This is a genomic window from Flavobacterium sp., from assembly GCF_027533505.1.
Classification (GTDB): Bacteria; Bacteroidota; Bacteroidia; order Flavobacteriales; family Flavobacteriaceae; genus Flavobacterium.
Map to the genome: position 1 here is coordinate 57,672 of NZ_JAPZUB010000041.1, position 48,212 is coordinate 105,883.

38 protein-coding genes and 4 tRNA genes (1 of these 42 only partly in view) are annotated in these 48,212 nt (G+C 40.3%); 36 read left to right on the forward strand and 6 right to left on the reverse strand.

The window, feature by feature from the left end; translation table 11 throughout:
* The 4 genes in view from O9316_RS09490 to hemL are tightly spaced (at most 45 nt apart) and all read left to right on the forward strand, a layout consistent with a single transcriptional unit that may run on beyond the window.
* Positions 1 to 848, forward strand: partial view of a T9SS type A sorting domain-containing protein gene (locus O9316_RS09490; RefSeq protein ID WP_298203899.1) — the final stretch only. The gene continues 982 nt to the left of window position 1, outside the view; only the last 848 of its 1,830 coding nucleotides appear in the window; its start codon lies off the left edge, out of view; it ends in the stop codon at positions 846 to 848.
* A 45-nt stretch (positions 849 to 893) separates the two neighbouring features.
* Positions 894 to 1,787, forward strand: coding sequence for a 1-aminocyclopropane-1-carboxylate deaminase/D-cysteine desulfhydrase (locus O9316_RS09495; RefSeq protein ID WP_298203900.1), 894 nt, complete (start codon positions 894 to 896; stop codon positions 1,785 to 1,787).
* Positions 1,780 to 2,700 (forward strand): glucosaminidase domain-containing protein, encoded by a 921-nt coding sequence (locus O9316_RS09500; protein WP_298203901.1) that lies wholly within the window; start codon positions 1,780 to 1,782, stop codon positions 2,698 to 2,700. The genes O9316_RS09495 and O9316_RS09500 overlap by 8 nt, the downstream gene beginning before the upstream one ends.
* Before the next feature lies 1 nt (position 2,701).
* Entirely contained in the window at positions 2,702 to 3,991 is a 1,290-nt protein-coding gene (gene hemL, locus O9316_RS09505; RefSeq protein WP_298203902.1) for a glutamate-1-semialdehyde 2,1-aminomutase, read from the forward strand.
* A 28-nt stretch (positions 3,992 to 4,019) separates the two neighbouring features.
* Here hemL and O9316_RS09510 read toward each other — a convergent pair whose 3' ends face one another.
* Together O9316_RS09510 and O9316_RS09515 are read right to left on the reverse strand one after the other, a co-directional pair.
* Positions 4,020 to 4,358, reverse strand: coding sequence for a hypothetical protein (locus O9316_RS09510; protein ID WP_298203903.1), 339 nt, complete (start codon positions 4,356 to 4,358; stop codon positions 4,020 to 4,022).
* A gap of 76 nt (positions 4,359 to 4,434) precedes the next feature.
* The gene (locus tag O9316_RS09515) at positions 4,435 to 4,854 is read right to left on the reverse strand and encodes a hypothetical protein (RefSeq protein ID WP_298203904.1); all 420 of its coding nucleotides are present in this window, start codon (positions 4,852 to 4,854) and stop codon (positions 4,435 to 4,437) included.
* 228 nt (positions 4,855 to 5,082) lie between these two features.
* Between O9316_RS09515 and O9316_RS09520 the strand changes: the two genes are divergently transcribed.
* From O9316_RS09520 to O9316_RS09535, 4 genes are all read left to right on the forward strand, one after another.
* On the forward strand, positions 5,083 to 5,301 hold the full coding sequence (locus O9316_RS09520; protein WP_298203905.1) for a hypothetical protein: 219 nt from the start codon (positions 5,083 to 5,085) through the stop codon (positions 5,299 to 5,301).
* 99 nt (positions 5,302 to 5,400) lie between these two features.
* Positions 5,401 to 6,210, forward strand: coding sequence for an MbnP family protein (locus tag O9316_RS09525; RefSeq protein WP_298203906.1), 810 nt, complete (start codon positions 5,401 to 5,403; stop codon positions 6,208 to 6,210).
* A gap of 52 nt (positions 6,211 to 6,262) precedes the next feature.
* Positions 6,263 to 7,303 (forward strand): cytochrome c peroxidase, encoded by a 1,041-nt coding sequence (locus tag O9316_RS09530; protein WP_298203907.1) that lies wholly within the window; start codon positions 6,263 to 6,265, stop codon positions 7,301 to 7,303.
* A 1-nt stretch (position 7,304) separates the two neighbouring features.
* Positions 7,305 to 8,261, forward strand: a complete 957-nt coding sequence (locus tag O9316_RS09535) for a transporter (protein ID WP_298203908.1) — start codon at positions 7,305 to 7,307, stop codon at positions 8,259 to 8,261.
* Between the two features lie 26 nt (positions 8,262 to 8,287).
* On the opposite strand, the gene O9316_RS09540 is transcribed toward O9316_RS09535, so the two are convergent.
* Both O9316_RS09540 and lysS read right to left on the reverse strand, forming a co-directional pair.
* On the reverse strand, positions 8,288 to 8,629 hold the full coding sequence (locus tag O9316_RS09540; RefSeq protein WP_298203909.1) for a hypothetical protein: 342 nt from the start codon (positions 8,627 to 8,629) through the stop codon (positions 8,288 to 8,290).
* A 63-nt stretch (positions 8,630 to 8,692) separates the two neighbouring features.
* Positions 8,693 to 10,381: a lysine--tRNA ligase gene (lysS, locus tag O9316_RS09545; protein ID WP_298203910.1), complete on the reverse strand. Its 1,689-nt coding sequence runs from the start codon at positions 10,379 to 10,381 to the stop codon at positions 8,693 to 8,695.
* 142 nt (positions 10,382 to 10,523) lie between these two features.
* Between lysS and lipB the strand changes: the two genes are divergently transcribed.
* Positions 10,524 to 11,219, forward strand: coding sequence for a lipoyl(octanoyl) transferase LipB (gene lipB / locus O9316_RS09550; RefSeq protein WP_298203911.1), 696 nt, complete (start codon positions 10,524 to 10,526; stop codon positions 11,217 to 11,219).
* On the opposite strand, the gene O9316_RS09555 is transcribed toward lipB, so the two are convergent.
* A complete protein-coding gene (locus O9316_RS09555) occupies positions 11,216 to 11,821 on the reverse strand; it encodes a ribonuclease HII (RefSeq protein ID WP_298203912.1) in 606 nt (201 codons plus the stop codon). The two genes, lipB and O9316_RS09555, sit on opposite strands and share 4 nt — an antisense overlap.
* A 197-nt stretch (positions 11,822 to 12,018) precedes the next feature.
* Between O9316_RS09555 and O9316_RS09560 the strand changes: the two genes are divergently transcribed.
* The 5 genes from O9316_RS09560 to O9316_RS09580 all read left to right on the forward strand — a co-directional run bounded on the left by O9316_RS09560 (position 12,019) and on the right by O9316_RS09580 (position 22,207).
* Positions 12,019 to 15,084 (forward strand): SusC/RagA family TonB-linked outer membrane protein, encoded by a 3,066-nt coding sequence (locus O9316_RS09560; RefSeq protein ID WP_298203913.1) that lies wholly within the window; start codon positions 12,019 to 12,021, stop codon positions 15,082 to 15,084.
* 11 nt (positions 15,085 to 15,095) lie between these two features.
* A complete protein-coding gene (locus O9316_RS09565; protein WP_298347126.1) occupies positions 15,096 to 16,694 on the forward strand; it encodes a RagB/SusD family nutrient uptake outer membrane protein in 1,599 nt (532 codons plus the stop codon).
* Between the two features lie 105 nt (positions 16,695 to 16,799).
* Positions 16,800 to 18,653, forward strand: a complete 1,854-nt coding sequence (locus O9316_RS09570; RefSeq protein ID WP_298203915.1) for a S8 family serine peptidase — start codon at positions 16,800 to 16,802, stop codon at positions 18,651 to 18,653.
* Positions 18,654 to 18,768: 115 nt separating this feature from the next.
* Positions 18,769 to 20,706 carry a putative porin gene (locus O9316_RS09575; RefSeq protein ID WP_298203916.1) on the forward strand — a complete coding sequence of 646 codons (1,938 nt, stop codon included), beginning with the start codon at positions 18,769 to 18,771 and terminating at the stop codon, positions 20,704 to 20,706.
* A gap of 139 nt (positions 20,707 to 20,845) precedes the next feature.
* The gene (locus O9316_RS09580; RefSeq protein ID WP_298203917.1) at positions 20,846 to 22,207 is read left to right on the forward strand and encodes a pyridoxal-phosphate dependent enzyme; all 1,362 of its coding nucleotides are present in this window, start codon (positions 20,846 to 20,848) and stop codon (positions 22,205 to 22,207) included.
* Positions 22,208 to 22,240: 33 nt separating this feature from the next.
* On the opposite strand, the gene O9316_RS09585 is transcribed toward O9316_RS09580, so the two are convergent.
* Entirely contained in the window at positions 22,241 to 23,893 is a 1,653-nt protein-coding gene (locus O9316_RS09585) for a GLPGLI family protein (RefSeq protein WP_298203918.1), read from the reverse strand.
* Positions 23,894 to 23,985: 92 nt separating this feature from the next.
* Here O9316_RS09585 and O9316_RS09590 point away from each other — a divergent pair, with 92 nt between their 5' ends.
* The 22 genes from O9316_RS09590 to O9316_RS09695 form a co-directional block, all read left to right on the forward strand.
* Positions 23,986 to 25,257 carry a DUF2851 family protein gene (locus O9316_RS09590; RefSeq protein WP_298203919.1) on the forward strand — a complete coding sequence of 424 codons (1,272 nt, stop codon included), beginning with the start codon at positions 23,986 to 23,988 and terminating at the stop codon, positions 25,255 to 25,257.
* A gap of 25 nt (positions 25,258 to 25,282) precedes the next feature.
* The gene (locus tag O9316_RS09595) at positions 25,283 to 25,504 is read left to right on the forward strand and encodes a PspC domain-containing protein (RefSeq protein ID WP_298203920.1); all 222 of its coding nucleotides are present in this window, start codon (positions 25,283 to 25,285) and stop codon (positions 25,502 to 25,504) included.
* A 7-nt stretch (positions 25,505 to 25,511) separates the two neighbouring features.
* A complete protein-coding gene (locus O9316_RS09600; RefSeq protein ID WP_298203921.1) occupies positions 25,512 to 26,381 on the forward strand; it encodes a helix-hairpin-helix domain-containing protein in 870 nt (289 codons plus the stop codon).
* A gap of 24 nt (positions 26,382 to 26,405) precedes the next feature.
* The gene (locus O9316_RS09605) at positions 26,406 to 27,575 is read left to right on the forward strand and encodes an acyl-CoA dehydrogenase family protein (protein ID WP_298203922.1); all 1,170 of its coding nucleotides are present in this window, start codon (positions 26,406 to 26,408) and stop codon (positions 27,573 to 27,575) included.
* A gap of 213 nt (positions 27,576 to 27,788) precedes the next feature.
* Positions 27,789 to 27,983, forward strand: coding sequence for a 30S ribosomal protein S21 (gene rpsU, locus O9316_RS09610; RefSeq protein WP_073364309.1), 195 nt, complete (start codon positions 27,789 to 27,791; stop codon positions 27,981 to 27,983).
* Positions 27,984 to 28,052: 69 nt separating this feature from the next.
* On the forward strand, positions 28,053 to 28,946 hold the full coding sequence (locus O9316_RS09615; RefSeq protein ID WP_298203923.1) for a tyrosine-type recombinase/integrase: 894 nt from the start codon (positions 28,053 to 28,055) through the stop codon (positions 28,944 to 28,946).
* A gap of 28 nt (positions 28,947 to 28,974) precedes the next feature.
* A complete protein-coding gene (gene raiA / locus O9316_RS09620; RefSeq protein ID WP_073364255.1) occupies positions 28,975 to 29,277 on the forward strand; it encodes a ribosome-associated translation inhibitor RaiA in 303 nt (100 codons plus the stop codon).
* 91 nt (positions 29,278 to 29,368) lie between these two features.
* Positions 29,369 to 29,442 (forward strand) — tRNA-Thr (locus tag O9316_RS09625).
* 47 nt (positions 29,443 to 29,489) lie between these two features.
* Positions 29,490 to 29,572: transfer RNA gene (locus O9316_RS09630), tRNA-Tyr, on the forward strand.
* A gap of 77 nt (positions 29,573 to 29,649) precedes the next feature.
* Positions 29,650 to 29,721: transfer RNA gene (locus tag O9316_RS09635), tRNA-Thr, on the forward strand.
* A gap of 55 nt (positions 29,722 to 29,776) precedes the next feature.
* Positions 29,777 to 30,964 carry an elongation factor Tu gene (gene tuf, locus O9316_RS09640; protein WP_073364257.1) on the forward strand — a complete coding sequence of 396 codons (1,188 nt, stop codon included), beginning with the start codon at positions 29,777 to 29,779 and terminating at the stop codon, positions 30,962 to 30,964.
* Positions 30,965 to 31,029: 65 nt separating this feature from the next.
* Positions 31,030 to 31,100 (forward strand) — tRNA-Trp (locus O9316_RS09645).
* A gap of 18 nt (positions 31,101 to 31,118) precedes the next feature.
* Positions 31,119 to 31,313, forward strand: coding sequence for a preprotein translocase subunit SecE (secE, locus tag O9316_RS09650; protein ID WP_073364260.1), 195 nt, complete (start codon positions 31,119 to 31,121; stop codon positions 31,311 to 31,313).
* A 14-nt stretch (positions 31,314 to 31,327) separates the two neighbouring features.
* Complete coding sequence (gene nusG / locus O9316_RS09655) at positions 31,328 to 31,879, forward strand: transcription termination/antitermination protein NusG (protein WP_073364262.1); 552 nt, start codon at positions 31,328 to 31,330, stop codon at positions 31,877 to 31,879.
* 64 nt (positions 31,880 to 31,943) lie between these two features.
* Positions 31,944 to 32,387 (forward strand): 50S ribosomal protein L11, encoded by a 444-nt coding sequence (rplK, locus tag O9316_RS09660; RefSeq protein ID WP_073364265.1) that lies wholly within the window; start codon positions 31,944 to 31,946, stop codon positions 32,385 to 32,387.
* A 6-nt stretch (positions 32,388 to 32,393) separates the two neighbouring features.
* Positions 32,394 to 33,083 (forward strand): 50S ribosomal protein L1, encoded by a 690-nt coding sequence (gene rplA, locus O9316_RS09665; protein ID WP_073364267.1) that lies wholly within the window; start codon positions 32,394 to 32,396, stop codon positions 33,081 to 33,083.
* 23 nt (positions 33,084 to 33,106) lie between these two features.
* Positions 33,107 to 33,607: a 50S ribosomal protein L10 gene (gene rplJ / locus O9316_RS09670; protein ID WP_073364270.1), complete on the forward strand. Its 501-nt coding sequence runs from the start codon at positions 33,107 to 33,109 to the stop codon at positions 33,605 to 33,607.
* Between the two features lie 55 nt (positions 33,608 to 33,662).
* Positions 33,663 to 34,034, forward strand: a complete 372-nt coding sequence (rplL, locus tag O9316_RS09675) for a 50S ribosomal protein L7/L12 (RefSeq protein WP_287781354.1) — start codon at positions 33,663 to 33,665, stop codon at positions 34,032 to 34,034.
* A 268-nt stretch (positions 34,035 to 34,302) separates the two neighbouring features.
* Positions 34,303 to 38,115, forward strand: a complete 3,813-nt coding sequence (gene rpoB, locus O9316_RS09680) for a DNA-directed RNA polymerase subunit beta (RefSeq protein WP_298203924.1) — start codon at positions 34,303 to 34,305, stop codon at positions 38,113 to 38,115.
* A 71-nt stretch (positions 38,116 to 38,186) separates the two neighbouring features.
* Positions 38,187 to 42,488, forward strand: coding sequence for a DNA-directed RNA polymerase subunit beta' (gene rpoC, locus O9316_RS09685; RefSeq protein ID WP_288041361.1), 4,302 nt, complete (start codon positions 38,187 to 38,189; stop codon positions 42,486 to 42,488).
* A gap of 2 nt (positions 42,489 to 42,490) precedes the next feature.
* Positions 42,491 to 42,799: a DUF3467 domain-containing protein gene (locus tag O9316_RS09690; protein WP_288041360.1), complete on the forward strand. Its 309-nt coding sequence runs from the start codon at positions 42,491 to 42,493 to the stop codon at positions 42,797 to 42,799.
* 474 nt (positions 42,800 to 43,273) lie between these two features.
* Positions 43,274 to 48,212, forward strand: a 4,939-nt coding sequence (locus tag O9316_RS09695; protein ID WP_298203925.1) for a YDG domain-containing protein, incomplete at its 3' end; no start/stop codon positions are given.

The following is a 48,212-nucleotide window of genomic DNA, read 5'->3' on the forward strand; positions in this document are numbered from 1 at the left end:
CGATAATGCGAAATGCTCATCGGGTATTTGTGAAAGAGGGAGCTGCCAATTTCTCCCAGTTTGAACGTCTTAGTAATGAAGCAAATTCAGCTGGTATTGCAAGTTTTGGCAATATTCCAAATGTGGCGGGTATTGATTATACACAATTAAGTGCCGCTCCTACACCGCATTTTACCGTCAATACCTCCTTGGGCGGAAATGCTGTACGACAAGTCGCGTTGTGTTTTTTACCCAATGCCATTGACGGTGTCGATCGTGCCGATTCGAAATCTCCAGACACAACAGCCAACTTACCGATGGATATGTACATAGTGTTGGAGAATGAGCCTTATGTGCACGCTACTACGGCATTTGATAGCAGCAAACGAATCAATGTTGGATTCAAATGCAATGCTTCAACCACCTTCACCATGATGGTAAAAGATATCGTAAACTTTGATATGGCAGAAGATATTTTCCTCTATGATGCCGAAACAGGATTGTATCATGACATCAAAAATCAACCGTATGCATTCACTTTACAACCCGGGGTAAATAACAACCGTTATCAAATCACATTTACAGATCAAGCCCTTTCCAATGGCGAGTTTAATGGAGGACGATTGGATATTTTACAAAACAATCAAGAACAGCTTTTAGTCATCAGTAACCCAACGCAATACGAACTTTCAGAAGTGAGCCTTTATGATATGCTTGGAAAAAATGTATTTACCAAAAAAGGATTGGGTAGTCAAAATCAATATGAATTTGCTACGGGTTCACTGGCAGAAGGAATTTACATCGCCCGTATAAAAACAATAGAGGGGCATTCGCTCAGTAAAAAAGTCGTTATCGAGCGTGTTCGCTAATATGAAAGGGGCCTAAAGGCTCCTTTTTTTATGTACTTTTGTTCCATGCAAGCGATTTCGCAAAAACTCGAGTTACACGACACCATTTCCGTCACCCTGCGTCGGGAAGACCTTCTCTTTCCAGCGATTTCGGGTAATAAATGGCGAAAACTCAAATACAATATCCAACACATTCTTCAAGAGGGTTATGAAGGTGTGCTGACATTTGGTGGCGCACATTCCAATCATATCGCTGCAACAGCCTATGCTGCTAAAAAGTTCGGTTTTAAAGCAATAGGGATAATCCGTGGGGATGAACTTCAACATACCACTTCATGGAGTCCAACACTCCAATCGGCACAACATTGGGGTATGGAATTCAAGTTTTTGTCTCGAGATGCTTTTCGGGTTTTGAAATCGGACCCAACTTACTGGTGCAATACGTATCCCAATTATTTTATTTTACCAGAAGGGGGTACTGGTGCATTGGCCGTTCAGGGATGCGCCGAAATGATCCTGCCCGAAGACCAATCATTTACGCACATTGTGTGTGCTGTAGGCACGGGAGGCACGCTTTCAGGATTGAGTGAAGGGGCTTTTTCCCATCAAAAAATTTTAGGATTTCCTGCATTAATTGGGGATTTTTTAAGAGAAGATATTCGTAATTTTGCAAAAAAGGAGAATTGGGAATTGATTCAAGGCTATACCTTTGGAGGTTATGCCAAAACAAGTCCCGAATTAATTCGTTTTATCAATCAATTTTATCAAAAACATCAGGTGCCGTTGGATCCGATTTACACCGGTAAAATGATGTATGGTTTAGTAGATTTATTGGCAAACGATTTTTTCCCAAAATCAGCAAATATACTAGCCATTCACACAGGAGGGTTACAAGGAATCCCCGCCATGAATGAAAGGCTCAAACAAAAAAATCAAATTACGCTTCAAATTCATGTATAGATTCATTTGTATTTTTGTCGTGTTATTAGTCCTAACGGCTTGTGGTTCCTCGCGTCCTGTCGTACGAACGACCAAACCTACCGCACAAACCACAAAAACTGATCCGCGAAAAACCAAGCGACCCGTTGCAACCACTTCACCGACAACTCAGTCACCCTCAAGACCGGTTCAAATCGATCCTACGCCCGCTCCATCTTCGCAAGCGGATAAGCCTACAATTGAAGTTTTGGAAGCCACCACAGCCGTCAAAGTGACTACAGCGATGGTGATGGATTATATTGAAAAGTATAAGGAAATTGCCAAAAAAGAAATGGTCGATTACGGGATTCCTGCAAGTATCACTTTAGGACAAGGAATATTAGAATCGGGGGCTGGAACAGGGCCTCTAAGCGTTCAAGCCAACAATCATTTTGGAATCAAATGCCATAAGGAATGGAAAGGACCTAGTGTTAGTTATGACGATGATGCAGTAGGTGAATGTTTTCGTAAATACAGTGATCCTTTTGAATCGTTTAAAGATCATTCAATTTTTTTGGTGACCCGTGAACGCTATGCCAATTTATTTCGCTTGGATATTGCCGACTACAAAGGCTGGGCCAAAGGACTCAAAGCCGCAGGGTATGCCACTGATCCAGCGTATCCTACTAAGTTAATTGGATTGATTGAACGCTACCAATTGCAGCGTTTTGATGTCGAAGTACTCGGAGCAAGTTCAATAACAAATACGATTAATTCAAGTGCAACACTCCCAATTAAAAGTGATTACACGACTGAAAAACAGCATGTTGTAGCGAAAGGTGATACCTTATATTCCATTTCCAAAAAATACAGTATCCCTGTTGAGGTGTTAAAATCAAAAAATAATTTAAATGATACCGCATTAGCCATCGGTCAAATCTTACGCTTAGAATAAAATGATATACCAAAGAAGTAGTGCGCTGTTTGCAGCCGCTGAAAAAGTAATTCCAGGAGGCGTAAACTCCCCAGTACGCGCTTTTAAAGGAGTAGGGGGTACTCCAATTTTTGTTAAATCGGCCAAAGGAGCCTATTTGTATGATGAAGACGGCCGTCGTTTGATAGATTACATTAATTCATGGGGGCCAATGATTTTAGGGCATGCTTATGAACCCGTGATCACTGCTATCAAAGAACGCGCTGAAAAAGGAACCTCTTTTGGAATGCCGACCGAATTGGAAACACAAATTGCGGAGCTAGCCGTTGCAATGGTACCCAATATTGATAAAATTCGTTTTGTAAATTCAGGAACAGAGGCCTGTATGAGCGCCATTCGCTTAGCGCGTGGATTTACAAAACGCGATAAGATTATCAAATTTGCAGGGTGCTATCATGGCCATTCGGATTCTTTTTTAATTCAAGCCGGTAGCGGTGCGAGCACATTTGGAACACCCAACAGCCCCGGAGTCACGCAAGGGACCGCCCAAGATACTTTGCTAGCGCCTTACAATAATGTAGCAGCGGTTGCCGATTTATTTGCTGCCAATCCGCAACAAATTGCCGCTATTATCGTCGAACCCGTTGCAGGAAATATGGGGTGCGTGCCGCCTTTACCCGGATTTTTAGAAGGACTTCGCGCGTTGTGTACCCAACAGGGAGCTTTGTTGATTTTTGATGAAGTCATGACGGGTTTCCGACTTGCTGCTGGGGGTGTACAAGAGCGCTTGTCTATTGCTGCCGATATCGTTTGTTTTGGGAAAGTTATCGGTGGTGGACTTCCGGTGGGGGCTTTTGCAGCTAGAGCAGAGATTATGAATTATTTAGCCCCAGTTGGTCCTGTGTATCAAGCGGGAACGCTAAGCGGAAATCCATTAGCTATGACTGCTGGTCTAGCCATGTTGACCGCTTTACACGAGGATAGGGATGTTTTTAATCGAATTGATCAAAAAACAGCCTATCTGCACGAGGGGATGGCAACCGTGATACAAAAAACAGGACTACCACATACGATTAATCGATTAGGGTCTATGATTTCAGTTCACTTTGATGAAACTCCAGTCATCGATTTTGAAACCGCAAAAAAAGGGGATAACGAACGGTTTAAAGCATTTTTCCACGGCATGTTACAGGAGGGTATTTACATTGCTCCTTCTGCCTATGAAACCTGGTTTATCACCGATGCGCTAACCTACGATGATTTAGACAGGACCATTGAAGCTGTCGGAAAAGTAACTTCAGTATTGAAATAAAAAAAGCTCCGAAAGGAGCTTTTTATTTTTATTTTATTTTCTTACCTACAAGTCGATTTAAAAGTTCTGGATTGGCTTCCAATTGGGCCATTTGTTGTGGTGTTAGTGTGCCTCGAATTTTTGCTTCAATCACACGACTCATTTCAATCTTTCGCTCAGCAGAAAGATTTTTGTTGTCCAATACTTCGTATTTCATTTCGAAAAGTCTGAAAAAATCTTCTCGCTGGTTTTCTGGTAAATTTACCACTTGGGCTAAAGCAACCATATCGTTTTTTGCTTTTGCTTGTACAGATAATTCTTTGTCTTGAGCCGACATGCTTAATGTGGCCATCATACAAAAAGCAAAACTAAGGAGTAATTTTTTCATAACTATAAAAATCTAAATTGATAATCAAAGGTAAACTATTTTGCTATAAATCCAAAAAAATCAAAAGATTGAACAATTAGTTCTTAATCTCAAGTGAATTTTCAGATTCAGGTGTTCGTTTACGCTTTAATCCCGCCTCAAATTTTTGGTATTGTGTTTCCGTAAGTATCTTTTTCATCTCGGCTTTAAAAGCATCCTCTTCAGCTTGTCTCTTCTCACGGCGCGCTTGTAATTGTTCCTTTGTCATTAATCGGCCATCGTCTTTCTTTCCTTTCAACTCGGCAACATAGGCTTCACGGTCACGAACAATCTTTTCTACAAGGGGTTTGATTTTTTCCCCTTGTCCCGGTTCCAAAACGATATCCTTGGTTAAACGATTGAAGAGAACAGTCACTTTTTCCTCAAAAGTTAATTTTTGTGGAGTGCCTGATTTTTGCAATTGAGCGGAAACAGGGAGTAAAAAAAGGAATAGTACTAAAGTAAAAATAGCTTTCATTTGAACTCATTTTTTATAAGGACCAAAAATAATAAATAAGGTTTAATTTGCGCCAAGAATTTATATCTTTGTAATGTGAAAATCGGTGTAATTTTTATCGTTTTTGTTTTTCTTTTTCGCCCTGTAATGCCAGTGGTTGACTACATATTGAATTACGATTATATTCGTACTGTTTTGTGTGAAAATAAAGCCAAACCGAAGTTGTCTTGTAACGGTAAATGTCATTTGATGAAACAATTAGCAAAAGCCTCTGAACAAGAAGACTCCAATCAAAAAAACAATAAAAGCCAAGTCAAAGTGGAATGGGAATTCCCATTCATGCAAGCAAATGTTCACGAAAGTAGCACTGCTTTTCATTCAATGGCCCATACAATTTCAATCTTTTCGTATTCCAATTTATACCAATTTTCAGCCGAAATTGGCGTTTTTCATCCCCCAACGGTTTAATTTGCTTTCTTCGATAGTTACAGTGTTGTGCTGTACTTCTTGATGTGTTTTTTATAAAATGCATCACTCTATTACTATTGTTTAAATTTAAATTAAATCATGAAAAATATTTTAAAAAAAGCAGCTCTTTGTATGGTTGCACTTACTGCATTGTCGCTAACTTCTTGTTCAAATGACGACGATACAAACAACAACATCACCGGTGAGGGGACATTAAAATTAGAATTTGATAATATCTATAAAACAGCCAATTTGGCTATGAATACTCCTTATACCAATACGAATGGGGAGGTAGTGAAGGTGTCAAAAATGAAATACATCGTGAGTAATATTAAGCTTACTAAAGACGATGGCACCGTGTTTACGTATCCTAAAAGTCAGAGTTATTTTATTGTAGACGAATTAACAGCTGCTTCACTAGTACTTGATTTACCTAATATTCCAGCGGGGAACTATACCAAAGTAACTTTCGGAATTGGAGTTGATCAAGAGCAGTTTAATCTTGGAGCTGCAGGACAAGGCGATTTCCTAACCCAAGCCCAAAATGCCGGTATGATGTGGTCATGGAGTGCGGGTTATAAATTTGTCAATTTTGAAGGTACTTTTACTTCTCCAACAGTAACGACGGACACGAATTTCAGGGTACATACTGGACAAACAGGAACAGATTACAACTATACGACGGTGACGCTTAACTTACCATCCAATGCTTTAGTTCGCACCAACATCACGCCACAAGTGCATATTATGGCAGATGTATCGCATTTAATTGATGGTACCAACAAAATTTCGTTGACAGCAGCCAAAGGTTCTGGCGCAGCAGCCAATGTTATGGGGGGACCAAATTTAGCTCTTGTTACCGCCAACATCGCCAACATGTTTACCGTTGATCATGTTCATAATGATTAAATAAATCCAAAGGCGTTCGACTTTCGGGCGCCTTTTTTATCTTCTTTATACTATGAAAAAGGTGATCATAGGGGTGTTAGCCCTTGGACTTTTAACGGCTTGTGCTACTGATGAGGAAGCGCAATATATTGATGTCCCACTCGACACCGCAAAACCCAGTAATTTTCCAGATGCGGTATACAATTATGGAAATAACCCACCAACACAGGCGGGGTTTGAGCTAGGAAAAAAACTGTTTTATGAGGGGCGTTTGTCTTCTGACGGTCTAGTCTCTTGCGGATTTTGCCATATTCAAGCGGATGCATTTACCCATCACGGACACAGTGTGAGTCATGGGGTAGATAATTTGGAAGGCACACGAAATACGCCTCCTATACAAAATATGGCCTTTCAATCGGTTTACATGTGGGATGGCGCTACCAATCATTTGGATTTACTTTCTATCATTCCCTTTACAAGTCCCATTGAAATGAATGGTAATTTTGAAACAGCCCTAAATATGATGCGTCAAGACAATACGTATCGAACGCTATTCAAAAGAGCCTTTCCTGATGGATTAATAAACGCCGAAAATATGTTAAAAGCCCTAGGACAATTTATGGCAATGATGGTTTCCTCTAATTCGCGTTTTGATCATTACCGACGTGGCGAAAGTGGTGGCATATTGACCTCTGTTGAGTTGGAAGGGTATGCAATTTTTAATCAAAAATGTGCAAGCTGTCATGCAACGGACTTATTTACGGACAATTCTTTTCGAAATAATGGTCTTCCTATCAATCCTCAAATCAATGATGTCGGACGTTACCGTGTTACCGAATTAGAACAAGACCGCTATAAGTTTAAAGTACCTAGTTTGCGCAATATCGAATTCACAGCGCCATACATGCATGATGGGCGATTTTTTACCCTTGAAGCAGTATTGGACCACTATAGTTCGGGCGTGGCACAAACGCCAAATTTAGATCCATTGTTAGTGAATGGAACGACCCTGGGAATTCCACTAACAACCAATGAAAAATCGAAGCTTATTGCGTTCTTAAAAACGTTGACCGATCATCAGTATTTAAATGATCCCCGATTTGCAGAATTTTAATATGAAAAATATAGTTTTTTTACTGATTTCAACCTTTGTCATGGCATCACCAAAGGATACCTTGCCATCACCGAGTTGGACCCATGTGTTTAGGTTCCCTACTGCCGCACTTGACGATTGTGATTCCTGTGGTTGTTCGGCAAGCGGGGGAAGTTTGGGATTTGCCTCGTTGTTGAATTCCAATTTTATTGGGGTGCGGTATTTTTACCAACATTATAAAACCAATGATGGATTGTACTCTAATTCGCCTTGGTATGATGAGTATTATCAAACGACGCAATTGTGGACACGTATTCCCATAACGTCAAAGATTCAAGTTTCTGCCATTGTACCCTATCATTTTCATCAACGACAAACCGTAAACGGAACACAACCTATCTCGGGCCTTGGCGATGTAACGGTTATGGGACTGTATCAGGTGTACCAAAATGTAAAAAAAGATTCTACCGTTGCTTCCCATACTTGGCATTTGGGAGGGGGAGTAAAAGCACCCACAGGAACTTATGATATGCGTAACAACGGAAGTATCAATCCAGGATATCAGTTGGGTACGGGGAGTTGGGATGGCTTAATTTTAACCGAATATACACTCCAAAAAAAAGCTTTTGGCTTAAATCTAATGGCGAATTATACCTTTAAATCAGAAAATGATAAAGGCTATCGATTTGGAAACCAATTCAATTACGGGGGAACCGTTTTTTACTTGTGGGAACGTCAGCAAAATACTTTCTCACCGCAATTTGGACTCAATGGAGAAGTGTATGAATTTAATGTTCAACACGGACAAAAGGTTCAGGAAACCGCCGGTTCTATTCTTTTTTCGAAAATTGGTTTTGAATGGGGAATAGGGAAGTGGTCTTTGGGAAGTAATCTGTTACTGCCTTTGCGGCAAAATTTAATTGCAGGCAATGTAGAAGCTAAATTTCGCTTCGCCCTGAATATTAATTATGCATTATAAAAAAAGAGGTCAGCTGACCTCTTTTTTTATCCTTTATAGAAAATCAATTTTTGATACAATTCTGTGTTGGCTTTCAGCGCCTGACGTTGCTCGTCGTTTAAACCAGAAAGTAATTTAGAACCATAACGCTCATAAATTGCTTTTTTTGTCGATTCATCGGTAGCACTTTGAACTTGTTCTGCACGCATGATGAAAAGTTGGGTAAAACTCGTTTTTAAGTTGTCGTCTAATTTAACCACCTTTAATAAAGCCTCCATTTCGGTAGCGGCTATCTCTTTAGGCTGTAATGCAGCCGTGTTTTGTTTATCTTGAGCCATGCTCAACTGAACTGCCAAGAAAGCGAATAATGCAAAGACAATTTTTTTCATAATGTTAGAATTTAAAAAGCGAATATAACAATATATTTCGTACTATCCATCGGTTTCAAGCAATTAAGTCAAATGAACGCTTTTTGATTCACCATCAACGATGACTTTAACCACACCTAATTTACTTAATCCTTTCATGGCAGCATCCCATTTTTTTCCACTTAACTGGGATTGCTCTTTCAATTGGGCTAAGGGTTGACCGTCTTCAGATTTGAGGAGCTGCAGAATTACTTTTTCTTCCTCAGTGAGCTCAAGGGCTTTCTTTTCAGGTCGCATTTGCGGAAAAAATAATACTTCTTGAATTGAGGCATTGTTGGTAAGGAACATGATTAAGCGGTCCATACCAATACCCAAACCAGAAGTGGGAGGCATTCCAAATTCAAGCGCACGCAAAAAATCTTGATCAATAAACATAGCTTCATCATCTCCTTTTTCGGCCAATTTCATTTGCGCTTCAAAACGTTCCCGCTGGTCGATAGGATCATTTAATTCAGAATACGCATTGGCGATTTCTTTGCCGCACACCATCAACTCAAACCGTTCGGTCAATTCAGGATTGTCGCGATGCGATTTACACAAGGGCGACATTTCTTTGGGGTAATCGGTGATAAAAGTGGGTTGTATAAAGTGGCCTTCGCATTTTGCGCCAAAAATTTCATCGATAAGTTTCCCTTTCCCCATAGTCTCATTGACTTCGATGCCCATTGATTGCGCAGCTTCACGCAATTCCTCCTCTGTTTTGCCTGTAATATCAAAGCCTGTAAACTTTTGTATGGCTTCCGTCATGGATACACGTGCATAGGGTGCTTTAAAATCGACCGTATGTTCTCCAAAGGTGGCTTGTGTTGTTCCGTTGACTTGCAATGCGCAGTATTCTAGCAATTTTTCCGTAAATTCCATCATCCAATGGTAATCTTTGTAGGCGACATAAATTTCCATAGCTGTAAATTCAGGATTATGGGTACGATCCATCCCTTCATTTCGGAAATTTTTGGAAAATTCATAAACGCCATCAAAACCGCCTACAATCAGTCGTTTTAAATACAATTCATTGGCAATACGCATGTACAAAGGAATGTCCAGCGAATTGTGGTGCGTAATAAACGGTCGCGCGGCAGCACCTCCAGGAATGGATTGCAAAATCGGAGTCTCTACTTCCAAATAACCAGCATCGTTAAAAAAAGTTCGCATGGCTTGAAACAGCTTGGTTCGTTTCACAAAAACCTCTTTCACCTGCGGATTCACGACCAAATCCACATACCGCATACGGTAGCGAAGTTCAGGGTCAGTAAAGGCATCGTATGTTTTTCCCTGATCATCCGTCTTGGGCATAGGTAAGGGGCGAAGTGTTTTGCTTAAAAAGGTAAATTGCTGTACCAAGATTGATTTTTCTCCAACTTTCGTGTAAAATAACTCACCTTCCACCCCTACAAAATCACCCAAGTCAGTAAGTTTACGAAAAACGGTTGTGTATAATGTTTTATCTTCACCAGGACAAAGCGTGTCCCGATTGAAGTACAATTGAATTCGCCCTTCACTGTCTTGTAATTCAGCAAAAGCCGCTTTTCCTTGGTCACGAACACTCATTATTCGTCCCGCCACAACTACTTTTTTGCCTTCTACAAAGGATTCCTTGACCTGTTTCGACGTGTGGTCAACAGGATAAAGAGGGGCAGGATAAGGGTTAATACCTAAGTTGCGTAATTGATGGAGTTTTTCTCTGCGAATTTGCTCTTGTTCGGACAGTTGCATAAATGGAAAATTAAGGGGGCAAAGATAATTTATTGTTCAAAAACTACCAACTGCCCTATCGATTTAATAAACCTGTTGAAATTCATGTCCATTGATTAGCTCCTTTGTATCTTTGTGGGATTAAAAAACGACTTTTTTCGGGATGAATAAAAAAGTGCATTTTCAAAACTTGGGCATACGCGACTATAAACAGACGTGGGATTATCAGGAAAAACTATTTGCGGACATTGTAGCCGATAAAATAAAAAAACGGACAAACCCTGAACAGTCCACGGATAATTATTTTTTGACCGTGTCGCATCCTCATGTGTATACTTTGGGAAAAAGCGGTGATTTGTCCAATCTATTATTGAATGAAAAACAACTCGAATCGAAAGGCGCTACCTTTTATAAAATTAATCGAGGGGGCGATATCACATACCATGGGCCAGGGCAACTGGTTGGTTATCCGATTTTGGATTTAGAAAATTTTTTTACCGATATACATAAGTATTTACGACTTTTAGAAGAAACCATTATCCTTGTTTTGGGAGAATATGGTTTGAAAGGGGAACGAAGTCCAGGCGAAACTGGAGTTTGGCTCGATGTAGGAACGCCATTTGCGCGAAAAATTTGCGCCATGGGGGTACGTGCGAGTCGATGGGTGACCATGCATGGTTTTGCCTTGAATGTAAATACCGACTTGGGTTATTTTGATCATATTATCCCTTGCGGTATTCGTGGCAAAGGGGTGACGTCATTGCATGTTGAATTGCAACGCGCTGTTGATGAACGCGAGGTGGAGCAACGTGTGCTGCATTATTTTTCGCACTTATTTGAAGCTACAATTGTAGGTTAGAAATCAAAATCAAGTGAGAGCTGGTCTGGTAAAAGGCGAAAGCTCTTGCGATGGTAAGGGGTAATCCCAAATTGTTGGATAGCTTCACGATGTTCTTGGGTTGGGTATCCTTTGTTTTTATTCCATTGGTACATGGGATACTCTTCATGAATGCGGTCCATATAGGCATCTCTGTAGTTTTTGGCTAAAATGGAAGCAGCGGCAATACTTAAATATTTTCCATCCCCTTTTATAATGGTTTGAAAAGGAATTTTTCCAACAGGTTTAAATCGGTTGCCGTCAACAATAATAAACTCGGGTTCTGGTGTAAGTTGAAGAATGCTTTCCTGCATGGCTTGGATAGAAGCATTCAGGATATTTATATCATCTATAATTATTGGTTCTAAATGAACCACATGAAAACAGAGAGCTTCTTTTTCAATGATAGGCGCCAAAGCAGCGCGCTGTTTTTCGGAAAGTTTTTTTGAATCATTCAAAAGAGCGTTCTCAAAATCACGTGGTAAAATGACAGCGGCTGCCGTAACGGGTCCAGCCAAGCATCCTCTACCGGCTTCATCGGTTCCACATTCCAAGATGTGGTTCGAAAAACGTTTGGCCAACATCGTGTTAAATAAAAATTAATTTAAAGTTAACGCAACTTTTTGATGACGATTGCATCTGTAAAATGGGTTGCAATCACAAAGTTACACCAAAGCCGTTGAACTTTAACAAACGTAAACGCTAATATTCCGAAGTATTATTTGTTTATTTAAGAAATTATTAAGAAGTTTGCTGAATAACTAACTCAAATAAATTTAATATGAGATCGAAGTTCAAATGGATTTTTACGCTTTTACTAGCGTTTACAATGCAGTTTTCATTTGCACAGGAGAAAACTGTAACGGGTACTGTTTCGGATGGTAAGGTATCATTGCCTATGGCCAACGTTGTAATTAAAGGTACCAAAAACGGGGTGCAAACCGACATGGATGGTAAATTCTCCATCAAAGCCAAACAAGGTGATGTTCTTGTGGTGTCGTACCAGGGGTATGATACAAATGAAGTTAAAATTACAACTGCAAACACCTACAAGGTGACTCTTGTAGAAGAATCTAAAGTTTTAGATGAGGTTGTGGTTCAAGGGTATCGGTCTGTGGCCAAAAGAAATGCTGTAACTGCTGTTCAAACGGTTAATTCTAAAACAATTGAAAACAGGCCAAATGCAAATGTTTTAAATACCTTGCAGGGACAAGTTGCAGGTGTTAACATTTCAACAGGGTCAGGTCAACCTGGTGCGAAGCCTACAGTTATTATTCGTGGTTTGAGTACTGTAACTGGAAATTCTGATCCACTCTATGTAATTGATGGATTTCCCTCAAATAGTGATAACTTTAGATCACTTAATCCAAATGATATTGCTTCTATGGATGTTTTAAAGGATGCTTCGGCTATTGCAGAATTTGGTGCTAGAGGTTCAAACGGTGTTATTGTAATCAAGACAAGAAGAGGGGTTTATGGTGAAGGTAAAACATCTTTCCGTTACACGTCTACTGTTGGTTTGACGGAGCTTCAAACCCCCAGATATGACTATTCTTCAGCTAGAGAGTTGTTGAAAATTCAACAAAATTTTGGACAAGGACGCGGTTCGACACTAACTGACGCAGAGATTTCTGCTTACAACATAGATACTGATTGGGTGGATTATTTCTTTAGAATAGGAGCTTCATACTCCCACAACTTAGCTATTGAAAATAGTGCTAAAAATGTAAATGCTTTTACATCTGTTAACTATTTTGAACAAGAAGGTGTTTTAAAAACAACTGGCTTAAAGCGCTTTACAATGCGTAACAACTTATCAGGAAAGTCAAATAACGAAAAGTTTAAATACTTTATTGGTACTGCTGTTGGATTCTCAAAAAATAATGAGGCCACAAATTTGGGTTCGGGTGCTGTTAATCAAAACTATGTGTTAGGTGCTTATACTGCAGCTCCTTTTATTTCCCCAAGTGAATATAATGGAAATTCTTTTGATTTGTATACCTTATATGCTAATGATGGTACTTTGCTCTATACACCTCTATTTTTAATAGACAAATTACAAAAATTTTATAATTTAACTGATGAGACAAAAATTAACTTAGCTACTGATTACTCTTACAAATTGTCAAAAAATTTGACTTTGAGAGGTAAGACATCTGCTGAGGTATTGTTAACTCGTTTCACCCAATCTACTTTCCCTGATTCTTTTAACGCATTATTGTTTTCAAGTACTCAAGGTGTGCCTTCCACTCAGGGAGGGAATTTCAATGGAACTGAAACCATTAATCAATCTAGAACCTTTCTTTTTAATCAATTGTATCAATTGGATTATGAAAAGACCTTTGGAAAGCATACGATTAGTGCTGTAGCAAGTGCAGAATATAACCAAGCCAACCTTCATAGTAATAACTTTACACAACGTGGTCTAGATCCTCGTACTTTTGTTCCAAATACCGGTGCGGGTTACATTGCTGATGTTGGTGTAAATGATTTCTATGTGCCTTCAGTTTCAGCAGTACAATTGCGGTCAATATTAATGTCGTATTTTGGATCTCTTGATTACGATTATGATGGAAAATATGGGTTAGTTGGTACATTACGTCAAGATTCCACCAATCGATTTGAAAATACTACAGAAGTGTTTTGGTCCGCTGGAGCTCGATGGAATATTGATGCAGAACCATTTATGAAAGGCGCAAAGAATTTTATAGATATGTTGAAATTACGTGGCTCTGTCGGTACAGTTGGGAACCAGCGTATTATTGATGGTTCTGTTTTTGCTGGTTTAAATCCTCCACGTAATAGAGATATTTATAGCAATGTGAATAATGTTTATAATGGTCAAATTGGTTATGGAATTAACTTTGGTTACGATGATTTGCGATGGGAAACTACACGCCAATATAATATAGGTGTTGACTTTGAAATGTTCAAAAAACGATTACGTGGTACTTTTGATTATTATAATAGAAAAACGTTTGATTTATACTTAACTCAGGCAGTTACTAATTCTTCAGGAACTACTTCGCTATTACGAAATTCAGATGCTTTCGTTGTCAATAAAGGGGTTGAATTAAATTTAGCTTATGACATTTTTAGAAAGCAAGACATGACCTTGACTGCTCGTATTGTTGGAAGTTATAATGATAACACAATCGATGGAATTAAACAAAATAATGGACGTTTAGTTAATCCTGATGGAGTAACTATAAATCAAAATGGTGGGCCCATAGACCAATATTTCCTATATCCTTATGTAGGTGTTAATCAGACAAATGGTGAATTGTTATTTTTAGATGCTAGTAACAACATCACAGAAGATCCATTACAAAATGCTGATCAAAGAGCTACAAACAAGAATAGACTACCCTTATACCAAGGAAGTTTTGGTTTTGATTTCGACTACAAGGGTTTCTTTACTTCAGCTACATTTACATATGCATTTGATGTTTGGAGATTTGATTATGATTACGAAAGTCTATTGGATCCAGGAAGTATTTCACAATTCAATGTTTCCCCAGAGTTATTAAACGCATGGACACCAACAAATACAAATACAAATGTACCAGCTTTAAATGCTTCTAATTTAGGTGCTGATGATTTTTCAGATCGTTTTTTACGTGATGCATCTTATGTTCGTCTACGTAACTTACAAATTGGGTACCGTATTCCAAAAAAATTAATAGAAAAGACTTTTATTAAGGATGCTTCAATTATGGCCCAAGGTGAGAACTTATTCAATATTACTAATTGGAAAGGTTTTGATCCTGAGAGTGATAGGGATTTTGATTTCAATAACTATCCAACACCAAGAATTTACACCATTACATTAGATCTTAAATTCTAAAAAAAAAATCTATGAAAAAATTATCTTTTTATTTATTAATCCTTGCATCAATGTCTCTAGTCTCTTGTGACGAAGATTTGACAGACATCTATGCACCAGGTTCTCAAACTGAGGAGATTGCTTTGCAAAATTTTGATGACTTAAATAAATTACTAAACTCCTCCTATGCTAATTTATTTACACGTGAAGAAATTGTTTTTAATGCAATTTTTACCGATGAAGCAAGTAAAGGTTTTGCTAATGGAGGTCAAGGAGTAAATTCAGAATATGTTTTCTTTATGTTTCCTTCATCAACTGGACCCTCATCCATTTGGCAGTCTAACTATTTTGCTTTAGCACGTATTAATCGTATTTTAGCAAAAGCAGACGAGATTTTAGCAAATACTCCTGATACAACTACCCAAGAACGTATAAAGCGAGTAAAAGCTGAAGCGCTAATGTTACGTGCTTTTGCACATTTGAAAGTACTTTCCTATTTCTCAACTAATATGAAAGATGATAATGCTTTAGCAGGTATTTTATCTGACAGAGTTATACTAACTAGCGAAACTCCTGTTAGATCTACTAATGGTGCTTTTTATTCTTTAATTCATTCAGATTTAGATGCCGCGATTACATTGTATTCTTCTTTAAGTTCATCAGTTCTCCCTAGTGCTACTGACAGAACTAATTATGTTGGAATTGCTTTTGCAAAAGGATTGAAGGCAAGGGCTTATTCATACAAAGGTGATTATGTCAATGCAGAAATTTGGGCTGATGATGTAATAAATACCTCTGGTATTGTTCTAGCACCTAGATTAGAATACAAAAGAGTATTTTGGTCTGAAAATGAAGCAGCAAATACAGAAGTAATCTTCAGAAATAGAAGAACTCCAATTCAGAACAATCAAGCTACAAATGTTCATAATGGTTTTGGTTCTCTTCGACCAAATGCCTCAGGAGCTCCTTGGTATGAAGTCAGCAGAGCATTATTCAACAAATTAAATACCACTGGTTCTACTACTCTTACTGGTGCTCAGTTGTCATCTCAGCCTGATGTACGTTTACATACTGTAGTTTCGCATACCTCAACTATTGATAATAATTATCAAAATAATGCAGACTTTTTAAATTCCGACCGATTAGTACTTCACAAACATGGTGGTAATGAGTCAGGTAATACAACTTGGGCTGTAACTACTCAAAATGGTAATAACAACAGCATTAAAGTAATGCGGATCTCAGAAATGTATTTGATCAAAGCTGAAGCCCGTGCTGCAGCTGGAGATTTTGTTGGTGCTGCAAATGCTGTACAGGCTATCCGCGCTGTTCGAAATAATATTACTGTACCAACACCAGTTTACAATACTGCTCAGGATGCTTGGAAAGGTGTTTTGGATGAACGGAGAATTGAATTTGCATTTGAAGGGTATCGTTATGTTGATTTAAGACGTCTTGCTTCATTGGCAGGAGTAACACTTTTAGACAGAGATCCAATGGATTATGATGGGTTAAGTTTGCCTGGAGCGAATCCAAATAATTTGCCCTTAAATAGTTATAAGTTGACAATGCCAATCCCACAAAGTGAAATTAATGGTAACGGTGGTATTCAACAGAATCCTGGATATTAATCAAGTAATTTTAAATAATAGAAAAGGCCGATTTATTTCGGCCTTTTTTTGTTTTTATTAACGTCGATTTTGAGACAGTTTTTTTATATTTGAAAAAAATATTCTATGAAATCATTTTTACTCATTTTGTTAACCTCCTCTTTGGCAGTAGCACAGACTACCAAAGAACGCCAAATAATTTTACAAAAATCTACACGGAATACGGCGGAATTAACACAAAAGTTAGCTGGTTTTGAAGCCAAAAATAAGCAAGAAGTTCAAGCCTATTTGCTTCAAAATCCCAATACACCCAATCCCGATAATATTCAATTTATTTTAGACGGAAAACCGATTTATTATGGGATTGATTCCAATGAGGCCTCTGTGCAAACTTTACGCGCCCAAACCATGTACCCGGGTGGAACATTAGGTATAAACGCAACTGGTCAAGGATTAACTGTTGGGGTTTGGGACGGCGAAAAAGTACGTTTTACCCACCAGGAATTTGGTGGAAGGGTTACAAGTGGCGACAATGCTAATGTTCTCAGTGCACATGCTACACACGTTACGGGTACTATTCTCGCAGCCGGTGTGAGTGCTTCGCGCAAAGGCTTTGCCTATCAAGCCAATGCCAAAAGTTACGAGTTCAACTCTGATATCAGTGAAATGAATGCTTTTGCAGGTGATGGAAATCTAGTTTCCAATCATTCCTACGGATTAATTGCAGGTAATTTACCCACATATTTCTTTGGTCAATATAATTCTCAAGCGGCCAATGTTGACGAACTCATCTACAATTATCCTTACTATATTGTTGTTAAATCAGCAGGAAATGATAGGTCTTCAACCACTTTAGCGCAAGTACAGCAAAAACAAGGCTACGATTTGTTGACGGGGATGTCGTGTTCTAAGAACAACTTAACGGTTGCAGCAGTAAAACAACAAACTAGTTATTCTGGACCAGAGAGTGTTGAAATAACAAATTTCTCCAACTTTGGGCCACCGGATGATGGCCGCATCAAACCCGATATTGCTGCAATGGGTTTCGAAGTAAATTCATGTAATTCTGGGGGCGATGCTTCATACACAACAATGTCTGGTACTTCCATGTCTGCTCCAGCAATTAGTGGTTTAATTACCTTATTGCAACACCATTATACCCAGTTGAATCCGAGCACCTATATGCTAGCTTCTACAGTTCGGGGATTAATTTGTCATTCAGCTCGTGAAGCTGGTTTAAATACCGGACCCGATTATGAGTTTGGTTGGGGATTAGCAGATGGATTTACAGCCGCACAAATAATAAGTAATCGTAATTCTAGTTCAATATTAGATGAGCGGGTTTTGAATAATAATCAAACCTATACAACAACATTTACAATTTCTCAAACTCAAGATTTAAATGTAACTTTAGCGTGGACTGATCCAGCAGGTTTAGTTAATAGTGGTACAACTGCCGATGTGAGAACTCCTCGATTGGTAAATAACCTTGACATCAAAGTCATTAAAGATGGTATAATCTACTATCCATGGAGATTAGACCCTACGGATGTTTTTGCACCAGCTTCAAATAACTCTGATAATAATGTAGATAATATAGAACGTGTTGAAATATTCAATGCTACGCCAGGTGTTTATACTATACAAATTAACCATAAAGGAACTTTAACCAATGGGTTACAAGAATATTCATTAATTGCCTCTGGTTCTCAAGGATTAACTTTGTCAAATAATAGCTTTGACGCTGACAACACGTTCTTTGTGTATCCAAATCCAGCACAAAATGAGATTCATTTTAATAACCCCAAAGGATTCAATTTGGATGAAGTGTCTATTTTTGATATCACAGGTAAAATGGTGTTAAGTGCGCAAGGGGTTTCCAACAACACGTTGGATGTATCCCGTTTGCAAAGTGGAGTCTATATGGTAAAAATCGCTTCACAAGGGACAACTTTTGTGCGTAAGTTTACCAAAAATTAATCCCAACGAAATAAAATAGAAAAGAACGCCTTCCTTTTGAGGGCGTTTTTTTATCGTTTTTCATGTAAACGTCCAAACATTCTCTATTTTTGTTGCCTCTTTGAATCCCTTAATTATGCGATTGTTTTTTTTGGTTGCTTTTATGTGCATGACTTATGGTGCTTTTTCCCAACAAATAGAGGATAAGCCTCCCAAGAGTATGATTAAAACCGCCGAAGATAAAGCCAAAGAAGCCGCACGAAAAGCCCCTATTGCGTGGTACAAAATTTACACGGTTGAAAAAGATACGGTAATCGCCGATACCTCTTTGACGCTGCAACGGTATTATCAATACAACTACTTGCGAAAGGATCGTTTTGGACATTTGCAGTACCCTAATGAAGGTCAGGTGTTTAATTTGTTGGATTATACTCAGGTTAAATCCTCTGTTTTTCCCGCTATGGGCTATCAAGCCAAGCATTATGCTTTTTTAGAAGCCGAAGATATTCGGTATTACCACGTACCTACCCCTTATTCCGATATTTATTTTAAAACGGTGATGGAACAAGGTCAAAATGTTGACGCCTTGGTGGCCTTGAATACCTCTAAAAATTTCAACATTTCAATTGCCTTCAAAGGGTTACGGTCATTAGGGCGCTACACCAATCAACTGGCCAGTACGGGTAATTTTAGGCTGACCTCCTCCTACAGAACGCCCTCAGGGCGCTATGCGATTAATTTTCACTATACAGGGCAGGATTTTTTGAATGGAGAAAATGGTGGCTTGGCCAATCCAACCGAATTTGAAAGCGGCGAAGCTATCTTTAACAATCGAGCCCGATTGCAAGTCATGCTTACCGATGCCCAATCGGTTTTAAAGAGTAAACGCTTCTTCTTTGATCACGCTTTTCGAGTCAATCCCAAGGATAGTCAAAACAACCTCGCTGTGTTTCATCAATTCAATTATGAGCATAAGTTTTTTGAATTTAATCAACGAACATTAGCCACTACCGTTGAATCGGAAACATTTAACCGTTTTGGGGATGCGGTTGTCAATGCCAATATCAATGATCATACGAATTACGATAAATTCTATAATCGCGCTGGGGTCGCTTATGAAAATAAAACCTTGGGAACGGTTCGCTTTTACATCGAACATTTCTTCAACCGTTTTGGTTTTCAATCGGAACGTACCGTAAATACTCTTGTTATTCCACGCAAGCGGGATGTAAATGTCGCTACCCTTGGAGGAGTTTACGAATACCGTAAAGGAAATTGGCGTGGAGCCGCTACTTTAGCCAATGCGCTCGGAACGGAAACGGTACGCTATGCCGAAGTGAAAGCAAGGTACACGTTTAACGAGCGTACGCATGTCAACTTTCAATACACGAATCAAAGTAAATTGCCCAACAACAACTTCTTATTGCATCAAAGTAGTTACGTTGCATATAATTGGGCGAATAATTTTAGAAACGAAAAGTACAATGCATTCCAATTCGAAGCGCAAACACCTTGGCTCAATGCATCAATGCAATGGTCAAATAGCACCGATAAATTATATTTTACCGATGTTCAAAATGTGACCAATCAACAATTAATTACTCCACAACAATTTTCGGGGAGTATCAATTATCTTGCGGTAAAAGTAGCGCGCGAGTTTCGTTATAAACGTTTCGGACTCGAGGCCACCGTTTTGTATCAAAATGTAACGCAAAGCCAAGCCATCCTTAACCTTCCTGAACTTACGGCACGAGGAAGTCTCTATTACCAAGACCATTGGTTCAAAAAAGCCATGTTTATCCAAACCGGGGCCACCGTCAATTATTTTACTTCCTATTTTGCCGACGATTACAATCCCGTGCTTGGAGAGTTTTTTGTGCAAACGCAAAAGCAAGTAGGGGATTTTCCCGTAGTTGATGTTTTTTTCAATGCTCGCGTACGACAAACGCGTATTTTCTTGATTGCCGAACATGTTAACGGTCTTCTCCGTAATAATAACTTTTATGCGTCGCCCAGCATGCCCTATCGCGATTTTATTATCCGATTTGGGTTGGTTTGGAACTTTTTCCAGTAACCAAACTTCCAACCCATTGTAAACACGCGTCGTTTTTTTGTTTTCAACCAAAAAGAAATAGGAAAAAAAATCATACCGGCAATTCAATACCGTATTTAGGGTAAAAAAAGTATCTTTGTGCCCTAAATTTTCCATAATAATGAATTATTCTGAAAATATATTGGGAACCATCGGAAATACCCCTTTGGTTAAATTGAATAAGGTAGTGGAAGGAATTGATGCCTTGGTTTTGGCCAAAGTAGAAACTTTCAATCCTGGTAATTCCGTGAAAGACCGAATGGCACTCAAAATGGTTGAGGATGCAGAAGCTGATGGCCGATTGAAACCAGGCGGCACCATTATTGAAGGAACTTCAGGTAACACAGGTATGGGCCTTGCTTTGGCAGCTATCGTTAAGGGGTACAAGCTCATTTGTGTCATCACGGACAAACAATCAAAAGAAAAAATGGATATACTTCGGGCTGTTGGTGCCAAAGTAGTCGTTTGTCCCACCGATGTCGAACCCGATGATCCTCGTTCGTATTACTCTGTTTCCCGTCGTTTAGCAGAAGAAACACCCAATGCATGGTATGTGAATCAATACGATAATCCGAGCAATGCCCAAGCGCATTACGAGCAAACCGGTCCCGAAATTTGGGCCCAAACCGAAGGAAAAGTGACCCATTTTGTGGTTGGTGTTGGAACCGGGGGAACCATCTCTGGGGTAGCTAAATATTTGAAAGAACAAAATCCTAATGTCAAAGTTTGGGGCATTGATACGTATGGGTCAGTGTTTAAAAAATACCACGAAACTGGAATTTTTGATGAAAACGAAATTTATCCCTACATCACAGAAGGAATTGGAGAAGATATTTTACCCAAGAACGTTGATTTTAGTTTGATTGACGGTTTTACCAAAGTAACCGATAAAGATGCTGCCGTGTACACCCGAAAAATTGCTTTGGAAGAAGGAATCTTTGTGGGGAATTCAGCCGGTTCTTGTATCAAAGGATTACACCAATTGAAAGAGCATTTCAAACCTGAGGATGTTGTGGTCGTATTATTCCATGATTCTGGCAGTCGGTATGTCGGTAAAATGTTTAATGACGATTGGATGCGGGAGCGCGGTTTCTTGGAAGAAGAAGTAACCAAAGCCGAAGATGTAATTAAAGACCATTTAGACAAACCCTTGGTTACTGTTCGCACTGAAGAATTGGTATCTCACGCCATTGATCGCATGCGGAAATACAAAATTTCACAAATTCCTGTTGTAGATATTCACGGATTTGTAGGGTCGGTGGATGAAACCGATTTGTTCCGAAGCTATGTTGCCGATAAAGAGGTGGCACAAAAACCGGTTCGTGAAGTGATGGGGCAGCCTTATCCAATCGTAAAAGCAACGACTCCTATTGAAGAGGTGTCCAAATTGTTTACCAAAGATAACCAAGCTGTTTTGGTCGTTCTTGGGAATCAAAAATACCATATTATCACCAAATACGATATTATAGGTTCGATCAAATAAAAACAAAGGGCTGTCCAAATCGACAGCCCTTTTTTAATAACCTAATAGCACGCCCGAAACATTCCAAGCACTAAAACTGCTTCCTTCTGGGGCGCCTTGCGGGATTTTAACTTGAAGCGTATGAGTACCCGCTTTCAAATCGCCCAAATCGATATAATAGGGATAGGTAACCATACCGGGACACCAATTGGATCGACTGTAGTCGGAAGAAGATAATCCATTGGGGAAGTTCCCTGAAGCAGGATTAAACAAACGGTATGACCCACAATCTTCTCGCCAAGGTACGATGCTAATAACTTCTTTGCCGTCCAATAGAATAGTGTTTTTCTTGGGAACAAATTCGTCTCCGTTTTCCCAACCGCCATGTCCTGTGGTGAGGTAACGTAAACGCGCCCCGCGAAGGTCCTGTGTCAGCGTAAAGGTAACTTCAAGTCCTTTTTCATGGTTAAACATCGTCCCGTATTCTTGTCCGGCCATCTCCATCACATTCACTGTATTGAAAAGCGGCACGACCAAAGGAGACGCTGCACTACTTTGCGCTTCAGGATGAAGGGTAATATTCATCGAAATGCGATGTCCGCCTTTGTCGTAATTTCCGATAAAAGCACCAAGGTAAACTTCTTTACCCGAAAATGACGATGTGAGTTCACTTATATCTTGGCGATAGGGCACTTGCGTTTGCCAAGTCTTGTCTTTGAGGCTAATATGATTGAAATGTGAAATCCCAAAAGGAGTAAAGAATCGCATTAACTCCAACAAAGGAATGTAGGAATTTGTAGCAACAACACCCTGGTATTTCTTACCGTTGCCATTTTCGTAAAGGGGTAATGAGTTGGCTCCTTGAGTCAGACCGTTCCAGAAGGTATTGGCCTTGTCTGTTGGAATTAAAAAGACTGAACCTGTGCGATCATAAGCATCGCCGTTGGATTGTTCGATTAAATCAATAAAAACTTTACTGCCCGGGGGAATTATGGGGAACTTTATTTTTCGTACAGCAATCGTACCATTGGCAAATCGAAAGATACTATCATTCGATTGAGCTTGGTCGGAGAAGTGTATTGTTTCTTTCTCAAAAATGGGCAGGGTAATAAAACGGCTTTTCCAAACAAGATCCCGATAGGAAAGTAGATCGACTCCATTTTTAGTATCGGGAAGCACAATAGCATTTTTTTGTTTTTCCTTTTCAATAGATATCGCCGTAGTCACAAAATTGCCGTTGCGTACAATTTCAAGAACCATTCCTAAGTTTTGACCCAATACTGTTGGTGCGCCTTTAACACCCAACGCATCGGTGTACCAAAGTTCTAATGTATTGGAGTTGATGCTGGTTACGGCCTTTTTACATTCATAGCCAAGGATGGTTTTGGTTTCGGATGTTAATTCGAATTGTTGTTTTTCAAGACTAATACTGTCAAGACTAACGATAAAACGTTGCGCATTCAATTGTGCTTTTTGAACCAGCGTATTTCGTTTGCGGTCAACAAAAGTTTCTTCTCTGGGGTAGCTGGCTTTTTGTTGTAACATTTGCGCCGAACTGATTAAGGTCATATGCGGTGCTGCCAAAACGATTACAGGATCTTGATTGGGGATAATGGTTCCGTTGGATGATTTTTGGTAGGTAATACGAAACGTTTGAGCGGAAATACATTGCACGGCAAGAAGTCCGATAAGCATCCATTTTTTCATAAATTTTATTTTTACAAAGATAAAAATTAGTCCCTGTATTGAATTTTTTTTATCTTCGTATCATCTCCACCAAACCGAATTGTATATGCCTTATGAAAGAAGATTTTCTTCACTATGTGTGGCGTTTTACCTGTTTTGACGTCACCCGATTACAAACCACTGTCGGCGAACCTATTGTTCTCCTTCGATGTGGTGATTACCTTCAATTGGAAGGGCCAGATTTTTTTAATGCGCATCTCCAAATTGGAACCCAAAAGTGGGTCGGAAATGTAGAAATTCACCTCCGCTCATCCGATTGGTATGCCCATCATCACGAACGCGATTCTCGCTATGATAATGTCATATTGCATGTGGTGTGGGAACATGATTGTCCTGTATTTCGCAAGGACAATAGTGAACTTCCGGTTTTGGAATTAAAAGGAATTGTTGCTCCTGATTTAATCCGTAATTACGAAAAATTAATGGCCCGAAAAGAAGGGTTGTATTGTGCTCATTCTTTACCCCAACTTCCACAGCAACTGATTGCTTTTTGGCTTGAAAAGTTATACATCGAGCGGCTTGAACATAAAGCAGCAATTATTCTTGATTTACTGGCGGTGTATCAAAACGATTGGGAGGCGGTTTTATTTATAGTTTTAGCCAAAAACTTCGGACTTAATTCCAACGGGGATGCCTTTGCTGCCTTGGCACAATCGATTTCTTTTTCCATTTTCCGAAAGGAAATTTTGGAGGTGCATTTGGTGGAGGCCCTTTTGTTGGGACAGGCAGGGTTGATTCCCGAACATCCTTTAGACACCTATACTGTGGAATTGCAGTCTTGGTATGATTATTTAAAAGTAAAATACCATCTCCAACCTCCCGAAATTACAGTTCGTTTTTTCAAATTACGACCTGATAATTTTCCTACCATTCGATTGGCCCAATTGGCTATGCTATACCACCAACGCAAGCAGCTTTTTCAATCCGTTTGGGAAGCGCAATCGATTCCTGATTTTTATACGCTATTTGGGGTTTCCACGAGTCCGTATTGGGAAACCCATTATCAATTGGATAAATCTTCGCGAAAACGCAGTAAGCGGGTGTCGGAGGCGTTTATACAACTTTTGATAATCAATGCGCTTGTGCCCATTCGTTTTGCTTATGCCCAATTTTTGGGGCGCCCCGATGCTGAAGCGCAAATGGGTTTGCTCCACTTGATTCCTCCTGAGCAGAATGGTATTGTTCAAAAATTTAAGCTTTGGGGAATTTCAGCACAAGATGCCCTACAATCGCAAGCCATTTTGCAATTGAAGCAGCAGTATTGTGATCGGAAGCAATGCTTGAATTGCGCCATTGGCGTGGAGTTGTTAAAAAGAAAGTTGTAACTTTAAACCCTGAAAATTGAGGGATATGATTACTGAATTACGTCATTTTTTTGAACGACACGGATTTTACGTTTGCTCGCGGTTGGCCGATAAGTTGGGAATGCGCGCCTCTAATGTTCGTTTGTTTTTCATTTATATATCGTTTGTCACTGCAGGCCTGGGATTTGGGTTGTACCTGACCATGGCTTTTGTCATTCGGTTAAAAGACTTGATTCGGGGCAAACGATCCTCTGTTTTCGATCTTTGAATTAGACATGAAATTATTTTTTATACGCCCATACCTACATTTTACGAAAAGTCAACGCCTCGGATTATTTACACTTATCAGTCTTATCGTAGTTTTGCAAGCCATCCTTTGGTATCAACCGCTATGGTATGTTCCTGAACCCCTTCCTAAAGAGGCTCGCGTTTGGCTGCAAGATACTGCAAGTGAACGTTTGGTTCATACCTATAAACCTTACCCGATTAAGCCTTTCAATCCCAATTTTATCACCGAATACAAAGCCTTTCGGTGGGGCATGAGTGTTGCATCGTACCAGCGTTTACAAGCCTTTCGGGCTCAAGGAAAATTTGTCAACTCGACTCGAGAGTTTCAAGAAGTCACTCAAGTTCCCGATACTATTCTTAAAAAAATGGCGCCTTATTTTAAGTTTCCAGCTTGGGTTAATTCTTTTAAAAAGTCAAAGACACAGCGTTTTATGTTGGCGGAAGCGGTCCAAAAAAAGATCGTAAAAAAAGACATAAATGCGGCCACGGCTGAAGATTTGATTCTTGTACGTGGCATTGGACCTGTTTTGTCAGAACGAATTTTAAAGTATCGAGTAGCTTTGGGTGCTTTTGTAGCCATGTCGCAATTGCAAGAAGTGTATGGTTTAAAGGAAGAAGTCTATGAAACTTTACTTGAGCATTTTGCGGTAGTTCAGCCTCCTGTTTTGGAGAAAATTAAAATTAACGATGCGACAATCAAGGAGTTAGGTGCATTTCCGTATTTTAGGTATCCTGTTTCGCGTAATATTGTAGCTTACCGCAGTATGAATGGTCCCATTCGTTTTGAGGATTTAACAAATGTAAAGGGGATAAGTGTGGAAAAAATAAAAATTATTGCCTTATATTTGGAATTCTAAAAAAAAGACAAAAAAAAGACCTCTATGAGTTCAATTTACTTTACCGAAGAACACGAATTGTTTCGTGCGAGTTTTAAGGATTTTTTGCACAAAGAAGTAGTGCCACATATTGAGAAATGGGAAAAGACGGGAACCATTGAACGGTTTATTTGGAAAAAGTTCGGCGAAATGGGATTTTTCGGCTTGTCTTATCCTGAGGCGTATGGAGGGATGAATTTGGATTTGTTCTACACGGTCGTTTTTTTGGAAGAATTGCAAAAAATACATTCTTCGGGATTTGCGGCAGCGATGTGGGCGCATGCGTATTTGGCGATGACCCATTTGAATGCCGAGGGAAGTGAGCGCATTAAACAAGACTATTTGGCCCCAAGTATAGCGGGTGAAAAAATTGGAGCGTTATGTATTACAGAGCCCTTTGGAGGAAGTGATGTAGCGGGCATGAAAACTACAGCCGTTAAACAAGGGGATAAGTATATTATAAACGGCTCCAAAACCTTCATTACGAATGGAGTGTATGCCGATTATTATGTGGTAGCGGCCAAAACGAGTCCCGAGAAAGGCAACAAAGGAATCAGTATTTTCTTAATGGATACAACTACTCCCGGTGTTTCGGCAACCAAATTGGATAAATTGGGATGGCGTGCTTCAGACACGGCTGAGATTGCTTTTGATAATGTTGAAATCCCCGCTGAGAATTTGATGGGTGAGGAAGGCAAAGGTTTTCCTTACATCATGCAGCATTTTGCGTTGGAGCGTTTGATTATGGCAATAAATGCCCATGCGCGAGCGGAATATGCTTTGGATTATACCATTGATTATATGTCCAAACGGGAAGCTTTTGGCACCACGATAAATAAATTTCAAGCCTTACGTCATACCTTGGTTAATCATGCTACCGATGTGGAACATTGTAAGATTTTCAATTATGCGGCTACGGCGCGGTTGAATCAAGGGGAGTATGTGGTCAAAGAAGCGACGATGGCCAAATTGAAGTCGACGAAGGTAGCCGATGAAACCATTTACAGTTGTTTACAAATGTTGGGTGGTTATGGCTATATGGAAGAATATCCGTTGGCTCGTTTGTTGCGGGACAGCCGTTTGGGTCCGATTGGTGGGGGAACATCCGAGATATTACGCGAGATTTTATCAAAGATGATTATCGATCAAAAAGACTATCAACCGGCGGTAAAATAATTTGGATAGGTGCAGGGAATGCGTGAGGGGTGGAAGTGGAAAGCCCGGCTGCGGAGCAACGGACTTGCAGCGGACGACCCGACCCCGACGCGGACTGGATAGGAGTTGTGCCATTATTTCGGGGGCACGCCCAAAATAATTTGAAATTTATAATTTATAATTCAAAATAATGATTATTTTTGCGCCCACTAAATGAAGGGAGGTGTCCTGCTTATGTTAATTATACCTATTAAAGACGGAGAAAACATTGATAGAGCTTTAAAGCGCTACAAGAGAAAATTTGATAAAACTGGAACGGTTCGTCAGTTACGCGCGCGTCAAGCGTTTACGAAGCCTTCTGTAGTGCGTCGTGCACAAATCCAGAAAGCACAGTATATCCAAGGTTTGCGTGATGCGATGGAAGGATAGTACTTCGTTTCTCATCAAAATACAACTGCTGTAAGGAAGTTTTCATAACTTTGTTACAGCAGTTTTTTTATGACTTATTTGCAAGCATTTCAGGAGTATTTGGCGTTGGAGAAAAAGTATTCTCCGCATACGGTTTTGGCGTACCACAATGATTTGCTTTTTTTTCAGCAGTTTTTAAAATCGGTTTATGAGCTTGAGGCCATGGAGGCGGCGCATTATCCGATGATTCGGAGTTGGATAGTTTCGATGGTCGATGACGGGATGAGTACGACTTCGGTAAACCGTAAAGTCTCTTCTTTAAAAGCGTTTTATAAATTTTTATTGAAGTTGGGGGTGTTGCAAAGTAGTCCTTTGGCGCAACATAAGGCGCTTAAAACGCCCAAGAAAGTGCAAGTTCCTTTTTCGGAAGTGGAGTTGGATAACGTATTGAATACACTTGAATTTCCGAAAGGGTTTGAGGGGGTTCGAGATAAGTTAATTATTGATTTGTTTTATACTACAGGAATTCGTCGGGCGGAGTTGATCGGGTTGCGCATGCATCAAGTGGATCTTGAAGGCGGAATGTTGAAGGTGTTGGGCAAGCGTAATAAAGAACGGATGGTACCCTTGTTGCCTGTGGTGGTGCAACAAATGGAGGTGTATTTAAAGGAACGCGCTGGAATAGAAAACCTTATTGATACAGACTACTTTTTTTTGATGTTAAAAGGCGTTAAATTAAGCGAATCGTTTGTGTATCGGTTGATAAATTCGTACTTTAGTAATGTTTCCGAGAAGGTAAAAAAGAGTCCGCATGTGCTTCGGCATACCTTTGCGACGCATTTGCTGAATCAGGGAGCAGACATAAATTCAGTAAAAGAGCTGTTGGGGCATTCCAGTTTGGCGTCGACACAAGTGTATACGCACAGCAGTTTGGCGGAGTTGCAGCACGTTCATCGAGCGGCTCATCCACGGAATCGAAAATAGCGCAACGTTTAATTTAAAATTTTGAAGTATGAAGGTAAATGTTAATGCTGTAAATTTTTCAGTAGATCGAAAGTTGGTTGATTTCATTCAGGTTCGTTTGGATAAATTGGAAAAGTATTTTGATAAAATAGTAAGTTCGGATGTTTTTTTGAAGGTTGACAATACGAGTGAAAAGGAGAATAAGATCGTGGAGGTTAAAATTCACGTTCCCGGCGATGATTTTTTGGTCAAAAAACAATGCAAAACATTTGAGGAAGCGGTCGAGTTGGCTGCTGAATCTTTAGAGCGTTTGTTGGTAAAACGCAAGGAGAAAATACGTTCCCATATTTGATTAAATTTTTTTCAAAAAAATATTTTGATAGAAAAATAAATTGCCTACATTTGCAGTCCGTTAGAAATAGCGGACTTTTTTATTGCATATTGCCGGTGTAGCTCAGCTGGCTAGAGCAGCTGATTTGTAATCAGCAGGTCGTGGGTTCGAGTCCCTCCATCGGCTCTTTGAAATAGTGAATGTATTGTTTTGGTAGTACCGAAACATGGCTAGGGGAGATACTCAAGCGGCCAACGAGGGCAGACTGTAAATCTGCTGGTTTTCACCTTCGCAGGTTCGAATCCTGCTCTCCCCACAATTGAAAGTTTACTAGTTTCAAGTTTCAAGTGGTTTTAAACCTGAAACTTCAAACCTGAAACAGAAAACTTTACCGCCGGTGTAGCTCAGGGGTAGAGTGCTTCCTTGGTAAGGAAGAGGTCACGGGTTCAAATCCCGTCATTGGCTCAAAATTGAATATTTGAACACTAATAAATATAACTAAGTTTAAAAATTAATTAAAATGGCAAAAGAAAATTTTAGTCGTACCAAGCCACACCTTAATATTGGTACGATTGGTCACGTTGACCACGGTAAAACTACATTGACTGCTGCAATCACTAAAGTATTAGCAGATGCTGGTTACTGTCAAGCAAAATCTTTCGACCAGATTGACAATGCTCCAGAGGAAAAAGAAAGAGGTATTACAATCAACACTTCTCACGTAGAATATGAAACTGCTAACCGTCACTACGCTCACGTTGACTGTCCAGGTCACGCGGATTACGTAAAGAACATGGTTACTGGTGCTGCTCAGATGGACGGTGCAATTTTGGTTGTAGCTGCTACTGATGGACCAATGCCACAAACACGTGAGCACATCCTTTTAGGACGTCAGGTAGGTATTCCAAGAATCGTTGTGTTCATGAACAAAGTGGACATGGTTGATGATGCGGAATTATTAGAGTTGGTTGAAATGGAAATCCGTGACTTATTGTCTTTCTATGAGTATGATGGAGACAATGGTCCAGTAGTTCAAGGTTCTGCTTTAGGTGGATTGAACGGAGATCCAAACTGGGTTCCAAAAATTCTTGAATTGATGGAAGCTGTTGACTCTTGGATTGAAGAACCAGTTCGTGACAATGCGAAGCCATTCTTGATGCCTGTGGAGGACGTATTCACGATTACAGGTCGTGGAACTGTAGCTACAGGACGTATTGAAACAGGTGTTGCTAACACAGGTGATCCAGTTGAAATCATCGGTATGGGTGCTGACAAATTGACTTCTACCATTACAGGGGTTGAGATGTTCCGTAAAATCCTTGACCGCGGTGAAGCGGGTGACAACGTAGGTTTGTTGTTACGTGGTATTGACAAAGCAGATATCCGTCGCGGTATGGTTATTTGTAAGCCAGGTTCCGTGAAGCCACATGCTAAATTCAAAGCTGAGGTGTATATCTTGAAAAAAGAAGAAGGTGGACGTCACACTCCATTCCACAATAACTACCGTCCACAGTTCTATGTACGTACAACTGACGTAACAGGTACTATTTCTTTACCTGCTGGTGTAGAGATGGTAATGCCTGGGGATAACTTGACAATCACTGTTGATTTGTTGAGCCCAATCGCTCTTAACGTAGGTTTACGTTTCGCTATCCGTGAGGGTGGTCGTACAGTAGGAGCAGGTCAGGTTACTGAAATCTTAGACTAATTCTAACGAATTAAAGGATATAGCCAGCAGAGTGTCTACGGATTACTCTGCTGGTTTTTAATGAAACGGGTGTAGTTCAAGGGTAGAATAGCGGTCTCCAAAACCGTTGATGGGGGTTCGAATCCCTCCACCCGTGCAAATAAGAAATAATACGATGAAAGTATTTCAATATTTTTCGGAGTCTTTTGAGGAGTTGAAAACCAATGTAACTTGGCCAGAATGGGCAGAAGTACAAAAGTTCACCGTTATCGTGGCGTTGTTCTCTGTAATTTTTGCTTTGGCTACTTGGGGCGTGGACGAATTGTGTTCTCGTGCCATTACTGGTTTTTTCAATTTAATTAAAGGATAATACACGTTAGTAAAATGGCTGATACGAGTGTGAAAAAATGGTATGTAGTACGTGCAGTAAGCGGACAGGAAAATAAAGTTAAAAACTATATTGAGACTGAGATTAACCGTTTAGGCATGGCGGATTATATTTCCCAGGTTTTGGTACCTACCGAAAAGGTAGTTCAAATCCGTGATGGGAAAAAAATATCTAAAGACCGTGTTTATTTTCCAGGATACGTGATGATCGAAGCCAATTTAACGGGTGAAATTCCACATATCATCAAATCGATTACAGGTGTAATTGGTTTTTTGGGGGAAGTTAAAGGTGGTGATCCTGTGCCCCTTCGTCAATCTGAGGTCAATCGAATGCTTGGTAAAGTTGATGAATTGGCGATTAATGTGGATACCCAATCTATTCCTTACAAAACAGGAGAGACGGTAAAAGTGGTCGATGGTCCTTTCAATGGTTTTAACGGAACGATTGAGAAGATCAATGAAGAAAAGCGTAAACTTGAAGTGATGGTGAAAATTTTCGGTAGAAAGACACCGTTAGAATTGAGTTTTATGCAAGTTGAAAAAGTATAATCACAATTAATTATAATCCTACATCTACGCTTCCAACTGTTAGATGTGCTAAATTTTGTAAAAAATGGCAAAAGAAATTAGTAAAGTAGTTAAACTACAAGTTAAGGGAGGTGCTGCGAATCCTTCGCCACCGGTTGGACCTGCTTTGGGAGCTGCTGGGGTTAACATCATGGAGTTTTGTAAGCAATTTAATGCGCGAACTCAAGATCAACCCGGCAAAGTATTACCTGTACAAATTACAGTGTACAAAGACAAATCGTTTGATTTTGTCGTCAAAACTCCTCCAGCTGCGGTGCAATTAATGGATGCTGCTAAAATTAAATCGGGTTCAGGGCAACCGAACCGTAAGAAAGTAGCTAATGTCTCTTGGGATCAAATCAAAACGATCGCCGAAGACAAAATGCCTGATTTGAATTCGTTTACGATTGAATCAGCAATGAGTATGATTGCCGGTACTGCTCGTTCAATGGGTATTACCGTAACCGGGGATTCTCCGCTAAAAAAATAATGAGTTATGGCAAAATTGACGAAAAAACAAAAAGAAGCTGCCTCTAAAATCGAGAAGAATAAATTGTATTCTTTGAAAGATGCGTCTGCTTTATTGAAGCAGGTTTCTTATGCAAAATTTGATGAGTCGGTAGATATTGCTGTTCGTTTGGGCGTTGATCCTCGAAAAGCAAATCAAATGGTTCGTGGTGTAGTTACCTTACCACACGGAACCGGTAAAGATGTACGTGTATTAGCTTTGGTTACTCCAGATAAAGAAGCAGAGGCAAAAGCAGCAGGTGCTGATTACGTGGGTTTAGATGAATTTCTTCAAAAAATTAAAGACGGTTGGACCGATGTGGATGTGATCATTACCATGCCAGCAGTGATGGGTAAATTAGGTCCATTGGGTCGTATTTTAGGTCCTCGTGGTTTGATGCCTAACCCTAAAACAGGTACAGTAACTATGGAAGTAGGGAAAGCTGTACAAGAAGTGAAGGCAGGTAAAATCGACTTTAAAGTAGATAAAACAGGTATCGTACACGCTGGTATCGGAAAAGTATCTTTCGATGCAGACAAGATTGTCGATAACGCTCACGAAATTATTCAAACATTAATCAAATTAAAACCAACTGCAGCTAAAGGTACTTATATCAAGTCTATCCACTTGTCTAGTACAATGAGTCCTGCTATTGCTTTAGATCCTAAAGCAGTTTAATTGGGTAGTTAAAAAGTTTTATTATGACTAGAGAAGAAAAATCAATCGCGATAAAAGACTTAACTGCAAAATTAGCAGAGGCGAACATCCTTTACATTGCAGATACGTCAGGTTTAGATGCTGAAACAACATCTAACTTACGCAGAGCTTGTTTTAAAGCAGGAATCAAATTAGAAGTGGTAAAAAACACCTTGTTGGAGAAAGCAATGGAAGCTTCTGAAAACGAGTACGGTGAATTACCAACCATCCTAAAAGGGAACTCTTCAATTTTGATTGCTTCTGTGGCGAATCAACCTGCGAAAATCATCAAAGATTTCCGTAAAAAGTCGGATAAGCCTCTTTTAAAAGGTGCTTACATCAACCAAGAAATCTACATCGGTGATAACCAGTTGGATTCATTAGCAGCGTTAAAATCGAAAGAAGAAGTTATTGGAGAAATCATCGGATTACTTCAATCTCCTGCAAAACGCGTACTTTCTGCTTTGTTAAACAATGCAGAGCAAAAAGGCGAAGCAGCAGAATAATTGAACGCACTTAATAAATAAAATAAATTTAAAAACATTTTAAACGATAGAAAAAATGGCAGATTTGAAACAATTCGCAGAACAATTAGTTAACTTGACCGTTAAAGAAGTTAACGATTTAGCTACAATCTTAAAAGAGGAGTACGGTATCGAGCCTGCTGCTGCTGCAGTAGTCGTTGCTGCTGGTGGAGGTGCTGCTGATGCTGCTGAAGAGCAAACAGAATTCACCGTAGTATTGAAAGATGCTGGTGCTTCTAAATTAGCTGTAGTTAAAGCAGTTAAAGAATTAACTGGATTGGGTCTTAAAGAAGCGAAAGATATCGTAGACGGAGCTCCATCTAACATCAAAGAAGCGGTTTCTAAAGCAGAAGCTGAAGGCTTGAAAAAAGCTTTAGAAGAAGCTGGAGCTGTAGTTGAATTGAAATAATTCTTTTACGGTTTAAGAACTAGGTTTAGGTCCTGAGTAAGCGCTCAGCGGCCTAAACCCTTTTTCGTATAATAAATTTATCTTTTTTTGAGTGTGCATATTCACATTCAAATTCTATACAAACTATAGCCATTACGAAGAAAGAAATAAACGGTTTTCTTGGTTTATTTTAAAAGATGTAACGGTTATTTTACTCAAGAAAAGTTACAAAATCAACGTGTTTTACACAAAAAAGTACTTTTTTTAAAAATCAAAATTTTGTCCATTGATGATAACTAATCAGACTGAAAGATTGAATTTTGCCTCGACGAAGAACATTCCACAGTATCCCGATTTCTTGGATGTTCAAATTAAGTCGTTCAAAGATTTCTTCCAATTAGAAACGAAATCTGACGAAAGAGGTAACGAAGGGCTCTACAACACCTTCATGGAAAACTTTCCAATCACTGATACCAGAAATCAATTTGTGTTGGAATTCCTCGATTATTTCGTGGATCCACCGCGTTACACCATCCAAGAGTGTATTGAAAGAGGTCTAACCTATAGCGTGCCTCTGAAAGCCCGTTTAAAACTCTACTGTACCGATCCAGAACACGAAGATTTCGAAACCATCGTACAGGATGTGTATTTAGGAACTATTCCCTACATGACCCCTAGTGGTACTTTTGTAATTAACGGCGCTGAGCGTGTAGTTGTATCGCAATTACACCGTTCACCTGGAGTGTTCTTTGGACAATCGTTCCATGCTAACGGAACAAAATTATATTCTGCTCGTGTAATTCCTTTCAAAGGGTCATGGATTGAGTTTGCTACCGATATCAATAACGTGATGTACGCCTACATCGATCGTAAGAAAAAGTTACCGGTAACTACTTTATTCCGTGCCATTGGATTTGAACGCGATAAAGATATTTTGGAAATCTTCGACCTTGCTGAAGAAATCAAAGTTTCCAAAACCGGATTGAAAAAATACGCAGGTCGTAAATTAGCCGCTCGTGTTTTGAACACTTGGCATGAAGACTTCGTAGATGAAGATACCGGTGAAGTAGTGTCTATTGAACGTAACGAAATTATCTTGGATCGTGATACGATTTTGGATAAAGACAATATTGAAGAAATTATCGATGCCAATGTAAAATCGATTTTACTTCATAAAGAGGATAACAATCAAGCGGATTACGCGATTATCCACAATACGTTACAAAAAGACCCCACCAACTCTGAAAAAGAAGCCGTGGAGCATATCTACCGTCAGTTGCGAAATGCTGAACCACCTGATGAAGAAACGGCTCGTGGTATTATCGATAAATTGTTCTTCTCGGATCAACGCTACAACTTAGGTGAAGTTGGTCGTTACCGTATGAACAAAAAATTAAACTTAGATATCCCAATGGAAAAGCAAGTGCTTACCAAAGAGGATATCATCACCATCGTGAAATATTTGATCGAATTAATCAACTCCAAAGCGGAGATTGATGATATCGACCACTTGTCCAACCGTCGTGTGCGTACCGTTGGGGAACAACTTTCACAACAATTTGGTGTTGGTCTAGCACGTATGGCCAGAACAATTCGTGAGCGTATGAATGTGCGTGATAACGAGGTGTTTACGCCCATCGACTTGATTAATGCTAAAACCTTATCTTCAGTCATTAACTCATTCTTTGGAACGAATCAGTTATCTCAGTTTATGGATCAAACCAATCCATTGGCAGAGATTACGCACAAACGTCGTTTATCGGCCTTAGGTCCTGGTGGTCTTTCGAGAGAGCGTGCTGGTTTCGAGGTTCGTGACGTTCACTATACGCACTACGGCCGTTTATGTCCGATCGAAACCCCGGAGGGACCAAACATCGGTTTGATTTCTTCGTTAGGTGTTTTTGCCAAAGTGAATGGTATGGGATTCATTGAGACTCCTTATCGCAAAGTAGAAAACGGGAAAGTTGATTTAGTTTCTGAGCCAATTTATTTGAGTGCCGAAGAGGAAGAAGGTAAATTGATTGCACAAGCCAATATCGATATGAACGATAATGGTACTATTACTGCTGAAAAAGTTATTGCTCGTGAAGAGGGTGACTTCCCTGTAGTAGAACCAACCGCTGTTCATTATACCGATGTTGCGCCGAACCAAATTGCCTCGATTTCGGCTTCGTTGATTCCGTTTTTGGAGCACGATGACGCGAACCGTGCGTTGATGGGATCCAATATGATGCGTCAGGCCGTACCACTTTTACGTCCTGAATCCCCCATTGTCGGTACCGGTCTAGAGCGTCAAGTTGCCTCAGATTCTCGTGTATTGATCAATGCTGAAGGCAATGGTGTGGTAGAGTATGTGGATGCCGACAAAATCACGATCAAATACGACCGTACAGAAGAAGAGCGTATGGTAAGTTTTGATACCGATGAGAAAACGTATCAGTTAATTAAATTTAGAAAAACGAACCAAAGTACCTGTATCAACTTGAAGCCGATTGTTCGTAAAGGCGATCGCGTTGTAAAAGGGCAAGTACTTTGTGAAGGATATGCAACACAAGCTGGAGAATTAGCCATCGGACGTAACTTGAAAGTGGCGTTTATGCCATGGAAGGGATACAACTTCGAGGATGCGATTGTAATTTCTGAAAAAGTAGTTCGTGACGATATCTTTACCTCTATCCATATTGATGATTATTCGTTGGAAGTTCGTGATACCAAATTAGGTAACGAAGAATTAACCAATGATATTCCTAACGTTTCGGAAGAAGCAACGAAAGATTTGGACGAAAACGGTATGATTCGTATCGGTGCTGAAGTGAAGCCTGGTGATATTTTGATTGGTAAGATTACGCCTAAAGGAGAATCCGATCCAACACCAGAAGAAAAATTACTTCGCGCGATTTTTGGGGATAAAGCCGGTGATGTAAAAGATGCTTCATTAAAAGCTTCCCCATCATTAAGTGGTGTTGTTTTAGATAAAAAATTATTCGCTCGTGCGGTAAAAGATAAACGTAAACGTACGAAAGATAAAGATGATTTGACGGCACTAGAAATGGAATTTGAAGTGCGTTTCGTGGAATTGAAAGATAAATTGGTTGAAAAATTATTCGCTATCGTAGATGGTAAAACATCTCAAGGGGTAATGAATGATTTAGGCGAAGAAGTATTGCCAAAAGGTAAAAAATACACCAAGAAAATGCTTCAAGCTGTGGAAGATTTTGCCCACTTAACCAAAGGTCAATGGGTTGCGGATGAAGACACCAACCGTTTGGTTAATGACTTAATCCACAATTACAAAATCAAATTAAACGACCTTCAAGGAGCGTTACGTCGTGAGAAATTTACCATTACAGTAGGTGACGAGTTACCAGCGGGTATCTTGAAATTGGCTAAGGTGTATATCGCGAAAAAACGTAAATTGAAAGTGGGAGATAAAATGGCAGGTCGCCACGGGAACAAAGGTATCGTAGCGCGTATTGTTCGCCAAGAAGATATGCCATTCTTAGAAGATGGAACACCAGTGGATATCGTATTGAACCCACTAGGGGTACCTTCGCGTATGAACATCGGCCAGATTTATGAAACCGTATTGGGTTGGGCTGGATTAAAATTAGGGAAGAAATTTGCAACCCCAATTTTTGACGGTGCAACGTTAGACCAAATTAATGCATTAACAGATGAAGCAGGCATCCCACGTTTCGGTCATACCTATTTGTATGATGGAGGTACAGGAGAACGTTTCCACCAACCGGCGACGGTAGGGGTAATCTACATGCTAAAATTAGGTCACATGGTGGATGACAAAATGCACGCACGTTCAATCGGTCCATACTCCTTGATTACGCAACAACCGTTAGGAGGTAAAGCTCAATTCGGAGGTCAGCGTTTTGGAGAGATGGAGGTTTGGGCACTTGAAGCCTACGGTGCATCAAGTACCTTACGTGAAATCTTGACGGTTAAATCGGATGACGTTATTGGTAGAGCTAAAACTTACGAAGCTATCGTTAAAGGTGAAGCGATGCCAGAACCAGGATTACCGGAATCATTCAATGTATTAATGCATGAATTGAAAGGTCTTGGATTAGATATCCGATTAGAAGAATAATATCAGTACCGGAAGGCCGATGCTGAGAAGGATCGGCCCCGTTAACTGTAACTATTTTAAAAACGACTAAGATGAACAACAGAAATAAAGATAAAAATACCATTAAAAGATTCGACAAAATTACGATCGGACTAGCGTCTCCAGAGTCAATTTTGGCAGAATCAAGAGGTGAGGTTTTAAAACCTGAAACCATCAATTATCGTACACACAAACCCGAACGTGACGGGTTATTCTGTGAGCGTATCTTCGGACCTGTAAAGGATTTCGAATGTGCTTGTGGAAAATACAAACGCATCCGTTACAAAGGGATTGTATGTGACCGTTGTGGGGTGGAAGTGACTGAAAAGAAAGTACGTCGCGACCGTGTGGGACATATCAATTTAGTAGTGCCTATTGCACACATTTGGTATTTCCGTTCCTTACCCAACAAAATTGGTTATATCCTTGGATTACCTTCCAAAAAGTTGGATATGATCATCTACTACGAGCGTTATGTGGTCATTCAAGCCGGTATCGCTAAAAATGTAGATGGGGAACCGTTACAAAAATTAGATTTCTTAACGGAAGAAGAGTATTTGAATATTTTGGATACCCTTCCGATGGAAAATCAATATTTAGACGATACCGATCCCAATAAATTCATCGCCAAAATGGGTGCTGAATGTATTATGGACTTGTTAGCGCGTACCGATTTAGATGCATTATCCTATGAATTACGTCACTCGGCCAACAACGAAACGTCAAAACAACGTAAAACAGAAGCGTTAAAACGTCTTCAAGTAGTAGAGTCTTTCCGTGATTCCAACTTGAACCGCGAGAACCGTCCTGAATGGATGATCTTGAAAGTAATTCCAGTTATCCCACCCGAATTACGTCCGTTGGTGCCACTCGATGGAGGTCGTTTTGCAACTTCCGATTTGAATGACTTGTACCGTCGTGTGATTATCCGTAACAACCGTTTAAAACGATTGATGGAAATCAAAGCGCCAGAGGTCATCTTACGTAATGAAAAACGTATGCTGCAAGAGGCCGTGGATTCCTTATTCGATAATACACGTAAAGCGTCTGCTGTTAAAACGGAATCGAATCGTCCTTTAAAATCACTTTCAGATTCATTGAAAGGGAAACAAGGTCGTTTCCGTCAAAACTTATTGGGTAAACGTGTGGATTATTCAGCGCGTTCGGTAATTGTCGTTGGACCTGAATTGAAAATGTATGAATGTGGTTTGCCAAAAGATATGGCAGCTGAATTGTACAAACCCTTCGTTATCCGCAAGTTGATTGAGCGTGGAATCGTTAAAACTGTAAAATCAGCTAAGAAAATCATCGATAAAAAAGAGCCTGTTGTATGGGATATCCTTGAAAATGTAATCAAAGGTCACCCTGTATTACTGAACCGTGCTCCTACCTTGCACCGTTTGGGTATCCAAGCGTTTCAACCTAAGTTAATTGAAGGTAAAGCAATTCAGTTACACCCTTTAACCTGTACGGCGTTTAATGCCGACTTTGACGGGGACCAGATGGCGGTTCACTTGCCATTAGGACCAGAAGCGATTTTGGAAGCACAATTGTTAATGTTGGCTTCTCACAATATCTTGAACCCTGCTAATGGTGCGCCAATTACCGTTCCTTCTCAGGACATGGTATTGGGTCTGTATTATATGACAAAAGAACGTTTGTCTACTCCAGAGATGCCAATCAAAGGAGAAGGCTTAACGTTCTATTCGGCACAAGAGGTAAACATTGCTTTGAATGAAGGCCGCTTAGAATTAAATGCACGTGTTAAAATCAGAACCAAAGATTTTAACGAAAATGGTGAATTGGTATACAAAATCATCCAAACCACTGCAGGACGTGTATTGTTCAACGAAGTGGTGCCTGAAGCGGCCGGATATATCAATGAAGTCTTGACGAAAAAATCGTTACGTGATATTATTGGTAAAATCTTAGCCACTACGAATGTACCTACTACAGCTGCATTCTTGGATGATATTAAAGATATGGGGTATAAATTCGCCTTCCAAGGTGGTTTATCCTTCTCTTTAGGGGATATTAAAGTTCCTGAGAAAAAAGACGAATTGATTGCCGATGCACGCGAGCAAGTAGATGGTATTACCATGAACTATAACATGGGTCTTATCACCAATAACGAGCGTTACAATCAGGTAATCGACGTATGGACTTCAACCAATGCTTTATTGACCGAATTGGCCATGAAGAATATCCGTGAAGACCAACAAGGGTTCAACTCGGTTTATATGATGTTGGATTCTGGAGCACGTGGTTCGAAAGAGCAAATCCGTCAGTTAACCGGTATGCGTGGTTTGATGGCGAAGCCGAAAAAATCAACAGCAGGTGGTGGAGAAATTATCGAAAACCCGATTCTTTCCAACTTTAAAGAAGGTCTTTCGATTTTGGAATACTTCATCTCTACCCACGGTGCGCGTAAAGGTCTTGCCGATACGGCGTTGAAAACAGCGGATGCGGGTTACTTAACGCGTCGTCTACACGATGTATCGCAAGATGTAATTGTGAACTCAGTTGACTGTGGTACCTTGCGCGGTATTGAAGTTACAGCGTTGAAGAAAAACGAAGAAGTAGTGGAAACACTCGGGGAGCGTATTTTAGGACGTGTAACCTTGCAAGATGTAGTGAACCCATTGACTTCCCAAGTAATTATTGCTGCAGGAGAGGAAATCACCGAAGCTGTAGTTCGTGAAATCGAAGAATCACCGATCGAAAGAGTAGAGGTGCGTTCTCCATTAACGTGTGAGGCTACCAAAGGAATCTGTGCTAAATGTTACGGTAGAAACTTAGCCACCGGTAAAATGACCCAAAAAGGGGAGGCGGTTGGAGTTATTGCAGCACAGTCGATCGGGGAGCCTGGTACACAGTTGACACTTCGTACCTTCCACGTTGGAGGGGTTGCAGGAGGTGTTTCTGAGGAATCATCGATTGTAGCACGTTTTGGGGGTCGTCTTGAAATTGAAGACTTAAAAACCGTCAAAGGGGAAGATACAGAAGGAAATGAAGTTGATATCGTTATTTCACGTTCAACCGAATTAAAATTAATCGATGCTACTACAGGTATCGTGTTAAATACACACAACATTCCTTATGGATCGAGTATTTTCGTGAAAGACGGTGATGTCGTTGAAAAAGGAACAACTTTGTGTAAATGGGATCCATATAATGGGGTGATTGTATCTGAATTTACAGGTAAAATCGCTTACGAAGATTTAGAACAAGGACAAACGTTCCAAGTTGAAATCGACGAACAAACCGGATTCCAAGAGAAAGTAATTTCAGAAGGAAGAAACAAGAAATTGATTCCAACCTTATTGATTTACGGAAAAGATGGCGAATTGATTCGTTCGTACAACCTACCGGTAGGAGCACACCTAATGGTAGAAGATGGCGAGAAAATTAAAGCGGGTAAAATCTTGGTGAAGATTCCACGTCGTTCTTCGAAAGCAGGCGATATTACAGGAGGTCTTCCACGTATTACCGAGTTGTTAGAGGCGCGTAACCCTTCAAATCCAGCGGTAGTTTCTGAAATTGACGGGGTAGTTTCTTTCGGTAAAATCAAACGCGGTAACCGTGAGATTATCATCGAATCGAAATTTGGGGAAATCCGTAAGTACTTAGTGAAATTATCAAGTCAAATTTTGGTACAAGAAAATGACTTCGTAAAAGCGGGTATGCCATTGTCGGATGGGGCCATTACTCCTGAAGATATCTTACGTATTCAAGGACCTTCTGCGGTACAACAATATTTGGTGAATGAAATCCAAGAAGTGTATCGTTTACAAGGGGTAAAAATCAATGACAAACACTTTGAAGTGGTGATTCGTCAAATGATGCGTAAAGTACAAATTGAAGATCCAGGAGACACCTTATTTTTGGAGGAGCAATTGGTACATACCAGCGATTTCATGATCGAAAACGATAAGTTATACGGGATGAAAGTGGTAGAAGATGCAGGCGATTCCGAAAATCTAAAACCCGGACAAATTGTGAGTCCACGTGATCTTCGCGATGAGAATTCTGTGTTGAAGCGCAATGATAAAAACTTGGTAGTGGCTCGTGATGCTGTGATGGCCACCGCTACGCCAGTACTCCAAGGGATTACGCGTGCTTCGTTGCAAACCAAATCATTCATTTCGGCGGCTTCGTTCCAGGAAACGACCAAAGTATTGAATGAAGCGGCTGTAGCAGGTAAAGTCGATAACCTTGAAGGTTTGAAAGAAAACGTTATTGTAGGACACCGCATTCCAGCAGGTACCGGTATGCGCGATTACGATCATATCATTGTTGGTTCGAAAGACGATTACAATGAGTTAATGGCCAACAAAGAAGAATACGTTTACTAGTCATGAGTGAAGAATTGCAACCCGGACAAATCAACATCGAGTTGGATGAGAAAACGGCAGAAGGGATTTATTCCAATTTAGCCATCATCAATCATTCTCCCTCAGAGTTTGTATTGGATTTTGTGACCATCATGCCTGGTGTGCCTAAATCCAAAGTGAAGTCCAGAATTATACTGACTCCACAACATGCCAAACGTTTCTTAAATGCGATGGCCGAAAACATTCATCGTTTTGAAGCCGCTCATGGTGTCATCAAAGAGACCGATGTTCCTCCCGTCCCGTTGAATTTCGGGCCGACAGGACAAGCGTAATTACATCACCAAAACTCCGTTAGAAATAGCGGAGTTTTTTTATTAAAAAAAACCAAAAAATCCGACTAAAAACCGATTTATCCGACGAATGAAAGAGGAGCTTAATGTTAACAAAAAGCTAACATAAAATGTCGGTTTTCAGGGTTTTAGTTTTTAATTTTGTGGCAAATCAAACATCAAAAAATTATGTGTAAAAATCTACATTTAGGTCTTAAGTTTAAGATTCTGATTTGTTTTGTAACACTTTTATTTACAAAGCAATCAATTGCGCAGACGTATTATCCAATGTCGTCTGGTAATTATTCAGAAACTTTTACAAACTGGATATCTCCAACAACGGGTACGAATTGGTCCTCAGTTGGAGTGCTTAGTACAGGAACAATACCTGTTGCTACAAGAACAACAGTAAGTTCTGCTACGTTTACTAGCGGAACTTCAGGTGGGGTTCAAAATGGTTCTACAAACATACAGTTTTTGTCAACAGGTGCAACATCCAACTCCAATGCTGTAGCATTGGATTTAAATTTAAATTTTTCAGGAAGAAATGCGGGTAATTTAAGTTTTAATGCAGCCACAGTCAACAATGGTACAGGTGACCGAATTGCCTCATTGAAAGTATATTATTCAATTGATGGTACAAATTGGGCTGAATTGACAGGTACAAATTTACCTTATGTGGCCACCAATAATGTTGCAGGAAGTGCAACAATCAATATTGCCTTGCCAGCTGCTTTAAACAATCAATCTGCCGTTAAGTTGCGGTTTTATAATTATAATGGTACTGCTGCTGGTACTTCAGGAAGTAGACCGAAAATAAGTATTGATAACGTTTCAGTTACTTCTACAAGTTCTGCTTCTATTACAACAACTGGTACACTTTCGGCATTAAGTACGGTATATGGAACTGCATCAAGTGAAACATCATTCACTGTGGCTGGATCTGGATTGTCAAATGATTTAAATATTGTTGCACCTAGTGGTTTTCAGGTCTCTACTACTTCAGGTTCTGGTTTTTCAACTTCATTATCGATAACTCCATCTTCAGGTAATGTAGCTTCGACTACGATTTATGTGCGCCTTGCTTCAACGGCAACAGTCGCTGGTTCTCCATATTCAGGAAATATTGAATGTACTAGCACAGGGGCGACAACACAAAATGTTGCTACGATTTCTAGTACAGTATCAAAAGCGACACTAACGGTAACAGCCAACAATCAATCCGTCGCTTTTGGAACCCCTGTTGCGACAGTTATTGCAGCGGGCTCGTATACGGCTTCAGGATTTGTCAATGGTGAAAATGCATCGGTTATTTCGGGAACGGCAACGTATACGACTACCTATACAGACACAACCCCAGCGGGTACCCCAGGGGTAACGATTACACCTAATGTGAGTGGCTTGACTGCAACTAATTATACGTTTACTCCTGCCGATGGTACGATTACCATTACTTCGTCACCCGTGCCTTCGATTACCAGTGCCTTGACGGCTTCGGCTACCTATGGAACTTCGTTTACGTATCAAATTACAGCCGATAACGCTCCAACGTCATTCAATGCGATTGATTTGCCTGCTGGTTTAACTGTAAATACAACCACTGGAGAAATTAGTGGTACGCCCACAGCAGCTCCTGGTACCTATTCCATTGGATTAGTTGCCACAAACATTGGTGGTGATGGCACGGCTACTTTGAGCTTATCACTAGCGGCAAAAGAGTTAACTGTTGATGGTATTGCGGCTGTTGATCGTGAATACAATGGATTAACTTCTGTGGCTTTTACAGGAGGAACGTTGAATGGTGTTTTTGGTTCTGATGCTGTTTCATTTACCGGAACGGCCTCTGTAGCTACAAAAACTGCTGCGGCTAACAAGCCTGTTACGTTTGCGCTGACATTAAATGGGGCACAAGCGGGCAATTATACGTTAACACAACCTACGGGAGTTACAGTATCGATCGCTACAAAGCCATTGACTGTTAATGGTGCTACGGCTCAAAATAAAGTTTTTGATGGCAATACTAATGCCGTTATTACAGGAACTTTGAACGGCGTAGTTGGTGGCGATACGGTAACGTTCAACGGAACAGGAACATTTGCTTCTTCGGCTGTTGGGAATAACATCGCTGTAACTTCTACTGCTACCCTTGAGGGTGTTGATGCTCCTAATTACACACTGACACAACCTACAGGATTAACGGCGAATATTACGCCAGCAGTGGTGGCGTTGCTACAATGGAATACAACAGGTAATGTTGGAGATGAAAGAAGTGAGCCATCTGTTGCCAATAATGCTAACGTAAGTTCTTCAAGTTTATCGTTGTCTGGTAGTGCTGTGAATGTTGTAAGTCCAGCGACTAATCCAAATCGTTTTGGGGGTAATAATTGGTCTCCAAATTCAAGTACAGGCATTGCAACAACACTTTCACAAGCGGTTACTTCCAATTACTACATTGAGTTTACATTGACACCAGCCTCAGGATACATTGTAACTCCTACTTCTTTATCCTTTATTTGGGATCGTTCAAACACAGGTCCTAATGGCTTAACGCTACGCTCCTCTGTTGATGGTTTTACCAACAACATTGGTTCTGTTTCAGGATTGGCAACATCCAATACTTCAAATTTTACCACACTTACAATTTCTGGAGTTTCAGATTTAACAGGAACAACTACTTTTAGATTGTATGGGACTGGTGCAACTGCTACAGGAGGAACAGGTGGTTTTGATACAGTCGCTGCTGCTGTTCAGCCCAACGTTGTACTTAATGGTTTCACTTCCTTAGCACCTGCTCCTTCGATCACTGTTACTGGAACTCCTGCCGCGCTAACTACCCAATATGGAACGGCATCTTCTGAAACGTCTTTTACCGTTTCAGGGACGTTCTTACAAAGTGCCGTTACGGTTACTGCTCCAGCTGGGTTTGAAGTGTCTGCTACTTCTGGTTTAGGATTTGGTGCTACTACTACGATTGGTGCCATTGGCAACATTACCAATGTGCCTGTGTATGTTCGTTTGGCCGCCAATGCTCCGGTTGCGGGTTCGCCTTACAGTGGAGACATTGTATTGACGAGTACTAATGCAACTCCTGTCAATGTGGCTACAACTTCCAGTACGGTTACGGCTAAGAATTTAACCATCACGGGTATAACTATTGCCAACAAACTTTTTGACGGAAATACCAACGCGACAATCACAGGAACGCCTTCTTTGGTAGGTGTGGTTACTGGTGATGAAGCAAATGTTGTTTTAGGCGGTACTCCTGTGGCTACCTTCACATCCTCAGCCGTTGGAACTGATATTCCTGTTACGGTATCAGGGTATGCCCTTTCAGGAAGCGCCTCTTCGAATTACAGTTTAACACAACCCGCCGGTTTGGTTGCTGATATTACCTCTGAGCCTACCCCTGTAATCACTAGTGCTTTGACTGCCAATGGGACTTACGGAACGGCTTTCAGTTATACAATCACTGCTTCTAATGCACCTACGTCATTCAATGCCTTGAATTTACCAGCAGGTCTAACTGTTGATACGGTTAGTGGCGTTATTTCAGGAACCATAACTGCTGTTCCGGGCAATTATACCATCACCTTGGAAGCTACAAATGGGGGAGGTTCTGGTACCGCGTCATTAGTACTCACTGTGGCCCCCAAAACGCTTACGGTGAATGGGCTTACGGTGAATGATAAAGAATATAATGGAAACGTTGTAGCCACTACCACTGGCGGACTTTTGGATGGAATTTTCAACACCGATGTAGTTTCATTTACCGCTACGGCAACTTTCGCTAACAAAGTAGTGGGGGTTGCAAAACCGGTAACCGTAGTCCTAACCTTAAACGGAGCGGATGCTAGTAACTATGTTGTCACTCCATTGTCTGGATTAACCGCCTCTATTACGGCTAAAAATCTAACGATTACTGGCGCTGTAGCACAAAACAAACCTTTTGATGGTACCACTGCAGCGACCATAACAGGAACGCTTACAGGTGTTGTTTCGGGGGATAATGTAACTTTAGTGGGAACAGGAGTATTTGCTTCTGCGGCACAAGGAACCGCTATTCCAGTGACATCTACGGCTACTTTGGCGGGAACTGATGCTGGAAATTATACCTTAACACAACCCTCAGGTTTGAGTGCCAACATTACACAGCCAGTATTGTATTTGAATCAGTTTTCGGGTGCAGCTGCTTGTCCTACAAACGGAAATGTTCCCGTGGTTTCAAGTAATGCAACAGGTACCCCTTTGACCCGCAGTACAATTACTTGTACTAACGCTGCAAACGTGTTTAATTCAAATACTTTGAATGCAACAGCTACTGTAAATTCAAACTCTTACATCGAGTTTTCTATTACCGCTAATTCAGGAAAAGTGTTAAATGTTCAAGCGTTGTCATTTTTTAGACAAGCAAGTAACACAGCTCCTAATCAAATAGAAGTGCGTTATAGTACCGATGGTTTTGCGACCTTCACTACGTGGGGTGCAGCGCCTTTAACACCAACTTCTGGTTCCGTTGCTACTTGGAATTTTCCAGATTTTGAAACCGAGTCAGTAGTTTTCAGAATCTATCCCTACGGAACCCAACGTGCCGATTTAGGGGCAGGAGCTGCTTCTAGTACAGGTTCTTTCCGATTGGATGATGTTACCGTTATAGGAATAGCCACTGATCCAACGCCACCAACTGCTTCTGTGATCAATGGAACAACTTCAGTATGTGATGGTGATAGTGCAGTTATTGCTGTAAATATTACTGGAGGTAAAAGTCCTTACACGTTGGTTTATACCGATGGAACGACCAACTTTACAGAAACCAATTACGTTTCAGGAACGAATATCGTAGTTTCTCCAACGGCCACTACAACCTATACCTTAGTTTCGGTTACTGATGCTAATGCCTTAGTGGGTACGGGTAATTCGGGTGCTGCTACGATTACTATTCTCTCAAATCAGCCCTATTATTTGGATGCCGATAATGATGGTTTTGGAGCAGGTGCGGTTGCATTCAACTCATGTTTCCCGATTGCGGGTTATTCAACCTTCAACACCGACTGTAACGATGCGAATGCTTCTATTCGTCCGGGTGCGGTTGATGTATGTTACGATGGTATCGATAACGACTGTAATGGTAACATCGATAACTTAGGTTTACCAGGAGGTTGTACGCCTATTGTGAGTGCTATTCCTACTGCGGTTTGCGGTACTGAAGTTGCCTTCGGAGGCATTGTATACTCGAGTTTGGTTTCGGGTGCACAAGGGTATCGTTACCGTGTAACCCAAGTAAACCCTGCGGATGATTCTGAAATCCCAGGAACACAAGTAATTGTGGATATGGTATTGCGTAATTTATACTTGCATAACTTGTCTAACTATAAGTACAATGCGAAGTTTAAAGTTGAGATTGCAGTACGTTTCAACA

What these genes read in the sequence shown, in the direction of transcription:
- O9316_RS09570 (WP_298203915.1), top strand. Translation starts at nt 16,800, where the DNA reads ATGAAATCATTTTTACTCATTTTGTTAACCTCCTCTTTGGCAGTAGCA.
- O9316_RS09600 (WP_298203921.1), top strand. Translation starts at nt 25,512, where the DNA reads ATGAAATTATTTTTTATACGCCCATACCTACATTTTACGAAAAGTCAA.
- lipB (WP_298203911.1), top strand. Translation starts at nt 10,524, where the DNA reads ATGAATAAAAAAGTGCATTTTCAAAACTTGGGCATACGCGACTATAAA.
- O9316_RS09565 (WP_298347126.1), top strand. Translation starts at nt 15,096, where the DNA reads ATGAAAAAATTATCTTTTTATTTATTAATCCTTGCATCAATGTCTCTA.
- lysS (WP_298203910.1), bottom strand. Translation starts at nt 10,381, where the DNA reads ATGCAACTGTCCGAACAAGAGCAAATTCGCAGAGAAAAACTCCATCAA.
- nusG (WP_073364262.1), top strand. Translation starts at nt 31,328, where the DNA reads ATGGCTGATACGAGTGTGAAAAAATGGTATGTAGTACGTGCAGTAAGC.
- rplL (WP_287781354.1), top strand. Translation starts at nt 33,663, where the DNA reads ATGGCAGATTTGAAACAATTCGCAGAACAATTAGTTAACTTGACCGTT.
- O9316_RS09525 (WP_298203906.1), top strand. Translation starts at nt 5,401, where the DNA reads ATGAAAAATATTTTAAAAAAAGCAGCTCTTTGTATGGTTGCACTTACT.
- O9316_RS09690 (WP_288041360.1), top strand. Translation starts at nt 42,491, where the DNA reads ATGAGTGAAGAATTGCAACCCGGACAAATCAACATCGAGTTGGATGAG.
- O9316_RS09580 (WP_298203917.1), top strand. Translation starts at nt 20,846, where the DNA reads ATGAATTATTCTGAAAATATATTGGGAACCATCGGAAATACCCCTTTG.
- rplA (WP_073364267.1), top strand. Translation starts at nt 32,394, where the DNA reads ATGGCAAAATTGACGAAAAAACAAAAAGAAGCTGCCTCTAAAATCGAG.
- O9316_RS09495 (WP_298203900.1), top strand. Translation starts at nt 894, where the DNA reads ATGCAAGCGATTTCGCAAAAACTCGAGTTACACGACACCATTTCCGTC.
- O9316_RS09615 (WP_298203923.1), top strand. Translation starts at nt 28,053, where the DNA reads ATGACTTATTTGCAAGCATTTCAGGAGTATTTGGCGTTGGAGAAAAAG.
- O9316_RS09605 (WP_298203922.1), top strand. Translation starts at nt 26,406, where the DNA reads ATGAGTTCAATTTACTTTACCGAAGAACACGAATTGTTTCGTGCGAGT.
- O9316_RS09500 (WP_298203901.1), top strand. Translation starts at nt 1,780, where the DNA reads ATGTATAGATTCATTTGTATTTTTGTCGTGTTATTAGTCCTAACGGCT.
- rpoC (WP_288041361.1), top strand. Translation starts at nt 38,187, where the DNA reads ATGAACAACAGAAATAAAGATAAAAATACCATTAAAAGATTCGACAAA.
- raiA (WP_073364255.1), top strand. Translation starts at nt 28,975, where the DNA reads ATGAAGGTAAATGTTAATGCTGTAAATTTTTCAGTAGATCGAAAGTTG.
- rplK (WP_073364265.1), top strand. Translation starts at nt 31,944, where the DNA reads ATGGCAAAAGAAATTAGTAAAGTAGTTAAACTACAAGTTAAGGGAGGT.
- O9316_RS09560 (WP_298203913.1), top strand. Translation starts at nt 12,019, where the DNA reads ATGAGATCGAAGTTCAAATGGATTTTTACGCTTTTACTAGCGTTTACA.
- O9316_RS09520 (WP_298203905.1), top strand. Translation starts at nt 5,083, where the DNA reads ATGAAACAATTAGCAAAAGCCTCTGAACAAGAAGACTCCAATCAAAAA.
- O9316_RS09540 (WP_298203909.1), bottom strand. Translation starts at nt 8,629, where the DNA reads ATGAAAAAAATTGTCTTTGCATTATTCGCTTTCTTGGCAGTTCAGTTG.
- O9316_RS09595 (WP_298203920.1), top strand. Translation starts at nt 25,283, where the DNA reads ATGATTACTGAATTACGTCATTTTTTTGAACGACACGGATTTTACGTT.
- rplJ (WP_073364270.1), top strand. Translation starts at nt 33,107, where the DNA reads ATGACTAGAGAAGAAAAATCAATCGCGATAAAAGACTTAACTGCAAAA.
- hemL (WP_298203902.1), top strand. Translation starts at nt 2,702, where the DNA reads ATGATATACCAAAGAAGTAGTGCGCTGTTTGCAGCCGCTGAAAAAGTA.
- O9316_RS09585 (WP_298203918.1), bottom strand. Translation starts at nt 23,893, where the DNA reads ATGAAAAAATGGATGCTTATCGGACTTCTTGCCGTGCAATGTATTTCC.
- O9316_RS09515 (WP_298203904.1), bottom strand. Translation starts at nt 4,854, where the DNA reads ATGAAAGCTATTTTTACTTTAGTACTATTCCTTTTTTTACTCCCTGTT.
- O9316_RS09575 (WP_298203916.1), top strand. Translation starts at nt 18,769, where the DNA reads ATGCGATTGTTTTTTTTGGTTGCTTTTATGTGCATGACTTATGGTGCT.
- tuf (WP_073364257.1), top strand. Translation starts at nt 29,777, where the DNA reads ATGGCAAAAGAAAATTTTAGTCGTACCAAGCCACACCTTAATATTGGT.
- O9316_RS09510 (WP_298203903.1), bottom strand. Translation starts at nt 4,358, where the DNA reads ATGAAAAAATTACTCCTTAGTTTTGCTTTTTGTATGATGGCCACATTA.
- secE (WP_073364260.1), top strand. Translation starts at nt 31,119, where the DNA reads ATGAAAGTATTTCAATATTTTTCGGAGTCTTTTGAGGAGTTGAAAACC.
- rpoB (WP_298203924.1), top strand. Translation starts at nt 34,303, where the DNA reads ATGATAACTAATCAGACTGAAAGATTGAATTTTGCCTCGACGAAGAAC.
- O9316_RS09555 (WP_298203912.1), bottom strand. Translation starts at nt 11,821, where the DNA reads ATGTTGGCCAAACGTTTTTCGAACCACATCTTGGAATGTGGAACCGAT.
- O9316_RS09590 (WP_298203919.1), top strand. Translation starts at nt 23,986, where the DNA reads ATGAAAGAAGATTTTCTTCACTATGTGTGGCGTTTTACCTGTTTTGAC.
- O9316_RS09535 (WP_298203908.1), top strand. Translation starts at nt 7,305, where the DNA reads ATGAAAAATATAGTTTTTTTACTGATTTCAACCTTTGTCATGGCATCA.
- O9316_RS09530 (WP_298203907.1), top strand. Translation starts at nt 6,263, where the DNA reads ATGAAAAAGGTGATCATAGGGGTGTTAGCCCTTGGACTTTTAACGGCT.
- rpsU (WP_073364309.1), top strand. Translation starts at nt 27,789, where the DNA reads ATGTTAATTATACCTATTAAAGACGGAGAAAACATTGATAGAGCTTTA.